Genomic DNA, 51,829 nt, shown 5'->3' with positions numbered 1-51,829 from the left:
TAAAATTACCAAGCAGGTTACCAATAGAGAAACCGCTTCCCTAGACAAATATCTTCAAGAAATTGGAAAAGTTGACTTAATTACTGCAGACGAGGAAGTAGAATTAGCACAACGTATTAAAGCAGGAGATCAACTTGCTTTAGAAAAGTTGACAAAAGCTAACTTACGTTTCGTTGTTTCGGTAGCTAAGCAATATCAAAATCAAGGTTTAACCTTACCAGATTTAATTAACGAAGGAAATTTAGGACTTATAAAAGCCGCACAACGTTTTGATGAGACTCGTGGTTTTAAATTTATTTCTTACGCTGTTTGGTGGATTAGACAATCTATTTTACAAGCCTTGGCCGAGCAATCTCGTATTGTTCGTTTACCTTTAAATAAAATTGGTTCTATTAATAAAATAAATAAAACATTTGCATTTTTAGAACAAGCTCACGAACGTCCGCCAAGTGCAGAAGAAATTGCAAAAGAATTAGACATGACCATTAACGACGTTAAGGAGTCTATGAAAAATTCCGGCCGCCACGTAAGTATGGATGCTCCATTAGTTGAAGGAGAAGACTCTAACTTATACGATGTATTAAATAGTGGAGAGTCACCAAATCCAGATAGAGATTTACTACACGAATCTTTACGTACAGAAATTGAACGAGCTCTTGAAACTTTAACACCTCGTGAAGCAGACGTAATCCGTTTATACTTTGGCTTAGGAAATCAACACCCTATGACTTTAGAGGAAATTGGTGAAACGTTTGACCTAACTAGGGAACGTGTTAGACAAATTAAAGAAAAAGCGATTCGCAGATTAAAACACACATCTAGAAGTAAAATATTAAAAACTTACCTAGGTTAAACCTATTAAATTCCAATTAAAAAAGACTTAAACTTCAGTTGTTTAAGGTTTTTAAAATTGGAATTTTTCAGTAACAAACAGTATCAGATTTACACGCTTACGTGTGGAATAACTGTTCGTTTTTTGATTGATGAAAGAAGCCAGAGCTGATTACTCTGGCTTCATTTTTTTTATACCATTCCTTATTCATATTCTAAGGAAAACACCTTCCATTTAGCCGTACGTAGACTAGCATTGAAAACTGCTGAATGCAAACCTATTTTTTATCTATCTTTGCACAAACAAAACAACAACACAACAATGAACTCGAAAATAATAGCACCTTCCATGTTGGCTGCCGACTTTGGCAACATGCAACGCGATGTAGAAATGGTTAATAACAGTGATGCCGACTGGTTTCATATAGATGTAATGGATGGACATTTTGTACCAAACATTTCTTACGGTATGCCAGTAATTCAAGCCATAAAAAAACACGCTACTAAACCGTTAGACGTGCACTTAATGATTGAAAAACCCGAACGCTATATTGAAGAATTTGCTAAAGTTGGAGCTGATATTATTACAGTACATTACGAATCGACAGTGCATTTACACAGAACACTTACTCAAATAGAAGATGCAGGATGCAAGGCTGGTGTAGTTTTAAATTTAACAACACCAATTTCTGTTCTAGAGGATATTCTACCAAAATGCTATATGGTATTACTTATGTCTATCAATCCAGGTTTTGGAGGTCAGAAATTTGAAGAGATGACCTACAACAGAATTAAAAAACTAAGACGTATGATTGATGAGCAAGGTTTAAACACCATCATTGAAATTGATGGCGGTGTAACGGACAAAAACATAAAACAATTGGTGGCCTGTGGTGCAAATGCTTTTGTTGCAGGAAGCCATGTCTTTAAAAGTGCTAATCCTACAGAAACAATAAAGCAATTAAAACAGATTGCAAATTCATAAAAAAAAGCTCCCTTTGGAGCTTTTTTTATTTATTGAGCTATCTACTAGTTAGAGTTGTTCAATTAAATACTTTATTAAATCGGTAGTAGTAACAATACCTACTAACTTTTTGTTATCTACAACCGGCAAGGCATGAAACTCTTTTTTAGCCAAAATTTCAGCTACCTCCTTGATGCTTGTTGTTGATGTAACTGTGGTCAAGTTTTTAGCCATAACCTGTTCAATAGTAAACATATTGTATACAACAGTATCTACCGATTCTTCATCTTCATTTACAGCATCAGCAAAGCTAATTCTTAATAAATCGGTATAGCTTAACATACCAATTATTTTATCGCCACTAACTACCGGAATATGCCTAATTTTATTTTTTTTGAAAATTTGCTCTGCAGTTTCTAAATCGTCTTTACAACTTAAAGTAATGACTTCCTTTGTCATGATATTTGAAATAGGCGCTCTTTGTTTCATCATCTAGGTTTTAAATTCTTTCCTAAAGATAGTTCTCTAAATCATTAAAAAGAATGATAAAAATCATGCAGACAAGCAAATAAACAGCATTGTAAATAGACATATTTCTGAGCTAAATATTTAAAACGAAAAAGCTGTATTACAAATTCAAGCAACTTGATTTGAAATACAGCTTTTTTTTGTTTGTGACCGCGAAGGGATTCGAACCCCCAACCCTCAGAGCCGAAATCTGATATTCTATCCAGTTGAACTACGCAGCCATTAAAACCTTTCAAGATTTAAAGACTTAAAAGGTCCAATAATATTTATATTTTAAGACAACTTAGCTCTTACTATATTTGAAATAGTCTTTCCATCTGCTTGCCCAGCTAATTCCTGACTAACAATACCCATAACTTTCCCCATATCTTTCATGCCTTCTGCTCCGATACTTTCAATAGTCATAACAACTACTTTTTCAATCTCTTCTTCTGTAAGAGCTTCAGGTAAAAATTGTGAAATAACCTCCGCCTCTGCCAATTCTGGCTCTGCCAAATCCTTACGGCCTTGATCTAAATAAACAGCAGCACTATCCCTACGTTGTTTAACTTGTTTTTGGAGTATTTTAAGCTCTTGTTCTTCTGTTAACGCTTCCTTAGACCCGTTTTCCGTTTGAGCCAACAAAATGGCTGATTTAACAGCTCGTAAAGCCGTTAACGCTGTTTGATCTTTACTTTTCATGGCGTCTTTTAAAGCCGTCATGATATCTTGTTCTAAACTCATTTTTATATTTTGTTAAGAGCCTACGAAGATATAAAAAAGTAGGCATTTAATAACACATCTAAAGGCAGGCATTTTTAGTTAAGGCAAGAATTACCTGTCTTTTTATATACTGTTTTCTAAGAAGTGAAAAAGGCATCAATTTAAAAACCCGAGAAATCAACAGGATTTCTCGGGTTTTCGATGAAGCACTCACATTAAACTTAATTGCTATTAATCAACATTATCATGTAAGAAGGAATTGTTGCTTCTAAATTGTATTTCGTCGTTATCATCTATACTAACACTAGTTCTTGACATACTAGAAACAGATGAATGTTGTGTATCATCTATATCAATACCACGACGTTTGTATGCAGGTACTCGCTCTATATCGTCAATTTTAGCATTATTGAATTTATAATTGAAATCCTTCATTTTACGTCTGCGCTCTTCGGCTCGTTCTTTAAGTAAATCAGAGATTGGACTATGCAATGGATCTATTTCTTCAGTTGTTTCCTTAACTGCTGGTTCATTAATCGTTTTTCTTTCAAACACGATTTCATTATCCAATTCTTTAGGAATTTCAATAGTTTTTTTCTGACTTTGATGGTTGTTTATTCCAGATTCCATTTCAAAATAATCATCTAAAGCGTATCGAGTTTCGCCTTTTGCATTTGTTTCTGTAACAGGAATAACCTCTACAGGGTTATTAACTGGAATGTCCTTTATACTGTCGTCTAAATGAAATATTTCCGGAGCTTCGTCCTCTTCTTTTTCAAACGTTTTAGTATTACTAATTGGCATATCAAAAGTTAGAGTTATTTGTCTTTCTTCTTCAATTTCAAATTTGTCTTCCTCTACTTTCTTTGAAACTTCAGTAATAACGAAATCATCTGATTCTATATTAGTTGAAACTTCTTTATAATCAACATCAATATTCTTAATAGCTTCTGTGGTTGGTATGAACTCATTATTAGAAGCTTCTTTTTTTGTTGTAGCAAAACTTTCTTCTTCTTCAAAATTTAAAGTATGCTTAACCACAGGAGTTTTGGTCTTATCCTCTAATTCAATAAGTGGTTTAATGATTGCCGGTGCCTGTTCCTTTTTTGTCAATTCTCTTTCTAAAGGATTGTCGTCTTCCAATGGATGAATAACCTTTTTTACTTCGGTATTTGAAATTTCATCTTGTTGATCGATATTAAATCCAGTTGCAATAATAGTAACAGAAATAGACTCCTCTAAAGATTCGTCTTCACCAACACCCATAATAATATTGGCACCATGACCAGCTTCATTTTGAATGTGATCGTTAATTTCACCTATTTCATCAATAGTAATTTCTTGAGCACCAGATACAATAAGCAGCAATACATTCTTGGCTCCGGTAATTTTATTATCGTTTAACAAAGGGGAATCCAATGCTCTACTAATAGCTTCTTTCGCCCTATTTTGCCCTGAAGAAGTAGCAGACCCCATGATAGCGGTTCCACTATTGCTTAGAACGGTTTTAGCATCACGTAAATCGATGTTTTGCGTATAGTGATGTGTAATTACTTCAGCAATACCTCTTGCTGCTGTAGATAGGACTTCGTCTGCTTTAGAAAACCCTGCTTTAAACCCAAGATTCCCGTAAACTTCACGAAGTTTATTATTATTAATAACTACTAAAGAATCGACACAACTACGTAAGTTTTCTATTCCTATTTGTGCTTGTTGGTTACGCATTTTTCCTTCAAACTGGAAAGGCATAGTTACAATTCCTACAGTTAAAATATCTAAATCCTTAGCCATTTTAGCAATTATTGGAGCTGCTCCTGTTCCAGTTCCTCCACCCATTCCAGCAGTAATAAACACCATTTTTGTATTGGTATCTAACATGCGTTGTATGTCTTCAAAACTTTCTATTGCAGATTGTTCTCCAACATCAGGGTTTGCTCCTGCTCCCAATCCTTCAGTTAGGTTTAACCCCAATTGAATTTTATTTGGTACTCCACTATTTTGTAGTGCTTGTGCATCTGTATTACAGATTACAAAATCTACTCCTTTTATACCTTGTTGGAACATGTGATTAATGGCATTACTACCTCCTCCTCCAACTCCTATAACCTTAATAACATTTGATTGATTTTTAGGTAAATCGAATGAAATGCTGTTTTCGAATTCTTTGTTGCTGCTCATGAATTTCGTTTTTTAATGATTCTATTACTTTTTGCGATATTTAAAATATCTTTTTGGATTATTTTTTTGTACTAATTTTATTCAACGCTGTCTAAAAAGTCTCTCATCTTATCAGTAAACTTTTCTAGAAACGAAAGTTTTCGAGGCTTAATAACTTCTTTTTCTTCTTCCTCCTCATCTTCTACTACTGCTTCATTTTCTACGGCCTCTTCAATAATTTTTTCTGCTTTTTTTCTTTCTTGTCTTTTCAAACCGTCCATAACTAAACCAACTGCAGTAGCAAACTGAGGACTTGTAATATCGCCGTCACTATCTCCGGCTAAATGTTCGTTTGGATAACCTATTCTTGTATCCATTCCTGTAATGTATTCAACCAATTGCTTTAAATGTTTTAATTGGGCACCTCCACCGGTTAAAACAATTCCAGCAATAAGTTTCTTTTTTTGCTCTTCATGTCCGTAATTTTTAATTTCGGAATAAACCTGCTCAATTATTTCTACAACTCTCGCATGAATAATTTTAGATAGGTTTTTTAAGGTTATTTCTTTTGGTTCCCTTCCTCTTAGTCCTGGAATGGACACAATTTCGTTATCCTTATTTTCACCTGGCCAAGCTGAGCCAAATTTCACTTTTAAAAGTTCTGCCTGTTTTTCAATAATTGAACAACCTTCCTTAATGTCTTCTGTTATGACGTTTCCACCAAATGGGATTACAGCTGTATGCCGAATAATACCATCTTTAAAAACTGCTAAATCTGTTGTTCCACCTCCTATATCGATTAATGCAACTCCAGCTTCTTTTTCTTCACGACTTAAAACGGCATGGGCTGAAGCTAAAGGCTCAAGAGTGATTCCCTCTAAGTTTAGTCCGGCACTTTTTATACAACGTCCTACGTTCCTCATAGAGGTAACCTGACCAACCACCACGTGAAAATTAGCTTCTAGTCTGCCACCATACATTCCTACTGGCTCTGTAATTTCTGCCTGACCATCAACTTTATATTCTTGAGGAAGCACATGGATAATTTCTTCACCAGGCAGCATAACCAGTTTATGAACTTGATTAATTAAACGATCAATATCGTCTTCATCTATAACCTGATCGGAATTTGATCTTGTTATATAATCGCTGTGTTGCAAACTTCTTATATGTTGCCCTGCAATACCAACCGTTACATTTTCAATTTTACAATCTGATGCTGCCTCTGCTTCTTGGGTTGCAAGTTGAATAGATTGTATCGTTTGTGTAATATTATTAACTACACCACGATGCACACCTAGACTTTTAGATTTTCCAATTCCTAGTATTTCAACTTTCCCATATTCATTCTTACGACCAATCATGGCCACAATTTTTGTGGTCCCTATGTCTAATCCTACTGCAATATTTTTTTCCATAGTTTATATTTTGGTGCACACAACCTGACTATCAAACTGTAAATTAACATTCTTATAATTATCGAGCGACTTCTCCTTTAAAGCCTTTTTATAAAATGCTTTTAAATTCATTATTTTTTTATCTAAATTTTTCAACCCTCCAAGCTGCACTGTAAAGCGGCTTTGTCTGAGTTTTAAAAAGTACTGTTGATCTTTTGTTTGTTGAATCTCTATCACATGTTTTTTTAAAAACTCATCTTCATTTACTTTTTTAGCAACTACAAACACATTTGAAAGGTCATTTTTATCAATATTTCCTGTAACTAAAGGTACCCGCGCAGTATAATTAGATGACAATGGCATATAACTACCTTCGTCATCTATATAAAAAGATGCATCCGTACGTACTCTGGCTATAGGTTTTTTTTGCTCAATATCTACTGTAAGTAATCCGTTTACAGATAAATATACTTGAGCAGACTTAATTGTTTGGTTAGAATTTAGGGCAGTTTCCAAAACATTCAAATCTAAACTTTCTTTAGGCTTATTTACAAGCCCTTCTCCATTTAGTATTAACAACTTACTAACATTTTCATGGGTTATGAAAAGATTATCATCTCCCTTAAAATTAATAACAGGATCAGACACTTTTCTAACCTTATTTTTTGCTGATGAAAAGGCATACAAGAACACTACTAAAAATAGTAAAGCAATCATTTTTATGTAATTCCAGTTAATTTTCAACCTGCAATGCTTTTTTAATATGTTTAACTTCTTCTCCTATATCTCCAGCTCCAAGTGTTAATACTACCTGAGCCTGACTTTCCTTTATTTTTGAAATAATTTCATTTTTAGCGATAAGCTGCTTATTCGTATTTTTAATTTTACCCAACAACCATTCCGAGCTAACACCTTCCATTGGCAGTTCTCTTGCTGGATAAATCTCCAAGAGAGCTACCTCATCGAATTGGGATAAACTTTTAGCAAAATCGTCTACAAAATCACTTGTTCTACTATATAAATGAGGCTGAAAAACTACCAGCACTTTTTTTCCAGGATACATTTCCCGAACGGCATGATAAACAGCATTTATTTCTTCTGGATGATGCGCATAATCATCAATATAAACAAGCTCCTCTGTTTTTATATGATATGAAAATCTTCGTTTAACTCCCTTATAAGATGCTAAAGCATTGGCGAGCTGTTGGTGAGGGCAACCATATTCTACAGCCATCGCCAAGGCTATTAATGCATTCGACAAATTATGTCTACCAGGTAGATTAAATCGTAAATTTTCAAGTGTTGTTTTTGGGGTTTTTACATCAAAAACATAGGCGCCATCTTCTATTTTTATATTGTGAACTGAATAATCTGATTGATCCTCAATTCCATAAGTCAAGCCTTTAATTGGTAATCCATTTTTCACAAACAACTTACCATTTTCTTTCACTTTTCTAGAAAAATCTCCAAAGGATTTTATCAATTCTGAAGCATCTCCATAAACATCCAAATGGTCTGCATCCATTGAAGTAATACATGCTATATCTGGAGAAAGCGTTAAAAATGACCTATCAAATTCGTCGGCCTCTACCACGGTAACCTCGGTTCCCCTTAGAATTAAATTTGAATTATAGTTTTCGCTTATTCCTCCTAAAAAAGCAGTTACAGGAACCTCACATTCATTTAACAAATGTCCTAAAATACTGGTTGTTGTTGTTTTTCCATGGGTACCGGCTACTGCTAGGCAAAAGGTGTTTTCAGTAATTAACCCAAGAACTTGAGAACGCTTTAAAAGTGTATAACCTAGTTCATTTTTAAAATAAACCAATTCCATATTCGATTTAGGAACGGCTGGTGTATAAACAACTAAAGTAGTTTCATAATTAAAAAAAGGCTCGGGTATATTTGCCACAGAATCATCAAAATGAACTTGAATACCGATAGCTTCCAAATCGGCAGTAATATCCGTTGGGGTTTTATCGTATCCAGCAACACGCTTATTTTTGGCATGGAAATATCTGGCTAAAGCACTCATACCTATACCTCCAATTCCTATAAAATATACGTTATCTATGTTGTCTAAATTCATATTCTTTTTAGCCTCGATTAAACTCGAACTACAATTTACTTGTTTAACAGTTTTTCTACTTCGTCAACTATATGATTTGTGGCGTCCACTAATGCTAACTTTTTTATATTAACACTTAATTCAGCTTGTTTTTCTGAAGACGCCATTAGTTGTGAAAAGGCATTTTCAAAATCTACTTCTAAATCTGCTTCTTTAATTAGCAAAGCTGCTTTTTCATTAACAACAGCCATAGCATTTTTTGTTTGATGGTCCTCGGCCACATTTGGCGAAGGAATAAATATGACAGGTTTTCCAACTATACACAATTCTGATACAGAACTTGCTCCAGCGCGGGATATTATTACATCGGCCGCTGCATAAGCTAAATCCATGTTGTTTATAAAATCATGAACTTGAATGTGTTTGGTATTATCATAAATTTTATACTTATCGTAATACAGTTTTCCACACTGCCAGATAATCTGCATGTTTTGTGTTAATATAAAATCAAATTCCTTTTCTATTAACTCATTAATACGTCTTGCTCCTAAACTTCCCCCTAAAACAAATAAGGTTCTTTTCTCCTTACTTAAACCGAAAAACTCTAAAGCCTTTTCTCTTTTAGAATCGATATCCAACAACCCTTGTCTAACAGGATTTCCTGTTTTTATTATTTTATTTTCAGGAAAAAATCGTTCCAAACCATCATAAGCCACACAAATTTTATCTACATTTTTAGAAAGCAGCTTATTGGTTATTCCCGGAAAGGAATTTTGTTCCTGAATTAAACATGGTATCCCTTTCGAACTAGCGACTTGTAATAGTGGTCCGCTAGCAAATCCACCAGTTCCAATTACCACATCTGGTTTAAATCTGCTTACTATCTGTCTTGCTTTATACAAACTACTTATTAGCTTAAAAGGAAAGCTTAAATTTTTCAATGTCAACTCACGTTGAATACCCGAAATCCAAAGCCCTTCAATTTCATAACCAGCTTGTGGCACTTTATCCATTTCCATTCGGTCTTTGGCTCCTACAAATAAAAATTCAGCATCAGGATAACGTTGCTTTAATTCATTAGCAATTGCAATAGCTGGATAGATATGGCCACCTGTTCCACCTCCTGATAAAATAATTTTATATGTTCTTTTATTTTGTCCCATTGTCCTTCGGACATCTCCTTTAAAAGGAAACTTATTATTTTTTAAAATTCAACTTTTAGCTCTAAGTACTTATATAGCTTCCGACAAAATCTCCAACGGATTGTCTTCTTTTTCTTCTTGTTCTTTTATTTCTTCTCTTTTAGCACTAACACTTAGTATTATACCAAGGGCCATACATGTCATCCAAATAGAGGTTCCTCCACTACTTATTAAAGGTAAAGTTTGTCCTGTAACAGGAAATAATTCTACCGCAACAGCCATATTTATTAAGGCCTGAAATACAATAGGCAAGCCAACTCCCAACACTAATAATTTCCCAAAAATGGTGTCTGCTTTTTGTGATACAATAACAATTCTAAACAATAACCACAGATAAAATATCATTAAAACCAAACCTCCTATTAAACCATATTCTTCAACTATAATAGCGTAAATAAAATCTGATGAGGACTGAGGTAAAAAGTTTTTTTGAATACTTTTCCCCGGCCCAACTCCTTGTATGCCTCCTGTTGCAATAGCAATCTTAGCTTTTTCTATTTGATAATCGGCCTCAGAGTCTCCATCACTTGAGAAGTTTTCAATCCTACTCATCCAAGTATCAACCCTATTTGGCATAGCATCTGGAAAAGCTTTCGCTATTAGAACGAATAGTGTTAAGGCCAAAATTCCAGCACCAATAATAACGGCTAAATACCTAATAGGATATCCTCCTAAAAACACCAACATTAAAACCATTACAAACATAATGGCTGCTGTTGAAAAGTTAGCTGGCAAAATAAGCACCAAGACTATGAAAACAGGAGCCCACAAAGGTAAAATAGTATCTTTAAATGAGACGTCTTCATCCTTAATTTTCGACATATATTTTGCTACAAAAACCATTAAAACAACAAAGGCAAAAGTCGATGTTTGAAAAGACATGTTGACTATTGGAATTTGTATCCATCTACTAGCATTTGCACCATCTATAGTGGTACCCTGGAGCATGGTTAAAATCAACAATACAATAACAACCGGAACAAGCACTAACGACAAGCCTTTGAAATAACGATATGGAATTTTATGAACCCCATACATAATAATAAAACCTAAAAACAAATGCATTAAATGCTTTAAGAAAATAACAAAAGTATTGCCGCCCTCGCCAACGTATGCCAAATTACTAGCAGCGCTATACACTGGAAGGAATGAGAATAGTGCAAGTAAAGCAGCTATTGCCCAGATTAATCGATCTCCTTTTATGTTTTTAAATATGTGTTTCATTTTTTATTGTAACGAATTCCTATTCGCTAAACGTCTTCACTTCTTTTTTTCTGTTTGTAACAGATTTTATTATAAATTTCTTACTGCTTGCTTAAACTGTCTTCCTCTATCTTCATAGTTTTCAAACAAATCGAAACTTGCACACGCCGGAGAAAGCAACACATTATCACCTGCTTCAGCTAATTTGTACGCCGCTTTAACCGCATCAGTCATGCTTTGGGTTACAATAATAACATCAACCATAGAACTGAAGTTTTCCAGTAACTTTTCGTTATCGACACCCAAACAGATAATGGCTTTAATTTTTTCGTTGACAAACGGATATAATTCTTGATAATTATTTCCTTTATCCTCACCTCCAACAATCCAAACGGTTGGTGCATCCATACTTTCTAAAGCATAGTAGGTTGCATTAACATTGGTTGCCTTAGAGTCATTTATATACTGAACTTTATTTATTTTTAAAACTTGTTCTAACCTATGTTCAACACCATGAAAGTTCTCTAGACTCTCTCTAATCGTTTGTTTTCTTATGCGTAATAATTGAGCTACCGTAGATGCAGCCATGGCATTTTTAATATTGTGTTTACCTTCTAATGTTAAGTCTCTTGTTGACATATCTATTTGGTTATTATCTATTGTTATGGTTATTTTATTGTCGTTATAATACGCGCCATTTTCTATTTTCTTTACTAGTGAAAAAGGCAATAATTTCGATTGAATTGGATGTTTTTCTAGCCATTCTAATATCACTGGGTCGTCTGCATCATAAATCAGATAGTCCTCCTTTGTTTGATTTAAAACAATTCTGAATTTTGAATTGATATATTTTTCAAATTGATAATCATATCTATCCAAATGATCAGGAGTTATGTTCGTAATTACCGCAATATGTGGTTTAAAATCCACGATATCATCTAATTGAAAACTACTTATCTCCAAGACATAGTTCGGATAATCCTTCTCCAAGACTTGTTTAGCAAAGCTGTCACCAATATTCCCCGCCAAACCAACTTCTAATTCTTGTTTAAGAATATGATGTGTTAAGCATGCTGTAGTGGTCTTCCCATTACTTCCTGTAATTCCTATAATAGTAGCTTGCGTGTATCTTGCTGCAAATTCTATTTCAGAAACAATTGGAATTCCTTTTTCACGAATTTGTTTTATTAAAAACGCTTTATCTGGTATTCCAGGACTCTTCATAACCAAGTCTGCCTTTAAAATCCTTAGTTCTGAATGCGTACCTTCTTCCCATTCAATCTCATTATGTATAAGAACTTCTTTATATTTTTCTTTAATTTTCCCCTTGTCTGAAACAAAAACTTCAAACCCTTTGGATTTCCCTAAAAGTGCAGTTCCAACGCCACTTTCTCCACCACCTAGGACTATTAATTGCTTCATTCTTATCTAATTTTCAATGTCACAATAGAAATAATAGCCAATAAGATTCCAACAATCCAAAATCTAGTAACTATTTTACTTTCGTGATATCCTGATTTCTGATAGTGGTGATGCAAAGGCGACATTTTAAAAATTCGTCTTCCCTCACCAAACTTCTTTTTGGTATATTTAAACCAACTTACCTGCATTACCACTGATAAATTTTCTGCTAAAAATATACCGCACAATACAGGAATGAGCCACTCCTTTCTTACAGCCACAGCTATAACAGCTATAATTCCTCCTATAGTTAAACTTCCTGTATCTCCCATAAATACTTGGGCTGGATAAGCATTATACCATAAAAACCCAATCAATGCTCCAACAAAGGCCGCTATGTAAATTGTAATTTCTTCCACCCGAGGGATATACATGATGTTGAGATAATCTGAAAAAACGATGTTACTGGAAACCCAGGCAAAAATTCCCAACGTGAGCACAATAATAGCCGAAGTTCCAGCCGCTAAGCCATCAATACCATCGGTTAAATTAGCCCCATTTGATACGGCAGTTATAATGAAAATAACGATTGGAATAAAAATCATCCAAGCATATTTTGCCCAATCCGGATTTACCCAAGCTATAATATCGGCGTAATCAAACTCATTAGATTTTACAAAAGGAATGGTTGTTTTAGTTGAACGCTCTTCATTTTTAAAAAGCTTGGTAGATTCAACTTTTGGATTTTCCGCTAGAATTTCTTGTTGCTCAACAACGGGTAATTTTTCCCTGAGAGTCACATCTGGATGAAAGTACAAGGTAGCTCCTACGATAATTCCTAAACCAACTTGACCAAGAACTTTAAACCTTCCTTTTAAGCCTTCTTTATCATTCTTAAATTTTTTAATATAGTCATCTAAAAACCCAATAGACCCCATCCATAAGGTTGTAACTATTAATAAAATTATATATATATTATTTAGCCTAGCTAACAATAAAACTGGAATAAGAGTGGCCAAAATAATAATTAGCCCTCCCATTGTTGGAGTTCCTGCTTTTTCTACTTGACCATCTAAACCAAGATCCCTTATGGTTTCGCCCACTTGTTTTCTCTGTAAGTACCTAATAATACGCTTTCCATAAATAGTAGATATCAAGAGCGACAAAATAATAGCCACAGCAGCCCTAAAGGTTATATAACCAAAAAGTCTTGCTCCTGGAATCTGGAAATGCGTGTCTAAATATTCAAATAGGTAATACAACATAAATTCATTTCATTTTTAAACCTTTCGACTTCTCACAAGGTGATACTGTCTATTTTTCTAGTTTGGTTAAATATTCTTGTACTATTTTTAAATCATCAAAATCAAATCGTTCTCCTTTAATTTCCTGATAGGTTTCATGTCCTTTCCCGGCAATCAGGATGATATCGTTAGGCTTGGCCATCTGACAAGCGGTTTTAATAGCTTGTTTTCTGTCGGTGATAGAAATTACTTTTTTGAAATTTTGAGGCTCTACTCCTGCTTCAATTTCCCCTATAATGGTTTCAGGAACTTCATTTCTAGGGTTATCGCTAGTAATAATAACCTTGGTACTTAACGCTGAGGCTATATGTCCCATTTTTGGGCGTTTTGTTTTATCTCTATCCCCTCCACAACCAAAAACAGTAATTAATTCTTCGTTTTTAGTTCGGATACTATTTATGGTTTCTAAAACATTTTTTAAAGCATCTGGAGTATGTGCATAATCGACTATGGCTGTTATTTTATCAGCTGAAATTAAATACTGAAACCTCCCAGCCACACTTTCCAATTCACTAATTATCCTTAAATTTTCAACTTTTTCCAACCCAAGCAAATCAGCTGTGGCATATATAGCAAGGACATTATAAGCATTGAAATTCCCTATCAACCTAGTCCAAACTTCACTATCATTTAGTTTAAGAAGTAGCCCGTTTAATTGGTTTTCTAAAATTTGGGCACGATAGTCTGCATAACCTTTTAAAGCATAGGTTGATTTTTTTGCTTTAGTGTTTTGCAACATAATCAAGCCATTCTTGTCATCAACATTTACAAGCGCAAAAGCCGAAGCAGGCAGGTTATCAAAAAACGACTTTTTGACATCTCTATATTCAGCAAAGGATCTATGATAATCCAAGTGATCATGGGAAAGATTGGTAAAAATCCCTCCTTCAAAATGTAAGCCTTCCGTTCTATTTTGATGTACACCATGTGAACTCACTTCCATAAAGCAGTAAGCCACACCTTCATCGTTCATTTCCTTTAAATACTTATTTATAGTCAAAGAATCTGGAGTAGTATGCTTTGTTTCATAAGTTTTATTGTCGACCATAATTTTAACGGTAGACAACAAACCTACTTTGTATCCCGCTTTTTTAAACAGTTGATACAATAAAGACGCAATAGTTGTTTTCCCGTTGGTTCCAGTAACTCCAACCAACTTCAAGTTTTCTGAAGGATTTTCGTAAAAATTGGAAGCCATAATAGCTAAGGCTTTGGAAGTGCTTTCTACCTGCACATAGGTTACTCCTTCAACAATGTTTTCTGGAATTTCCTCACAAACAACAGCACGAGCTCCAAGCTCTATAGCCTTCTGGATATAATCATGACCATTGGATACCGTTCCAACAATTGCCACAAAAACATCGCCTTTCGAAATATTTCTAGAATCGAAATCTATGTTTTTAATAGACACACTCGTGCTACCAACAACAGCATGAAGGGTTACTTTATATAATATGTCTTTTAAAAGCATCATGAGGCTTCGATTATTATTCTTTGGTTTTTATTAACTTTTATCCCTTGCAATAAGGACTGCTTCTTAACAACACCCATTCCCTGGGTTTGTACTTTTAAGCCCATATTTTCCAAAAGTGCTATAGCATCCATTAAAGGAAGACCAACAACATTTGGCATAATGGTTTTATACGTTTGAGCCGTTTTATAGTAATTTTCGAACTCTTTATCTACAGCCCTATTATTAACCTGCAAGGTTTCAATCTCATCTATAAGCGGGGTGTCGGTAAATATTTTTTGAGCAATACGCTTAAATACTGGCCCAGAAACATCAGCACCGTAATACCCCTTTTTAATACTAGGTTTATGAATAATTACAATACATGAGTACTTTGGATTCTCGGCAGGAAAATATCCAGCAAACGATGACACGTATCTTGGGTTTTTATCCCAATCATCCATCCAATACTCTGTTTTTGCCGTTCCAGTTTTTCCTGCCATGGAGAAATACGGTGAATATAAGGATCGACCTGTCCCACGAACCACAACGTTTTTAAGTATCTCCTGAACTTCCCTTATAGTCTTATCCGAAGCTATTTTATTATTAACAATAATTTTATCAAAAGTCTCTATCGTTTTGTTCAGCTCGCGCACTTCTTTTATAAAAGTAGGCTTCACCATTACTCCATCATTTGCAACAGCGTTATAAAATGTCAAGGTTTGCAATGGTGTTAATCTTAAATTATAACCATAAGCCATAGATGGTAAGGCATTCCTACTCCATAATGAGTGTCCTGGCTCTGGAATAACCGGTTTTCCTTCTCCCAAAATTGAAATTCCAATAGGCTCACTTAAAGACCAACTTTTTAATCGGTTGACAAATTTTTCTGGCTTAGCAGAATAATTATCATCAATAATACTAGCAAATGCAATGTTTGAAGAAACTTCCATAGCTCTAGCTACCGAAATTTTCCCATAACCACCGTGTTTTGAATCGTTAATGGCGCGGCCGTAAAATATTTTGCGCCCACTCTTTGTATCTACAACGGTAGATGTATCCACCACTTTATCCTCTAAAGCCGCCATTAAAGCCATAAGCTTAAAAGTCGACCCAGGTTCATGAGACTCCCCAACAGCATAATTTAATTTCTCGTAATACGAACCACTGCTTGTTCTTCCCAAGTTAGAAATCGCTCTAATTTCTCCAGTAGCTACCTCCATAACCACAACACAACCGTGCTCAGCTTGATAGTATTCTAATTGTTGCAATAAAGCATGATGGGCAATATCTTGAATATTAACACTTATGGTTGTATACAAATCATAACCATCTTTCGGCTCTACTTGATTATAGTCTACCACGGGTTTCCACTGCCCTTTTCCAATTTTCTGCTTAAGCCTCAATCCATCTGTTCCACGCAGGTATTTAACACCAAAAGCGCCATCTATTCCAGGTCTTGTTACATTCCCTTTTTCATCATATCGCTCGTAACCAATGGTTCTCTCAGCAACACCACCCATAGGATGTTCTCTTTTTGTAGTTTGCTCCACAATTAGCCCTCCTTTAAAAGCTCCTAATTTTAATAAAGGGAAGTTTCTCATCCTTAAATAATCAGAATACCCAATATCACGGGCTAGCAAATAGTACCTATTCTTGTTAGCTCTAGCTTTTCTTATTTCATTTTGATAAAATGAAGAAGGCTTTCCTGAGAATTTTGACAAAGAGTCTGCCAAGCCTTTTAATTCACTTTCAAACACTTTTGCTTTTGGAGTAACTGCATCAATTCTGATATCATACTTAGGCACAGAGGTAGCTAGCAAATTTCCGTTTACTGAATACACATTGCCTCTGTTTGCCGGAATTACTACATTTTTAATAGTACGCTCTTCAGCCAAACTTCTGTATTTATCACCTTGCACAAACTGTATAGTTAAAAGTTTAAACACGACAGCCAGAGCAAAGATGAACATACATCCTGCTATGAAATACAATCTGTTTAATATGTTCTTCTCTTTTATTGCCAAGTTGAACTACTTTAGGGTTTTAACTTTTAGTTTTGTTGGTGGAATCTCTGAAATAGCCAATCCCTTTTCTTTCATTTTCATCTCTACAACCGACTCTTTCTTGAGCTCCATGAGTTTCTTCCTACCATCTACAAATGCCGAACGCAATTCCTTTGCTTCATTATTTAATCTGGCTATTTTATGCACTTTATTATCTGCACTGTGCGAACTCGCTATCATAACAAAAGCCAAAAAAGACAAAAAAAGAATCACTCCCCAGTATTTCGATGCATCATCGTTAACTAAGAAAGTTCCTTTTAATATATTTTTTAACTTTTTTCTCATTACAACTTTTTCGCTATCCTTAATTTAGCACTTCGTGCACGATTATTAATTTTAATTTCTTCATTAGAAGGAACTATCATTTGTCCAACCTTTTTTAAAGGCACTTCAAAATTTCCATACAAATCTCGCTCAGGCTCTCCTTCAAACAATCCATTTCTAATAAAACGTTTCACCAATCTATCTTCTAAGGAGTGATATGATATAACACTTAACCTTCCATCTTTTTTTAATAAATCTGGAGTTTGTTGCAATAATTCTTTTAATGCTTCAATTTCTTGATTCACCTCAATCCTTACTGCTTGATATATTTGTGCCAAAACTTTATTCTCGTATTTTGGCGGCAAAAACTTATTTAAAACTTTTTTCAATTGCTCGCTGGTTAAAATAGGCTCAACAGACCTACTTTCTACGATTAGCTTAGCCATAGCTGGAGCTGCACGCAATTCTCCATATTGAAAAAGCACTTGTTTAATTTGCTCTTCCGTATATTCATTAATTACGTGATATGCTGAAAGCTCACTTTCTTGATTCATTCGCATATCTAATTCAGCCTCAAAACGAGTAGAAAACCCACGTTCAGCAACATCAAATTGATGCGAGGAAACACCGAAATCCGCTAAAATCCCATCAACTTCTTTGGCTCCATAAAACCTTAAAAACCGTTTTATATGTCTAAAATTTTCATGAATTAAAGTAAAACGCTCATCATCGATTTTATTTTTAAGTGCATCAGCATCCTGATCAAAAGCAAACAACTTCCCTTTTGGCCCCAGTCGTCTTAAAATTTCTTTACTATGACCACCGCCACCAAAAGTAACATCCACATAAACACCATCTTCCTTGATATTTAAGCCGTCTACAGTTTCTTTTAATAAAACTGGATTATGATATTTCGAATGCGTCATCATCTTGTCCCATTACTTCTTCTGCTAAATCTGCAAAATCTACAGTAGCATCATCAATTACTTGTTCATACTTATCTTTATCCCAAATCTCAACAATATTCACTGCAGCCGACAATACAATTTCTTTTGAAATATCTGCAAAAACCACGAGATCTTTAGGAATCAACAATCTACCAGTAGCATCAATTTCCACCACCTTTACTCCTGCAGTAAATCTTCTGATAAAATCGTTGTTCTTTTTCTTAAAGCGATTTAATTTGTTAAGCCGCTGCATCAAAGCCTCCCATTCAGACATTGGATAGAGTTCCAAACAAGACTGAAATACGGCACGCTTTACCACAAACCCATTTTGCAAAACAGGAGACAACTGCTTTTTAAGCGCAGCAGGAAGCATAAGCCTTCCTTTTGTATCTACTTTACATTCGTATGTCCCTATTAATGAGTTCAAAGGAGTTTGTTTTTAATTTTGTCTTTAAGTTTCAAAGATATCGAAAAATATACCACTTTTTACCACATTTTACCACTTTGTTAATAAATTTTCTATTAACTGTTATATTTTCCCGACGTTCATTTTGGGTCAATCCTATTAAATACTCACTTTCAGACATTTATACAGCAACACATTTACAATGAGTTATTTGTTGATATCTCTTTGAAAATCTAGAGCAATGCGATGCAATAATTATGGAAATAATATCAATGATTTAACTATATTTGTTTTCAACGAAAAGACGAATAAATTGATGGTACATCGACTAAAAAAGGAAAAAGAGTACAGATACATTGAAGTTGGGGAAGGAACACCAATTATCGTGCTTCATGGATTAATGGGTGGTCTAAGCAATTTTGAAGCTGTAACCAAACACTTTAGCGAGACTGGATACAAGGTTGTTATCCCTGAATTACCTATTTATACCATGTCTTTATTAAAAACGAATGTGAAAAGTTTTGCCAAATATCTTCACGATTTTATTGAATTTAAAGGATTTAAAGAAGTGATTTTATTGGGAAATTCCCTTGGTGGTCATATTGGTTTATATCACACAAAACTATATCCCCAAAAAGTAAAAGCCTTAATAATTACTGGAAGTTCCGGTTTATATGAAAGTGCGATGGGTGGAGGTTACACCAAACGAAGTGACTATGAAGTGATTAAAAAGAAAGCTCAAGACGTGTTTTACAACCCTGAGGTTGCTACAAAAGAAATAGTGGACGAGGTTTATGAAACAGTAAACGACAGAAACAAACTTATTAAAACACTAGCTATAGCAAAAAGTGCAATTAGACACAATATGGCGAAAGATTTACCTAAAATGAAAACGCCTACCTGCATAATTTGGGGTAAAAATGATACGGTAACCCCACCTGATGTAGCAGAAGAGTTTGATAAACTTTTACCAGATTCTGAATTGTTTTGGATTGACAAATGTGGGCATGCCGCTATGATGGAACACCCTGACAAGTTCAACAAAATCCTAAACGAATGGTTAACTAAAAGAGGTTTTTAACCTCTTAATTCTAAAAATAAAATTCCCACAAGTGTAGGAAAAAAGTATGGAAATAAAAACAGCAGAATTTGTAATGAGTAATTCGGATGTTGAAAAATGTCCAAAAAATTTAATACCTGAATATGCTTTTATTGGTAGAAGTAATGTTGGAAAATCATCTCTGATCAACATGCTTACCAATAGAAAAAGTTTGGCTAAAACCTCTGGAAGACCAGGAAAAACACAACTTATTAATCATTTTCTAATTAATAAAAATTGGTATTTAGTAGATTTACCTGGCTACGGTTATGCGAGAGTTTCAAAGAGTGCAAAAAAAACATTCCAAAAATTTATCACACAATATTTTAGCCTGCGTGAGCAGTTGGTCTCTGCTTTTGTTTTAGTAGATATCCGTCACAAACCTCAACCCATAGATTTAGAGTTTATGGAATGGTTAGGTGAACATGCCATCCCCTTTTCTATAGTATTTACTAAAGCTGACAAGCTTAAACCAAAAGCCATAGACAACCATGTGGAAGACTATAAAAAGGTGATGCTAGAAACATGGGAAGAAATGCCAAATTACTTTATTACTTCCTCTTCTAAAGAAATTGGGAAAGAAGACATTCTAAAATATATTGATACACTAAATAGTAACATGAAGCTAAACTAACTACCCCCGGTTAACTTCAACAATTCTTTATTCCCACTACCAAAGATACTTTTAGCTTTATACTTTAGGAGCTTTTAACATCCAAGGCATCTCTTAAAGCATTTCCGATAAGCATAAAAGCCATGACCAAGCTCATAATGCAAAAGCCAGGAATTAATGCTAAATAGGGTTTTCCTAAAATAATATAATTATAATGATCTTTTATCATTGCGCCCCAACTGGCCATTGGAGGCTGTGCCCCAATCCCTAAAAAGCTTAAACCACTTTCAATGAGAATAGCAGCTGCAAAATTAGCAGCCGAAATTACGATTACCGGAGCCATAATATTTGGTAAAATATGCTTGGTAATAATTCTGAAATCGTTGAAACCTAAAGCTCTTGCCGCAGTAACATATTGCATTTCCTTAATGCTTATTATTTGTCCCCGAACGACTCTTGCCACTTCTACCCACATAGTTAAACCAACAGCAATAAATACTTGCCAAAATCCCTTTCCTAAGGCTAATGTAATAGCAATAACTAACAGCAAAGTAGGAATAGACCAGGTTACATTTATAATCCACATGATGAAAGCGTCAACTCTTCCACCAAAATATCCTGCTACACTTCCCATAAAAACACCTATAACAAGTGAAATAAAAACGGCAACAAACCCTATAAAAAAGGAAATTCTAGCTCCCACAAGAATTCTACTTAACAAATCACGTCCGTATTTATCTGTCCCAAATAAGAAAGTTTGATTTTTCACAAGAGTCTCCCTCTTTTCGAATAAAACTGAATTTAAATCAAAAGTTTTTTCAGCCCCTTCCAAACCATCCGAAGCATATTCTGTATAAAACAATTTGTTATTCTCGATATAATAACTGGAGATTGGGATTTCTGTTTCAGTAGTTATTTTGCCAAAAAACAACTTATCTATGTAAGACTGTTTGTTGCCAACAGCCGACGGCAAGGTTAACATTTGCACCTGAAACCCTGGTCTTTTGGAATGAATAGACAAATGCATCTGATTAGCATGTTGTGAATTATCTGGCGCGAATGCATAAGCAAACACAGAAATTACACCCACAAATACAATAAACCAAAAGCTAAAAACGCCCCAAAAATTTTGTTTAAATTTTTGGAGCGCTAATTGACTTAACGAGCCTGTATCTTCACTCATTTATTATTATTCTTTAACCGTAGATGCTAATTTTTTAATAGCATAGGACATTTTTAAATCTTCCAAAACATGTATAGCTTCTTCCACATAAACATCTTGACTCAAGCTTTTATGCCAACGTTCTCTTTTTTCCTTTAAGATAGTATCTGTTTTAAACAGCTCTTGTTCGTAAGGTAAAGACTTGAAGCTTAAGTTTGTTTGATACTCCGAGATTTTATCAAAACGCTTAGACTCTTCTTCGTTCAATTTTAATTGAGCTTTGTATTTATTGTAATTTAATGAATGAATATTTTCATCCATTCTGGTTTTTATCCATTTCGCATTTTCTCCGATTAGCTTTAACTGTTCGTTATTGCCCATTCGTTGACTACTCTTTTTAATGGTTTCGGAATAATCGAAATAACCTTCCCAAATATTATAGTCTACAGAGTCAATTTTATCCCAAGGCAATGGATTTTTTTGATCTTTTTCACCTATATCGATAAAACTAAACCTATCTACAACAACCACATCACTCTTCACTCCTTCAAGCTGTGTAGAACCACCGTTTATTCTATAGAATTTCTGTGTGGTTAATTTCAAGGCACCTAAATCTCCATTTTTATTATTTCTAACCATGTTATTCAAATCCAAGAAATTTTGCACAGTTCCTTTTCCGTAGGTTTGCTTACTTCCTATAATAATTCCTCGTTTGTAATCTTGCATTGCCGCAGCTAAAATTTCTGAAGCAGAAGCCGACAGTTCGTTTACCATAATTACTAACGGACCATCCCAAGCGATAGATTTATCTTTGTCTTTTAAAACTTCTTTAGGCTCTCCAGTTGCTCTAACTTGCACTATTGGACCTTCTTTAATAAACATTCCGGCAATCTCAACAACTACTGGAAGCGATCCTCCTCCGTTATTCCTTAAATCTATAACAAGACCTTGCATGCCCTCTGCCTTTAACCTTTCTATTTCCTTTTTAATATCGGAAGCAGCATTTCTACTTTTATAATCTTCAAAATCTACATAAAATTTAGGCAAGTTGATAATCCCATACTTTAAATCATTCTTGTTAACTATAGAAGATTTTGCATAGGTTTCTTCAATTTCAACCACATCTCTAGTAATGCTAATATCCTTAATAGTTCCATCTACTTTTTTAACGGTTAAAACCACCGTTGTTCCTTTTGGTCCTTTTATAAGTTTTATAGCATCTTCTAGACGCATTCCAACAATATTAACAGCTTCCAGTTCTTTTTCCTGACGGACTTTTAGAATTACATCTCCAACTTCCAATTCGTTACCACGCCAAGCTGGACCACCAGAGATCAGCTCCATAATTTTGGTGTAATCCATTCTTTTTTGCAGTCGAGCCCCAATTCCTTCAAGCTTACCAGACATTTGCTGATTAAAATTTGCTTTATCTTCTGGTGCAAAATAATTAGTGTGTGGATCGAATTGTTCAACGATAGCATTGATATACATCCCAAACCAATCTTTCCTTTGAAAATCATCTATATAATCTGAATAGTATAGATCTATGGATTTCAAAGTCTCTTCCCTAGCCTCTTTTTCTATTTGAGCTATGGTTTTTCTTTCAACCTTAGCTTGTTTCGCTTTATCTACATCTACAGCATCAGTTTTATCAGAATCTTTAAGCTCACCTGGTTCCACTAAAGTATTATTTTCTCTAGCTTTTTCTTGGGTAGTCATTAAGTCGTCGTAATTAACCAAGTTCGAAAACTTTAATTGCTGTCTCCAACGATCTTTCATCTGCTTTTTATTCTTCACATAACCAATATTCTCATAGTCTGAGTTAAATTCCTCATCTAAAGAATAATCAAAAGGTGTAGCTAGCACTTCCTTATAAATCACCTTGGATTCATCAATTCTTTGAATAAGTCTGTCGTAGGTTAAATTAAAAAACCCAATATCGTATGCCTTAATTTGATCATCTAGTTCTAACTTATACTTTTCGAATTCATCTATATCCGATTTATAAAAGTATCTTTTCAATGGATCTAATTGATTCAAATACGCATCAAATACTTCCGCAGAGAAATCGTCGTTTATCTCCTTCGGATCAAAATGTCCTCGTTGGAGTACATAAGTAATAACTTGTATGAGCAGTTTATCTTTATCTGGATCATCAAATGTTTTTGTTGTAAAGCTGCAAGATGCAAATGCTAATAGTAGCACTAGCACCAATATTTTATAGTTCCTTTTCATAAATCTTATCATATTAAGCACATAACCTTTTTCGAATTTCTTACTATTACAATAACTCACTATAAACGCATTTAAAATTCTTAAAGTATCTATTTATTTTACTAATTTAAAGAAAAAAGTATGCCAAGAAACACAATTGGCATTAATTTTTTGTTAAACACGAAAAATTAATGCCTTCCGTAGGATTTTATGTATTTTAGCGCTGTTAATTTAAAGAACAAATGACAGAAAGACCGCTTATTTTAGTAACAAACGACGATGGAATTACAGCTCCAGGTATTAGAGCTTTAATTGAAGTAATGAAAGAATTGGGTGATGTAGTAGTTGTTGCCCCAGATAGCCCACAAAGTGGTATGGGTCACGCCATTACGATAAATTCGATGTTACATATTGAACGCGTATACGTCGATAATGGAGAGCAAATAGAATACAGTTGTTCTGGAACTCCTGCCGATTGTGTAAAATTAGCAACTAAACAAATATTAAATAGAAGACCAGATTTATGTGTTTCTGGAATCAACCATGGCTCCAACTCTTCTATAAACGTAATTTATTCCGGAACTATGAGCGCTGCCCTAGAAGCTGGAATCGAAGGAATTCCTGCAATTGGTTTTTCGTTATTAGACTATAACTACAATGCCAATTTTGAAACAGCAAAAAAATATGTGCGCACCATAACCAAAAACGCCTTAGAGAAAGGGATTCCTGACCAAGTAGTTTTAAATGTTAACATTCCTAATTTAGAAGAAAAAGATATTAAGGGAATAAAAGTATGCCGACAAGCACGTGCCAATTGGGAAGAAGAATTTGACAAGAGAAAATCGCCTCAAGGAAAGGACTATTACTGGCTTACAGGAAAATTTGTAAATTTAGACTCTGGGGACGATACGGATGAATGGGCTCTTGAAAACGGTTACGTATCAGTGGTTCCTGTACAGTTCGATTTAACAGCGCACCACGCCATAAACGACCTGAATACTTGGAATTTTAACGGGACGGATAAACAATAACACAAATGAAAAAAGAATTGTTGATAGGTATTGCTGTTGGACTTATAGCAAATACGGTTGGACTCTTTTTCGCTGCCTTATTTTTTGGAAATGGCAACGATTTTTATAGTATAATTCGCTCGGCATCGGCAGAGGGAATTTTGGGAAAACTTATAAGCCTTGGTGCCATATTAAACCTTTTAGCTTTTTTTGTTTTTATAAAAAAGAAACAAGATTATCGTGCTAGAGGTGTTTTACTTACAACCATAATTATAGCCATTGGAACCTTTGTTGTTAAACTAATATAAGCCATCATATATCCGAAAATCCGTCAACAAAGAAACCGATTAAAAGGATGATGTATAAAGTACTTTAGAAATCAAATAATATAAACCATATGAAATACTATATTATTGCTGGAGAAGCCTCGGGAGATCTTCACGGATCAAACCTAATGAAGGCCTTGCTGAAACAAGACGTACATGCATCGTTTAGATTTTGGGGTGGAGACTTAATGAGTGCTACTAGCGATACTTTAGTAAAACATTACAGAGATTTGGCTTTTATGGGTTTTGCAGAAGTTCTAATGAATTTAAGAACCATTACCAGGAACCTAAGCTTTTGCAAAAAAGATATTGAAGCCTATCAACCAGACGTTATTATCTTTATCGATTATCCAGGATTCAATTTACGAATTGCGAAATGGGCAAAAGAAAAAGGATATAGAACCCATTATTATATTTCTCCACAAATCTGGGCATGGAAGGAAAACCGAATCAAGTCCATTAAACGAGATGTAGATGAAATGTATGTCATTCTTCCATTTGAAAAGGATTTCTACGAAAAAAAACATAATTATCCAGTACATTTTGTTGGGCACCCAACCATTGATGCTATTGCCAATAGAAAACAAGTGGATGAATATGCTTTTAGAGTTGAACACGAACTTAACGAAAAACCTATAATAGCTATTTTACCTGGCAGCCGAAAACAAGAAATAAAAAAAATGTTATCTGTTATGCTTTCTGTGGTAAAAGATTATCCTAAATATCAATTTGTAATTGCTGGAGCTCCTAGTCAGGATTTTAGTTTTTACCAACAGTTTATAAAAAGCTCTAACGTTAAATTCATTTCTAATAAAACTTACGATCTTTTATCGGTATCTACAGCTGCTTTAGTAACCTCTGGAACTGCCACTTTAGAAACAGCCTTGTTTAAAGTACCTCAAGTAGTTTGCTACAAGGGAAACTGGATTTCCTATGAAATTGGAAAACGAGTAATTAACTTAGAGTATATTTCTTTGGTTAATTTAATTATGGATAGAAAAGTAGTTACAGAACTTATTCAATCAGAGTTCAATAAAACCACACTTAAACGTGAACTTGATATTATTTTAGATCCTGAGGAAAGGGATAAATTATTTCTAAATTATTACGAACTTGAAAAAAAACTAGGCGGAAAAGGAGCAAGTTTAAAAACTGCGACATTAATTTACAAGGCCCTTAACAATAAAAACATAGGATGAGAAAAATTATCTACATATTAATAATCTTTATTTCTATTACAGCGTGTAAATCTACAAAAACAGCTAGCACCACTAGTAAGAAAAGCTCAAGAACCACAAAGACAGTTAAAGCTTCTTCAGAAAACAGACCTGTAGCCAACATGTCAGTTATTAATAACATCATTCAAACTGCTGAAAAATATAATGGTGTTCGCTATAAGTATGGTGGTAACACAAAAAAAGGCATGGATTGTTCTGGTTTAATTACCACAGCTTTTAATAGTGAAAATATTTCTCTACCACGAACTACTAGTAGCTTGGCTACAAGTGGAAATTGGATAGATGTTAAAGAAGTTCAAAAAGGAGATTTATTATTTTTTGCAACTAGCAAAAACAGCCGAGACATAAACCATGTTGGTTTGGTAACGGAGGCTAGACCTGGCCTAGTTGAGTTTATCCATTCTACAACAAGTAGAGGTGTTATTACCTCTAAACTTTCTGAAAAATACTGGTATTTTGCCTTTGTTCAGGCACGTCGCGTATTATAAGATATTTATTATCTTTATTATGTGAAACTACTTGATTTTACGTTAATTAAGCTAACCATCTTGTTGGTTACAGGCATCCTATTGCCCCATTTTTTCCCAATCTCCTTAAGCGCTTCTGTAAAAATTACAGGGATACTTCTTATTATTTTAAGTGTTGTTTACTTCCATTCGAAACCCAAATTAAATAAAACCATTTGGTTTGGATTAACTGCGTATGTAACCACGGTTGCTTTGGGAATTCTCATTGTGAATATACACAACCCAAAAAATCATTTAAATCATTATACCAATAGCCCTGCTTTTATAACGGACAGTACATTAACAGTGACTCTAAAAATTTCGAACATATTAAAGCCTAATAAATTTAACCATAGGTATGTAGTGAAATTATTAAAAATAAATCAGAGTCCTATTGAAGGTCTATCGCTACTTAACATAAAAAGAGACAGCTTAAATTCACTATTTGATGTAGATGATATCCTTATATTAAAAACTAAAATCCAATCAATCAAGGCACCATTAAACCCAAATCAATTCAATTACAAATTTTTTTTAGAGAACAAATATATTTATTCACAGCTGTATTCTAATTACGAAGAAGTATATCTAGCAAGCACAAAGAAAACCACACTTTATGGTTATGCAGACGCTGTTAGAAAACATATTATCAATAAGCTGCAAGAACAAAAATTTAAACCTGATGAACTAGCCATTATAAACGCATTGCTTTTAGGACAAAGGAATGATATTAGTGAAGAAATATACAACGATTACAAAAATGCAGGATCCATACACATTTTAGCGGTTTCCGGCTTGCATGTTGGAATTATCCTTATATTCTTAAACCTACTATTTAAGCCCATAGAATATATAAAATACGGGTGGTTATATAAAATCATTCTAATACTAATCTGCTTATGGAGCTTTGCTGTCATTACTGGCTTATCTGCATCGGTGCTACGTGCAGCACTTATGTTTAGTTTTGTAGCTATAGCAATAAACGCCAGCCGACCAATAAATATATTAAATATACTAGCTAGTTCTGCCTTTGTTTTACTGCTATTTAACCCTAACCTTCTTTTTGATGTAGGCTTCCAACTGAGCTACTTTGCTGTAATTTCAATAGTAACTATCCATCCGTTGCTTTATAGCTTTTGGCATCCAAAATATTGGCTTGTGGATAAATTTTGGCAAGCATTTATTGTTTCAATTGCTGCTCAATTTGGCGTCTTACCCATAAGCTTATACTATTTTCATCAGATTCCTGGGTTATTCTTTCTATCCAACATTATAGCCATACCTTTTTTGGGGTATATTTTAGGTTTTGGAATAGGGGCCATACTGCTTTCACTAATAAATATTCTTCCAGAATTCTATGCTACAAGCTACGGAGCAATAATCAACAACATGAATGGTTTCTTTAAATGGGTTGCTCAACAAGAAGCTTTCTTAATTCAAAACATCCCATTTAATATGCTTCAAACCATTGCTAGTTACATAGTAATTATAAGTGCCTATCATCTTTATACCAAGAAAAGCACAAAGCAACTATTATACCTTCTTACAGCTATTCTAATTGGACAGTGCGTCCTTATTTACACCAAACATAACACAGAAACTAACCAGCAATTTTTAGTATTCCATAAAGGAGCTTCTACATTAATAGGAATTCATAAAGGAAATATATTAGAGCTACATCAACCTCTCTCTGATAGTAAAAATGAAAAAAGCACCTTGATTACGAGTTACACCACTAGTAATTATATCTCAGAAATCCGGCAAGACAGTGTACATCCTGTATACAGAGTAAATAATAAATGGCTGTTGGTTGTAGATAGCATAGGTGTCTATAATCTAAAGTCATTAAAACCAGATTTTGTATTACTTAAAAACTCGCCAAGAATAAATTTAAACAGACTTATCGACTCCTTGAGGCCAGAAGCAATTATAGCAGATGGCAGTAATTACAAATCTTATATGGGCCGTTGGGCAGCCACTTGTGAAAAGCAAAAGCTCCTTTTTCATCAAACCAATAAAAAAGGAGCTTTTGTAATTCCGTTAACGAATGATTAATTGGAAAACTCTGGTTTAAAAGCACTGTAATATGCAGAAAAATCATCTTGAGTCTTTATATCAACATGCTTATTAGCTTTAAACAATTTCAAATACAACTCTAATTGTTGAGGTGTTTTATAACCAATCACTGGGGTTAAAAACTCGGCCTTCTCATCTAAAAACAATATGGTTGGGTATGACCTCACACTAAAATAGGCCGACAGTTGATGTTGAGAATTGCGTCGGTTTGCATTAGCCGGATTATAGCCAGGGTTTTTAAAAGTGTTTCCTTTAAACTTAATAGTTTCGTTTCCTTCTGCATTAAATTTCACAGCATAATAATGCTTGTTCACGTAGTCTGCCACATCTTTATTTTGAAAGGTGTTTTTATCCAGCATTTTACATGGGCCACACCAATTGGTATAAGCATCTATCATGATTTTTTTGGGGTTTTTCTTTTGAAGCTCCACAGCTTGTTCTAATGTAACCCAATTAATTTCTTGAGCAGATAAGTTAACAGTAGCTAACGTAATGGCAATTAGGAATAGTAACTTTTTCATTTGTAACTTATTTTAATGAGTTTTTTAGTGAAGAAATCCATGCATTCTTCTCAAACAATACATTCAACTTAGTCGACACTTCCTAAATTCCTTTCTAATTAATTGATATTAATTTTAAGAAGTAATCAATTTTTAAATCAATTTCAAACATATTGATTTTTTGGTTATTCTTGTCAAAAATTGTTCCCAAAATATAAAAAACACTCCAAAATTGAAGTGTTTTTATATATAAATTTTAATGCTTTATGCAATTAGCGCACACCGTGCATTAGTTTTTTAAGTAATGGGTTTAGCACCATAGAAACAAATCCAACAATAATTGGAACTATTGCAAAAATTAAAAAGAAAGTCCCCATAGAGTATTTCTCTGAGATATGATCAATCATTCCTCCCATTGTATTTGCTCCTTTTTGCCCAACTGCAATAGCTAAATACCAAACACCAAACATAAAACCAATCATACGTGCAGGTACCAACTTACTTAAATAAGACAATCCTAGAGGCGATAAACAAAGTTCACCCATGGTATGGAATAAGTATGCTAATATTAAGAATATCATGCTTACAGATGCAGTTTGAGCACCTGAAGGGATATCAGAAGCTCCATAAGCTAAAACTCCAAACCCAACACCTAATAATATTAACCCTATAGCATATTTCATTGCTGCGCTTGGATTGTATTTACTTTCCCACCACTTTGAAAATATTGGTGCAAGTGTAATAATAAAGAAAGAGTTTAAAATACCAAACCAGGTAGCATCAACTTTTAATACTTCAGCTGTTGATTTGTCATAAATACGATAAATCACCAAAGCCCAAACCAAAAGAAACGCTATTGCTAACATGATATTGGATGGTCCTATTTTCGTAAAAGTCTTTTTGAAAATCAAAAAGATTACATACGTAATAATTATTAATGGAATCGTAGTTAATAGAGCATCAATAACAGAAAACACCGTAGCCGCATTACCTACTAAATCCCTATTAGTATAATCACTAGCAAATAAAGTCATAGATCCTAAAGACTGCTCAAAAAACGCAAAAAAGAATACGGTAAACAGAGCGAAAATAGAAACTGCAACTAAACGATCTCTAACTATTGGAATATAACGTGAAATACGTGCAATCAATACTATTAAAAAGAGGACTAAAGCAGCTAGAACTACAACATTAGAACCACTCATTCCCATAAACTCAAAAGGCAACATAGAAGTTCCACCAATTTTCTCTAATGGGTCATTAAATAAGTATAACAAACCACCAATGGATGATAAGGCTATAAGTACTTTATCAAGAGTAGTAAATGGGTTCAATTTTGAAGCAGCCTCAGCTTCTTCTTTAGCAAGTTCTATTTCTGTCTTTTCAGCTTGGTTCTCTAAAACATCTCTACCTTTCTTTGAAGGGGGCGCACCTACTTTACCGAATATTTTATGAGCTAATAAAAATTGAAGCATTCCTAATAACATAAAAATTCCTGCAAGACCAAATCCGTAGGCCCATCCGTAATTTTCAGCTAAATATCCACAAAGCATCATACCAAAAAAGGCTCCTGCATTTACACCCATATAAAAAATAGTGTAAGCACCGTCTTTTTTAGACTCTCTTGTTTGGTACATCTCCGAAATGATCGAGGTAATATTTGGCTTAAAGAAACCAGTACCAATCACTAATAAAGCTAAACCTAAGTAAAATGAAGCTGTTGTTTCAAAAGCCATAGCTAAATGACCAAGTGTCATTATAATACATCCAATAACTACAGCAATACGGTAACCAGTCCATTTATCTGCAATCCACCCACCAATAATTGGTGTTAAGTATAAAAGGGATGCATACGTACCAATTAATGAAAGTGCATGTTCACGAGGCCAATCCCACCCCGGGTTATCGCTCATCATTGGCGCTGTTAAAAACAATATAAGAAGGATACGCATTCCGTAGAAGGAGAAACGCTCCCACATTTCTGTAAAAAACAAGATAAATAGTCCTACTGGATGCCCAAGAACAGTGTCTTTAAAAAGATTTTCAATATCAGTATTCATTTCAATAAGTTTTTTTAGTTAGTTACCTTTTGGGGTTAGTTAATACCGTGCATCATTTTCTTTAATTTCGGGTTCAATATCAATAAGATTACCGCTGCCGCCATTGGTATGGAAGCAATAATTAAGAAGAATGTAGACATAGAATAGGTTTCTGATATTTTATCAATATATGATCCCGTTTGTCCAGCAATAAAGTTAGCTATCGCAGAAGCTGTAAACCACAACCCAAATAACAATCCTGCCAAACGTTTAGGAGATAATTTAGAAACATAAGAGAGTCCTACTGGCGACAAACAAAGTTCTCCTGTTGTATGGAAGAAATAAGCTAATATCAACCAAATCATACTTACAGATGCCGAAGTTGCTCCTTGTGGAATACTATTGGCTCCAAATGACAATACAATAAACCCAACGCCTACTAAAGTTAAGCCCATAGCAAACTTTACAGGACCCGATGGATTCCATACTTTCTCCCAAATCTTACTAAATGACGAAGCTAAAGTAATAATGAAGAACGAGTTCAAAATCTGAAACCAAGAAACAGTTACTTCTGTATGTTCTAAACTAAATTCTCTGTATACTTTCCATACTCCTAAAATCCAAATGATAATAAATGAGATTGCAGTAAAGATGATTGTTAACGGATACGCTTTAAAAATTTTCTTTCCCAAACCGTAAAGTACCCACGAAACAATAAGAATAGGGAAGATGGTTAAAATAGCATCCACCCATTTAAAAATAGTACCTGTACTACCTTCTAAAACTCTTTGAGTATAATCCTTAGCAAAAACAGTCATAGACCCTCCTGCTTGTTCAAATGCAAAGAAGAAAAATATACTTGCTACCATTAGTACGCCTACTACTACTAATCGATCTCTAACAACATTAGGAGCTAATACCTCTTCATCCGATTCTTCAGCAATTTTTTGTAATTCTTCCTTAGTGTGTTTCTCAGGTTGTGCACCTATATCACCAAAGATTTTAGCTCCAAAGTAAAATTGTAACATTCCGAATAGCATGAAAACTCCCGCTAATCCGAAACCATAGTGCCATCCTACTTTTTCACCTATATAACCACAAAGTAGCATTCCTAAAAACGCTCCTGCATTAATACCCATATAGAAAATAGTATAACCTGCATCTTTTTTAGAACTTGAATCTGGGTAAAGATTTCCTACCATTGAAGAAATATTCGGTTTAAACAAACCATTACCAAAAATCATTAGCACTAATCCTGCATAGAAAAAGTTAGGGTTTATACCTTCAAAAGCCATTGATAAATGCCCTAAAGTCATAATAAGTGCACCTAATAAAATAGCTTTTCTAAACCCTGTAAATTTATCTGCAATAATACCTCCTAATAGTGGCGTTAAGTATACTAAACCTGTATACCAAGCATATAGTTGCATAGCATCAGCATTAGTCCAACCCCATCCATTATTAGCTATTTCTGTAATTAAGAATACCGTTAATAACGCACGCATTCCGTAATAACTAAATCGTTCCCACATTTCTGTAAAAAACAATATGAACAATCCTGCTGGATGTCCCATTACCATTTTATCGTCTATACCTCTTTTCGCGAGATGCGCAATTAACGCTGGATCTTGTTCCTGACTCATAAGTTCTGTTTTTATAGATTTTCTTTAATATAGTTAGTCATTTTGGTGTATAAATGTAATCTGGTATTCCCACCATAAATACCATGATTTTTATCTGGATAAACCATCCACTCAAACTGCTTATTTGCTTGCACTAAAGCTTCCACCATAAGCATTGTATTTTGAACATGTACATTATCATCTGATGAACCATGGATTAACAAAAAGTTTCCTTTTAATTTGTCCACATGGTTTATTGGTGAATTATCGTCGTAACCACTAGGATTTTCTTGAGGTGTTGTCATGTAACGCTCTGTATAAACGGTATCGTAAAAACGCCAGCTAGTTACAGGAGCAACAGCAATAGCCATTTTAAAAACATCGTTACCTTTGAAAAGCGCATTACTACTCATAAATCCGCCGTAACTCCATCCCCAAATTCCAATTCTAGATGCATCTATATATGGTAATTCACCTAAATATTTAGCAGCATCAATTTGATCTTCTACTTCGTATTTCCCTAGTTCTTTTTGTGTTACTTTCTTAAAATCAGCTCCTTTAAAACCTGTACCTCTTCCATCCACACAGGCCACAATATAGCCATTTTGCGCTAACATTTGATACCAATAGTCATTTGTACCTCCCCAACTATTTGCAACTTGTTGTGAACCAGGACCAGAGTATTGATACATAAACAATGGATACTCCTTCGTTTCATCAAAATCAGCTGGCTTAATCATCCACATATTTAAGTCGTTCCCATTAATATTAATGGTACTATACTCCTTTTTAGACATTTTATAAGCCGCTAACTTTTGTAATAGCTTTTCATTATCCTTTATACTCTTAATAATTTTACCAGATTTGGCATCGTTTAAGGTAAATGTTGGTGGAGTTAAATTATTAGAAAACGAATTAATAAAATAAGAGAAATCTGCACTAAAAGAAGCTCTGTTCGTCCCTTCTACTTTTGTTAACTGCTCTTTATCTCGTCCATTAAGTTTAATGCTATAAACAGCTCTATTAATAGATCCAGTTTCTGTAGATTGATAGAAAATTTTATTGCGTTTTTCATCAAAGCCATAGTAACTTGTAACTTCCCAATTTCCTTTAGTTACTTGGTTTAATAACTTTCCATCTTGAGAATAGTGGTAGATGTGATTGTAACCATCTTTTTCACTTGTCCAAATAAAACTATTGTCTTTTAAAAAGGTTAAATCGTCTGTAACGTCAACATACGCCTCATCTCTTTCTTCCAAAGCTATTTTTGCGGAGTTGTTATTAGTATCTATAAACCATAAATCTAATTGGTTTTGATGTCTATTTAAGAAATGTGCACTTAATACATCTGAGTTATTGGTCCATTTTATTCTAGGAATATAAAAATCGTGGTAATCTTTATTGACTTTCACTTCTGAAAGCAAATCGGAATCCACGTTATATAAATGAAGGGACACCAAAGCATTGGCTTCTCCTGCTTTAGGGTATTTAAACACGTCTTGTGTTGGGTATAAATCACTCCCGTAAACATCCATAGAAAATTCCGGAACCAAAGTTTCGTCAAAACGTATAAAAGCTATTTTATTACTTGCTGAATTCCATTGAAAAGCTCTAACAAAACCAAACTCTTCTTCATAAACCCAATCAGTAATACCATTGATAATTTTATTTTTCTCACCATCAAAAGTAATTTGGGTTGTTTCTCCTGAACGTAAATCTTTTACAAATAAATTGTTATTATAACCATATGCTATTTTATTTCCATCTGGAGAAAAGGTTGGTTCTTGGATTTTTTCTTCAGCTACTAAAGTCAGTTTTTTAGTTTTTATATCAAAAACATAATATTTACCTAAGGAAGAGCGTCTAAAAATAGGAGTGACATCTGTAGCCAAAAGGATTTGACTTTCGTCTTCGCTAAAAGTGTAATTACTAAAATAAGCAATGGCATCCAAATCACTGGAACTAACCAAAGTTTTTACTTTTTTTAAAGTCTTATAATCATAAACATCGATAGCGGTTACACCCGAACTTCTGTCGAAATCAAGAACCGAATATTGTTGGCCGTTTTTCATTGAATGTAAAGCGTCCAAACCTTCGGTTCTAAAGGTACCATTCCAAATTTCTTCTAAGGTAATTTCTTTGTTTTGCGCTGATGTTAAAAGGGTTGCTAAAAAGCAAAATAAGAGTAGTTGTCTTGAAAATATCATTAAAATAGTTTTTTGAAAAAAAATATTGTCAAGTTTACTAAAAATTACGCGAAAAACCCCAAATATTAACAGTAAAATAAGCTTTTAAAATACATTGCCTTCAAAAATAATTTCGAGAACAGTATCTTTGTGTTTCAATACTAATTTCATGAACAAATCTATTTCTGGTTTTTCCAAACTTTCTAAATCGCATAAAATCGATTGGATCGTATCCACCTATTTCAATAATAACAACGAGGCCAAAAATATTATCAAACAATATTGGAACTCGAACCTCAAGCTACAACAGCTACACGACGAGTTTATAGAGAACACAATTACCAATTATTATTTGCCTTTTGGAGTGGCGCCAAATTTTTTAATTAATGGTAAAATGCATACCATTCCAATGGCTATTGAGGAAAGCTCGGTAGTTGCCGCTGCTAGTAAAGCTGCCAAATTCTGGTTGGATAGAGGAGGTTTTAAGGCTGAAGTAATTTCAACTACAAAAATCGGACAGGTACACTTTATGTTTCAAGGTGACTTTGAAGTGTTAAAAAGCTTTTTTGAAACCGTTAAACCAAAACTTTTTGAAGCCAGTAAACCTATTACTAAAAACATGGAGAAGCGTGGCGGAGGGATTTTAGATATTGAGTTACGAGATAAAACCGAAAGCATTGAAGGTTATTTTCAGTTGCATGCTACTTTTGAAACTCTGGATGCCATGGGAGCTAACTTTATTAACTCCTGCTTGGAACAGTTTGCTAAAACTTTCCGAGAAGAAGCACTAAAATATGAGGGTTTTTCTGAGGAAGAAAAGAATATTGAAGTAATCATGAGCATACTTTCCAATTATGTTCCAGACTGTTTAGTACGAGCTGAAGTAAGCTGTCCAGTAAAAGACTTAACTGAGAACCCCTCCATTAACCCTGAAGAGTTTGCCAATAAATTTATACAAGCGGTTAGAATTGCAGAAGTAGAACCCTTTAGAGCAGTTACACATAATAAAGGAATCATGAACGGAATTGATGCCGTTGTTCTTGCTACGGGTAATGATTTTAGAGCCGTGGAAGCAGGTGTCCATGCTTATGCATCAAGAAACGGTAAATACAGCAGCCTCACCCATGCAAAAATTGAAGATGGCATATTTAAATTTTGGATTGAAATTCCGTTAGCACTTGGAACTGTGGGAGGCTTAACAAGTTTACATCCTTTAGTTAAGTTGGCCTTGGAGCTTTTACACAAACCAAGCGCCAAAGAACTTATGCAAATAGTAGCCGTAGCCGGTTTGGCTCAAAACTTTGGCGCCCTACGATCCTTAACAACAACAGGAATTCAGGAAGGTCATATGAAAATGCATCTATTAAATATCTTAAATCAATTTGAAGCTACAAACGAGGAAAAAACAATCCTAATTGAACATTTTAAAAAACATACCGCCTCACATAGCGCTGTTGTAGAGGAATTAAACAAGTTAAGGCTAAAATAACTTCTTAATACCAAATCAATTCTTTCCAAAAAACTTCAAGTTAAAATATGACATCTAAAACTCATTATAGTAACGGGAAATTATTGCTCACCGGAGAATATGTCGTTCTTGATGGAGCTTTATCCTTAGCGGTTCCAACCTCATTCGGACAATCCATGGAGGTGAAACCCCTAGATGAACCTAAAGTTATTTGGAGAAGCTTAGATTATAAAAATAATTTGTGGTTTAAAACCGAAATCAAAATCAAGAATTTACATTCAGGTTTAAACCAATTTACGGATGGTTACACACTCCGGTTATTTGAAATTCTACAAGCAGTAAACCAACTTAATCCTGAAATTTTAAATTCCGGTCACCTAGTTGAAACTAAACTAACATTCCCTCAAGATTGGGGATTAGGCTCTTCATCTACCCTAATAAACAACATAGCCAATTGGGCAAAGGTAGATCCTTATAAACTTTTAGAACTAACTTTTGGTGGCTCTGGTTATGATATTGCTTGTGCACAATTCAACAAACCAATAACTTACCAATTAGGAAACAACATTAAAAGAACGGTTAAGGAAGTTGATTTTAACCCTTCGTTTAAAGATGCCCTATATTTTGTGCACTTAAACAAAAAACAAAATAGCAGAGAAGGAATTGCTCACTACAAGGCAAATAAAACAAATAAAACAGAAGAAATTAAGGAGGTTAGCAATATAACTACTGAAATAATATCTTGCACTAACTTAAGCGACTTCCAAGAACTTATAAACAACCATGAACAACTTGTTTCTAAAATAATTCAACAAATACCAGTTAAAGTTAAACTGTTTCCTGATTTTATTGGCGCCGTAAAAAGTCTTGGAGCTTGGGGAGGCGATTTTATCCTTGTTACATCAGAAGATAACCCTGAAAGGTATTTCAAACAAAAAGGATATACCACCATTCTTCCTTATTCTGAAATGATAAAATAAACGATTCTTAATCCATAAAAAAAGCTTCACAAATCTGTGAAGCTTTTTTTATTGTATATAATAAGATTAATTTTTATTGAACAGTGTTTGCTCTGTTATCTTCAATTTCTGAAGCTTCTTTTAAAGCATTGTAAAGTTTTGCATTTACATTCCCCGCTTTGGCAGTTCCAACTTGGTTTGCAAACCCTTGGTAGTTATCTAACTCTGCAACTGGAGTTCTTTTTGTAACCTGAATCATATAAACACCTCTTTCTCCTTCAATTAATTTCGATGTTTCTCCTTCTTTTAATCCAAAAGCTGTACCAACAACAACACCTTCTTTTCCAGCACCTGAAATAGTTGGGTTTTTCATATTGATAGCTAATGCAGTTTGAACGGTTTTCCCTTCAGCAGCAGCAACAGCTTCTAAAGTTGTAGCAGAAATTCTATCTTTAATTAATTTAGCTTTCTTTTCCTTTCTAATTGCAGGTAAAGCAGTAACTGAAGCTTGTTCTGTATTCATTAATCCTTCAGCATTAGACGCTGTTATCTGAACAACTGCATATCCACCGTTTAAGTTAAAACGCTTAACTGAACCTACTTTAGTTCCATCTTCAAATGCCCAACGCACCAATGACCTTTGGTTTCCTAAGCCTGGGATATTTTCATCTAAAATTTTAATTCCATTTACAGGACGTACATTTAAATCTTTTTCTTGAGCTACAGCCTCAAAATTACCTTTTTCAATAGCAATCTCGAAATTAGAAGCATCTCTAAAAACTTGGTTAACACTTGTTTCAGATGGCTCAATAACTCTTGCTAGAGTTGCTGTTTTTATAGCACGTTGCTTGTTTTTCTGACCTTCAATTTCTATAATATGGAATCCAAAAACAGTTTGTACAACATCCATATCGCCTACATTGTTTTCGAAAACAAAATCTCTAAAAGGCTCAATCATCGTGTTGTAAGTAAAATAGTCGTAGCTACCTCCATTTTCAACACTTCCTTGATCAGAAGAAAAGTTTGTTACAAATTCTCCAAATTTAGATTTGTCTTTTCTTAAAACTGTCAATAAGCTATCAGCTGTTTTCTTAGCATCAGCTTCTGTTTGAGTAACCTCTGGCAAGCTGTTTGCTGCACCAACAAAAGGAATTAAAATATGTCTTGCCTTAACAGAATCTGGCATTTGAATAGCCTCAATTACTTTAGTTAATTTAAAATGGTTTTCATCTTTATACGGACCAAAAACTTGACCTACATTTAAATTAAAAATACTATCTGCAACCGTTGTTGGCAATTCTGATTTAAATTTAAAACCATCTTCAAATTTAATATCTGAATTTGAATTTACATAAGCCTTATTATTTGTTACTCTTGCAAATCCTTTTATAGTATCGTTCGTTTTTGTAATTTCATTATAAACAACTTGGTCTTTTAATAAATCTGTTAGACCTTGTTTAATATTATTTTCATCTTCTACAGAAGCAACCTCTCTAAATTCTACATAACGAATATCTCTAGTCGCTTCAACTTCATATTGCTTTTTATGTTTTTTAATGTATGAAGAAATTTCAGACTTCGATACAGACACAGTACTATCGGCAATAGATGTATAAGGAATTTGAACATATTTAATGTCCACTGTTTCGCTTTGTAGGATGTGTTCTAACTTCCCTTCAGCTAAAGTACCTGTCATTCCAGCTTTAACCATATTAAAATAGTTTTCTTGAAGCGCATTTACTCCAATACTATTTTCGTAATCAACCCATTGCTTGTATGCAATAGCCGATGTTTCTTTTAAATTGGCAATATATTCGTTTAATTTGTTCTCATCAAAAACTCCAACTTCATTTTGAAATTCTGGACTGTTAGACAAATTGGTTCTCAATAAATCTCTCATTTGATCTCTTTGAATATCAAGCCCTAAAACTTCAAATTGCGACTCTAAAACAGCTTGTCTTACTTCTTGTTCCCAAACTCTATTCATGGCTTGAGTGCTGGTACCGTTAGGACCTAGTTGTCTTTGTACAACCTCCACTTTTTGCATAAAGTCTTCACGCGAGATATCTTTTCCGTTAATGGTTGCAACAATGTTTTGAGATTTCCCTAATAGTGCATCTGTATTTCTAAACAAATCACCAATTACAAAAGAGAATAACGCTAACGCAATCACTATGATTAAGAAAAGTCCACGTTGTCTAATTTTATTTAAAACTGCCATTTTTATTTCTATAGATTATAAATTATCGAGCGCGAAAATACCATTTTCTATTTAATAATAAAAGTAGAATTACGCATTAATTATATTAAGATTAGGAATTTAATCGACCTCAAGGATTTTAAGTTCCACCAAATCAATTTTTGTATTGGAAACTTCAAGAATTTTAAATTGAAATTTATCAATTTTAACTATTTCGTTTTGTTGAGGAATTTCTTCTGTAAAATCAACAATTAACCCTCCGAGAGTTTCATAATTCTCGCTTTCAGGTAAATTAAGTTTAAAGTGTTCATTCAAATAATCGACCTCTAAACGGGCAGAAAGTTTATACAAATCATCGTCCAACCTTTCTTCTATAAGAATCATCGTGTCGTGTTCGTCTTCAATCTCGCCAAAAAGTTCCTCTACAATATCCTCAACTGTTAAAACTCCAGATGTACCACCATACTCATCTAAAACTATTGCCATACTTTTTCTTTTCTTAATGAGAATACTGAGTATATCTTTAATCAACATGGTTTCTGGAACAAATTCTACAGGAACTAAAATAGACTTCAATGTTTTTGGCTTTTTAAAAAGCTCGAAGGAATGTACATAACCTAGAATATCATCTATGGTGTCCTTATAAACCAATATTTTTGAAAAACCTGTTTCGGTGAAAAGTGCACTTAAGTTTTTAGAACTTTCTGTAATGTCTACAGCGGTAATTTCGGTTCTAGGAATCATGACTTCCCTCGCTTTTACGTCGGAAAACTCCAAGGCATTCTGAAAAATTTGTATTTCAGAATCTATATCGTCACTTTCTTCTACCGATTCCATTTGCTCACTTATATAATTACCCAATTCAACTTTCGAGAAAGCTAACTGTATCTGATCTCCTTCTGTTTTAAAAAACTTCTTTAATACTAGGTCTGAAATCCAAATAACAAAATCTGATAAAAAACTGAATAGTAAATAAAACAAATAGGCAGGAACGGCTAAAAGCTTTAGCAAGTAATTAGCATAAATTTGAAAAAATACTTTGGGTAAAAATTCAGCAGTAATTAAGATGACTAAGGTTGAAATAATGGTTTGGGTTAACAAACTAAAGTCTACCAACAAATAATTTACCATACTAGAATCGGATGGTAAAAATGTCTGAAACCACTCCACAAGCAGTTCCCCCATAAAAAAACCGTAAATAACTAAGGCGATATTATTACCAATTAGCATGGTAGCAATAAACTTAGACGGTTTTGCTGTAAGTTTTGTTAGTACTTTAGCCAAAAGCCCTTGTTGCTTTTTCTCTATTTCTATGTGAATTTTATTAGAAGACACATAAGCAATTTCCATTCCGGAAAAAAAAGCTGAAAGTATTAAGGATGCTATAATAATTATAACGTCTGAATCCATGGATTACTTGTCGTCTTTATTTTCAAGTTTTTTATTGAATTTCCTTCTAAAAAAGAACATAAAAAGAGCGGCTGCAGCCAACAATAACGAAGCGATATCAAGAGTACCTTCCTTCATATAGACTGAAACCACTTGGTAGAAAAAAACAATAGAAAACACTAAATAGGCGTATTGAAAAAACTTAAATAATTTCATTTTGGTATGTTAAAATTGGTGAGTAAAGATACAGATTTATTCGTCAAGTGTGATGATTCCATCAATTTCTAACACTTGGGCCTTATTAAATTTCACGTCAGAATCGAAACCTTTACCATTTATTACGTCTCGACCCGTTCTAAAAGTAACAGGTTTATTTGTAAAAAGCCATTCTCTTTTTTGATCGTAATATAGTTGTTCTGCAAACAAGGTGTCATTATTTGCAGACGATAAAACCACATTCCCTTGTAAGTCTATAATTCCGGTTTTATCGTAAACTATAGCGTAATCTGAAATAACATTACTTTTCTTGTTCTCCTCATCAAACAAATCTAAGTCAATGCCTTCCGGGAATTCGTTAAAAACAAATTCTCTGTTAGAGTAATCTAACATTTTAGGGCTTTTTAAATTGGCCGTTACTCTACCTGAATCGGTATATATTAAATTAATATGTTCAGCAACACCAATAGGTTCGTTTTCAGAAACACCAATCTTTTTAACTTCCTCAAAGTTGTTCTTACATGAAGTGAGCATAATTAAAATTATACCACATATAAAAAAGTTTATAAGTGATTTATATATGACCATAATATGAAAATAAGCTTGAACCATATAAAAAAAACATAGTCACAGCTAGAGCTGTGACTATGTAATTACTTTTATTTAAAAAGGTTTTAATCATTATAAGCTTGGTACGGTAACACTGTCACCAATCCAACATCCAATATTGATTTTTTGACCTGCATTTCCTGCATCAAAAATTTCAGATTTTTGAGGAGCTTTAGCTCTATAACTTGTTGCAGATTGCGCTGCAGCACTTGTTAAAGTTGGGTCTACACGACCAGCCTTTTCAGCCTCAATAGCAGCTAACCAGAATACAGCACGTTTATTAAAGTTTGTATCTCCACAGTTATTTGCACTTCTACTATACATATCCGCAATTTTTAAATGTGGACGCCCGTTGGATGGGTTGTACTTTAAAGCGTTTCTGAAATATCCTCTAGCTTGTCCGTAGTTTCCTTGAGATTTTAATTTATCACCAATTCTTTCATAAAGTCTTGCTTTTTTGAAGCTATCAGCTTCTAAACTTATAGCTTGCTCGTAGAACTTAATAGCTTCAGAAGTTCTTCCTTCTTTATCTTTTAAGATTCCTAAGTAGTAAGCAGAGTTTGCAGACGGACTTAGTTTATGATATGCATTTACTAATTTAAAGAATAAAGGGTCGTCTGTACATTCTTTAGCTGACATGTTACCCGCTGCTCTTTGTAACCAAACAGCATCACCTTTGTTTGCTTCAAAATCTTTAGCATAAAGTGGAACTAAGTTTTCGCAATTTGCTCTAGAACCTAATTTACTATTGATGCTACCAGAAATTTGATCGTAAGCTTTTAAATAGCTTTCGTACATTGTTTTATATCTTTCTTCTTTGCTTGTTAAAGCGGTACCAGCATCTTGTTTTTCAATAAGTTTGTTTAAACTTTCTGAATAGTTACCTACTTCTTTATCAACCTTCTCAACTACTTCATCATATTTAGTAAACAATTCTCCTGCAGATTTTTTACCTGCATCATATAAATCTACAATTAATGAGAAATAAGTATAAAGTGATTTTGGGTTTGTAAAAGTTTCTGAATCTGCTTTAAACACCGTATCAAAACATGCGTATAAATCTTCATCAGTTTTGTTTAAAACATCTCTATTGTCATATAATAATTGACAAGATTTAGCTCCAAACTCTCCTTGAGGTGTTTTACTAGCGTAGTGCGCTTGTCTTTCTTCCCAAAGTTTTACCAAATCATTAATATAGGCAACTTTTTCAGCTCCATTTGAATTGTCGATTTTATGATTAAGAATACTCTCTCCATAAACATAAATTGCTCTACTGTAGTTTGGATTTCTTTTTCGTATCTCCATAAATGGTTTATATGCTGCGTCGTAATTTTTTGATTTAGCATATTCAGACATTATAGATAAAGTGCTTGAATCATCATCTTGAGCAGACACAAAATCCAATCCTAAAAATAAGGCTAATAGCAAGAATGTAATTTTGGTTTTCATAATTTTTATTTTATTCTTAATTAAATTTTCTCTTTTGGAACCATCTATCGTTGAACGAGAGGCTTAGTTGAAAGTTTATAAAATTCTCTTGAATTAAATTACTGCTTGTTGTTCCTTTCTTTCCAAACTCAACTCCTATGTTCGCGTTAGAGAATGTATTCCCCATTGGCAACCCTACTCCAAAAGATATGCCAAACTCATTTATGGCTTCGTCATTAATTTCTAATCCAGTGCCTTCGAACCTAACTCCAGCCCTGTAAACCACTCTACTTAAGTAACTTGAAAAAGAATTGTAATCTGGGATAAAAAATCCTCCAACTGAAATAGCTGAAGCACTTGAGTAACTAACATTTCCTGCAGAATCGCTAGCTGCGTATAAATCATTTTTAAACTCACCAACATTGATGTAGGAATACTCAGCACCAACAAACCAAGACCTAGGCTGTCCAATTCCAGCTCCAAAGGCTAGTTTAGCAGGAATTACCAAATCGGTTTGTTTTAAACCTTGCCCATCCAAATCAGCCTCGATAGAATTGATAATATTCTCGTTATCATTTACTGAATTTATAGTAATGGTATTAAAAGTACGAGAGTTTTTAGAAGTTAAGTTGGCTTTTGGTCTATAAGTTAATGACGTGGTTAACTCATACTTCTCTTGCACCATTTTAGTGTATGTTACTCCAAGATTTAACCCTAAACCACTCAGGTCCGACCTATTGTCTTCTCTAGTTTGGTATTGTGCTAAACTTCCATCATTTGTATATACATACTCAATAGTATGGTTTCTAATATTACCAAAATGGTAACCTAAATCCACACCTACGCTCAATTCATCAGTTACTAAATATCCTAAAGAACCATACACCTTGTTAACACCACCATCTCCTCTAAATTTACTTTTAAGGTCGTTGTTGCCATTCATGGTTTCAAGCTTATAACCTACCGTCGTATACGGTAAAAGCCCCATTCCTAGTCCAAATCTCCCCACTGGAAAAGACATGGCCAAGTAGTCTAAAGTGGTAGAGTTTACCACATCGGAAGCTGAATTACTTTTTAATTTAGATTTGGAGTGAGTCCCACCAATAGCAAATTTCACAGGTCGACTCTCGTAATTGTATTGTTCTAGATTTTTGGTTGCGTAAGAAGCAGGATTTCGAAGATTTAAATGAATACTATCTGTATAGATACTCAATCCTCCCATACTCCTATTCTCAACAGTCCCTTTAAATTTTAAGCTACCAATTCCATAATACGAATATGGTGAGGCAGTTCCCTCTTGAGCGTAAATTTGAATTGCAAATAATGCAATAAAAACTAATATTAGTTTTTTAATCATTCTGTTGAATTAAATTGTAAAATATGGTTCAATCCTATTAATAGGAAATTTGAGTTGGCAAATATGCTATTTTTTAATTGTTTTGACAAGAAATAAGCATCTCCACCTGTTAAAATAACTGTTAAATCTGAAAATTTCTGTTTATAGTTGTCTATAAATCCATCTATTTCATTTAAAATACCAAAAACAACTCCGGAATGAATGGCGCTTTCTGTTGAATCTCCAATAACATTTTCAGGAAGCTTTGTTTCTAATAACGGTAATTTGGCTGTAAAATTATTTAATGACTTATATCTCATTCGTAATCCCGGTGAAATAGCGCCTCCTAAATAACAGTTTTCCTTGTTAATGAAGTCATAGGTGATACACGAACCTAAATCAATCACCAAACAATTTTTATTGGGAAATTCTCTAGATGCAGCACTGACCAAAGCCAACCGATCTACACCTAAAGTTTTTGGAGTACCGTAAAGGTTTTTAAATGACAATTTAGTTTCGGAATTCAAAACTAGAATTTTTAGACGTTTTTTTACAAAATCTAACGCCTGTTCATCCATTTTTCCAACCGAAGAAATGATGCATTTTTCAATTTTGGGATATTTTTTTAAAATATTTTCAAATTTATTTTTAAAAAGATTGTCTTCACCCGAAGTTTGAAACACTAACTCATCTTGCTGAAAAACAGCAAATTTAACTAATGTATTTCCAATATCTATTATTAAATTCATAGCTCTATGTCAGGTTGCAAATTTACAAAACGATTTTTTTATTTACTTTCTTTTGGCGAATAATAAAAATGATTCTATATTTGCACCTGCTTAACCGAAATATTGGTTAGCAATTTTGAAACTGGTGCCTTAGCTCAGTTGGTAGAGCAAAGGACTGAAAATCCTTGTGTCCCTGGTTCGATTCCTGGAGGCACCACCACTAAAAACCCGAACAACTGTTCGGGTTTTTTGGTTTTACACCTAGTCTACTCAAGTCTGCCCCCACAATGCCTCCCATCATTTTCTTAACATTATTAATTGCCACCAAAAAACCTTCAACTTTAACATAGCATTCTAACACTGACTTTTTTAAAATAAAATCCTCAAGGAATTAAGGTCGATTTTTAAAAAATTATTACTAAATTTATATCTGATAATCAATATGTTATGGGTTTTGTAAGCAAATTCAAAAAAAGATATTTACTTCTATTAGTTGTTTTGCTACTACCTATTTCTATTTATACCTATGTCAAAGTAATTCATCTACCATTCCCATTTATCGAAATGAGTTATTTATCAAAAGATGAATTCTATAAGACACCCGTTTTTAAAAATGAAAACACACAGACTTTTGACAGTTTGTATTTAGAAATAAAAAACTCTGTAAAACTTACAAGAGACATTGTCTTTGTTGGTAAAGGAAATCAAGTTAGAGACAAAACCAACATTTTAGAAGTTGACAATAAATTTACGAAAATCTGCTCGGAAGCATCTAAGATATTACATCATGTATTAAAATCGAAAGACATTATTTCAAGAGTAGTTTGGATGAATGGTCATACAGTCACAGAAGTATTTACGCCATCCACTGATTGGTTCTTAGTAGACTCTTACGGCGACATTGTAATTAAAAATTGTAATGGAAAGTTTTTAAATTTAAAAGAAATTAAATACACAGACTGTTTAGATGTTATCGATTTAACCAATGACAGTAATTCAAGGGTCAATTACAAACACACAGATTACATCAACTCACCAAATAATGCCTTTAAAAAACAAGATTTATATGTAGTTATTAACGATGATTATTTATATGACTACCATTATAAAACAAAAAAATTAAAAAATATTATCCCTTTTGTTTTTACATCTAAAAATAATATTGGAGAAGGTATTCAATTAGTAAAAGAAAACACAAAACGTTCTGGGAATTTTGGAATTAAAGCATTCTTAAAGTAATTATTTAGTTTATATGCCTGAAATTTAAACCTCAACAAACTCTACTATTCTTATATTTCTTTAAAGTTTTATTATAATCAAGTATATTTAGATGCTATTATTTTAAATTTACTACAAAACTATGAACATACTTTACATACACGGATTAAACGGAAGTCTAAATCCTGAAAAAAGAAAAATCTTGGAACAATATGGAGAGGTAATTTCACCTTCAATTGACTATGAAGCAGACACACAAGCTATAGGTAATTTAATTTCTTCATATAAATCAAAAGACATCCATATTGTTATAGGAAGCAGTATGGGAGGTTTTTCGGGTTATTATGTCTCTAATTCATTTCAATGTCCTGCTCTGTTATTTAATCCTGCTTTAGCAGAACGTTCTGTTTACCAAGTAACGCCCAACGTAAAACACCAAAAAAGTTCATTCAAGCAAATTGTTTTAGGAACACTAGACGAGGTGGTGAATCCAAGAAAAACACTTAACTTTTTAGCAGAAACTATAGAAAACCATCCAGAATACAAGATTCATGTTCGAAATACTCTAGCACATCGCATCCCTTTAGATGTTTTTAAAGAAGAGGTAGATTTATTTTTTAAGCAAGTAATTAAATAATCAGTAATAAAAACCCAACCTAAAAGCCTAAGACAATTCCTTAGGCTTTTCTGTTTTTTAGCAAGGACACCACAATTCCAGTTCCTAGCGCTAAACCAATAAAGCCTAATGAAACCCATTCTGGGAATTTAAAATAATGTACAAGCAACATTTTAATTCCTACAAAAGATAAAATAGCAATTAAGCTATATTCTAAGTAACTAAATCTTTCCAACATATTTGCCAAAAAGAAATACATAGAACGTAAACCTAAAATTGCGAAGATATTGGAGCTAAAAACCAAAAAAGGATCTGAAGTTATGGAAAGAATAGCAGGCACGCTATCAATAGCAAACACCACATCCATCATTTCAATAACCACTAAAGCAACAAATAAAGGTGTTGCTGCGGTCATATGCCTGCGTTTAACAAAAAAATGCTCATTCTCAATTTCAGTAGTAATAGGCATAATTTTTTTTAGCAATCTAAAAACAAATGATTTTTTAGGATGAAAGTCATGCTCGTCTTTTTTAAACATCATCTTTAATGCAGTAAACACCAAAAATGCTCCAAATACATAAGTCATCCATGAAAACTTATGAATCAGCATGACACCCAAAAATATCATTAAACCTCTAAATACAACAGCTCCTAATATCCCCCAAAACAAAACCCGATGTTGATACTTTGGCGGAATTTTAAAGGAAGTAAATATTATAGCAATTACAAATATATTATCAATACTCAAGGACAACTCAATAAGATATCCCGTAATATATTTAATCATGGCATCATGTGGCAACAAGTTATCCGGATTATCAATATACACACCTTGACTGTACAACCAATAAATCACTCCTGAAAACGCAAAAGACATCGTAACCCAAACCACAGTCCAAACTCCTGCTTCTTTTGAACTAATAACATGTGGATTCTTATTAAATACACCTAAATCTAAGGCTAAAAAAACAATAATTCCAACTATAAAAAGGGCCCAAACAATCATTTAAACTGTGTTTTATATCATACAAAGATACTTTAAAAAAGTACTGATTAGTCCGTGTCTAAAAAAATTAATCATCATATTTTTATACATAAAGAATTAGACTATTTGAGATATTTAAAAGAGATTAAACTCGTATTAAAAACAGAAAAACTCACATTTATTTCATAGAAAAGGGACACAAATAAATCCATTAATCCTAAATAAACAACCAAATACTAATTAAAACCTACCAAATACTAAACCTACCTTAGACATTTCAAAATAGAATAGTACATTAGCTATAATGTTAAAAACTATCTCTTTAATAGTATGTTATTTTCTAATAGGTATCATGCACCTATCTGGGCAAATTATGGTTAATTCCATATCCAGTAAGGTACAGTTAACCAATAATGAAAATGTTAAAGTACTACAAATTGATAGAGACCTGTCTTTTGAAGACGTAAGATTGCAAACAGATTGGAAACCCCATGATACTTTAAATACTATTCCAATAGATAAAGCTTTTTGGCTCAAATTTCAAATTGAAAATCGATCACAAGACACTGTCAAAGCGTATCTATTTAGCTTGAATAACTACACGACAATCTACCAACAGACTAAACAAGAATACAAACAGATAAAAAATGGATTTTATGTACCTTTTCCTGAAAGAGCGAACCAATCAGAAGATTTCTTTTCAGAACTAAGTTTTCCTCCTTTTGAAAAATCTGAGATTTATGTAAGATTGAGTGGTAACAGACTAAAGTTTAGTCCTAAGTTGCCGGAAATCTATTCCGAAATTGATTATTGGAAATTTTCTACTAGTATTCATAACCATCAAAAAAAATCTATAGGGTTTATTTACTTCTACATCATCTCCTTAGCTACTATCTTTGTATTTACACTAATTTTTTGGTTGCGTCTTCGCAAAAAATTATACCTTTATTATTTAGGCTACTTGTTTTTTCAGCTTATTTACGGGTTTTTAGTACTGCGCTACACCTTAGCACCAATTGGTAATTTCTTTAAATACATTCCTGAATTAGCTTATAATTTATTTGAACCTGTCCAATTTACCTTTATTGGCTTCTATATATTATTTATCCTACACCTGCTAGAGGTCAAAAACTACAGTAAATTACTTGCAAAAATCCTGTATTACTTAGGAGGGTTCTGTTTTATTTATGCCCTAGCAATTTTTGTGTTTGGCAATTTAGTTACAGATATCAAATTCATGGGAATGCTATTTTTCATAATCCGTTCTTTCATTCTACCACTTAATTTTATTTTAATTTTCTGGATAATTTATAAAGTAAAACATCCTTTAATAAATTATTTTATATTAGGTCAATCCTTCTTTTTTATTGGAGCCTTGTTAGGAACATTTATTGGATTTTCCGAAATACAGATTGTTACAAAAGAACTGTTTAGTTTTAAACAAGCCCCAAATATTATTTTCCAGATGGGCCTATTAGCAGAAGTGTATTGCTTCTCTCTAGCTTTAGGAGAAAATGTATTCCTACTTCAAAAGAAAAAACAAAAAACAGATGCAGAACTGATAGTACAGCTCCAGGAAAATCAACATATTCAAGAACGCATGAACCGTGAACTTGATGAAAAAGTCAACCAAAAAACCTCGGAACTCCTTCAGCTTTATTCCGAAATAGAACGTGAAAGGGAGCAAAAAACAAAAGATGACTTTAATAAAAAAATAAAGGAAACAGAAATGGTAGCCTTGCGCTCGCAAATGAATCCTCATTTTATTTTTAACAGCATGAATGCCATTAAAAGCCTAATAATGAACTCTAGAAATGAAGATGCTATAAATTATCTAGACGATTTCTCGAGTTTATTACGAAGTATATTACAAAACACGAACCGCAAAAAAATTACGGTTGAAGAAGAACTTGAGATTCTAGAATTATACTTATCCTTAGAACAAAGCAGAATGGGGAAAGACTTTACCTACACCATTGAAGTGGCTTCTCGAGAAGCACTTTCTCAGTATGAAATACCTCCCTTACTTTTACAACCCATTGTTGAAAATGCCATCTGGCATGGACTACAACCTAGTTTAAAAGCCAGAAAAGAACTAACCATAATCTTCGATATTACTGAAAATTTAAAAATTATTATTGAAGATAATGGCATAGGCAGAAATGAAAGCGCTAAAAAGAAAAAACTGCATAAATCCATGGGTACAACCATAGTGCAAGACCGATTAAAATGGTACAACTATCTGAATGACTATGCCATTCATTTAAAAATTACCGATCTTGAAGAAGAAGGTGATACCACAGGAACAAGAATTACACTAACTTATGACCACTAAGCTATGACAAAAATCATAATAATAGACGACGAAACCCACTGTATAAATGTCTTGGAAAATTTAATCAATAAATTAAATTCAAACTACGAAATTATAGGAACCTTTACCAATCCATTGGAAGGCTTGGAGTTTATTAAATACAACTCTCCAGACATCCTGTTTTTAGACATAGAAATGCCAAACCTTAATGGTTTTGCCTTGCTAGACAATTTACTACCTATCGATTTTGATATCATATTCACTACAGCTTACGATCAATATGCAATAAAAGCCTTTCAATACAGTGCTATCAACTATCTTTTAAAACCGATAACCGAAAAAAACATAGTCAAAGCACTCTCTGATTGGGAAAAACGTCAAAAGAAAACTAGTAACAAACAGTGGCAACTATTTCAAACTCATTTAAAGGACTCCAACAAAAGTCATTCTAAAATAGCTCTACCCACGGGAGTAGGCTATCAAATTGTGGACATCAATAATATTGTAAGGTGTCAATCGGACAATAACTACACAAATATTTTTTGTAACGAACAAAGAAGCGTTTTAATAAGTAGAACCTTAAAAGAAATAGAAGAGCTTCTTACGGACCAAGGCTTCATTAGGGTACACCAATCCCACCTCATTAACCCAAAATTTGTAAAAGGAATTCTAAAACAAGATGGTGGAAGCCTAATTATGAGCGATGATGAAGAAATTCCTGTATCTAGACAAAAATCGAAGCAGATTAACGAAATACTTGAAACCATGCTTAGGTTTAAATAAATACTAAAAACTGATTTTTCAATGATAAACATTCTAAGATATTCCTGTAGTTCCAAAGGAAATCGATGCCAACACCAAGGATTGATTATTAAACAGGCT

44 protein-coding genes and 2 tRNA genes are annotated in these 51,829 nt (G+C 33.6%); 16 read left to right on the top strand and 30 right to left on the bottom strand.

Annotated features, from left to right (window positions below):
* Both VKY41_RS11060 and rpe read left to right on the top strand, forming a co-directional pair.
* Positions 1–853, top strand: an 853-nt coding sequence (locus VKY41_RS11060; protein ID WP_500814515.1) for a sigma-70 family RNA polymerase sigma factor, incomplete at its 5' end; no start/stop codon positions are given.
* A gap of 300 nt (positions 854–1,153) precedes the next feature.
* Positions 1,154–1,816 (top strand): ribulose-phosphate 3-epimerase, encoded by a 663-nt coding sequence (rpe, locus tag VKY41_RS11055; protein ID WP_500814514.1) that lies wholly within the window; start codon positions 1,154–1,156, stop codon positions 1,814–1,816.
* A gap of 48 nt (positions 1,817–1,864) precedes the next feature.
* Here rpe and VKY41_RS11050 read toward each other — a convergent pair whose 3' ends face one another.
* The 16 genes from VKY41_RS11050 to mraZ all read right to left on the bottom strand — a co-directional run bounded on the left by VKY41_RS11050 (position 1,865) and on the right by mraZ (position 18,911).
* The gene (locus tag VKY41_RS11050) at positions 1,865–2,284 is read right to left on the bottom strand and encodes a CBS domain-containing protein (RefSeq protein WP_500814518.1); all 420 of its coding nucleotides are present in this window, start codon (positions 2,282–2,284) and stop codon (positions 1,865–1,867) included.
* A gap of 186 nt (positions 2,285–2,470) precedes the next feature.
* Positions 2,471–2,544, bottom strand: a tRNA-Arg gene (locus tag VKY41_RS11045).
* A gap of 52 nt (positions 2,545–2,596) precedes the next feature.
* Positions 2,597–3,046: a GatB/YqeY domain-containing protein gene (locus tag VKY41_RS11040; RefSeq protein ID WP_500814513.1), complete on the bottom strand. Its 450-nt coding sequence runs from the start codon at positions 3,044–3,046 to the stop codon at positions 2,597–2,599.
* A gap of 210 nt (positions 3,047–3,256) precedes the next feature.
* On the bottom strand, positions 3,257–5,203 hold the full coding sequence (ftsZ, locus tag VKY41_RS11035) for a cell division protein FtsZ (RefSeq protein ID WP_500814512.1): 1,947 nt from the start codon (positions 5,201–5,203) through the stop codon (positions 3,257–3,259).
* A gap of 77 nt (positions 5,204–5,280) precedes the next feature.
* The gene (gene ftsA / locus VKY41_RS11030; protein WP_500814511.1) at positions 5,281–6,600 is read right to left on the bottom strand and encodes a cell division protein FtsA; all 1,320 of its coding nucleotides are present in this window, start codon (positions 6,598–6,600) and stop codon (positions 5,281–5,283) included.
* A 3-nt stretch (positions 6,601–6,603) separates the two neighbouring features.
* Entirely contained in the window at positions 6,604–7,296 is a 693-nt protein-coding gene (locus VKY41_RS11025) for a cell division protein FtsQ/DivIB (RefSeq protein ID WP_500814510.1), read from the bottom strand.
* A gap of 16 nt (positions 7,297–7,312) precedes the next feature.
* Entirely contained in the window at positions 7,313–8,668 is a 1,356-nt protein-coding gene (gene murC / locus VKY41_RS11020; protein ID WP_500814509.1) for a UDP-N-acetylmuramate--L-alanine ligase, read from the bottom strand.
* Positions 8,669–8,703: 35 nt separating this feature from the next.
* Positions 8,704–9,810: an undecaprenyldiphospho-muramoylpentapeptide beta-N-acetylglucosaminyltransferase gene (gene murG, locus VKY41_RS11015; protein WP_500814508.1), complete on the bottom strand. Its 1,107-nt coding sequence runs from the start codon at positions 9,808–9,810 to the stop codon at positions 8,704–8,706.
* A gap of 69 nt (positions 9,811–9,879) precedes the next feature.
* A complete protein-coding gene (locus tag VKY41_RS11010) occupies positions 9,880–11,073 on the bottom strand; it encodes an FtsW/RodA/SpoVE family cell cycle protein (RefSeq protein WP_500814507.1) in 1,194 nt (397 codons plus the stop codon).
* 69 nt (positions 11,074–11,142) lie between these two features.
* On the bottom strand, positions 11,143–12,474 hold the full coding sequence (murD, locus tag VKY41_RS11005) for a UDP-N-acetylmuramoyl-L-alanine--D-glutamate ligase (RefSeq protein ID WP_500814506.1): 1,332 nt from the start codon (positions 12,472–12,474) through the stop codon (positions 11,143–11,145).
* 2 nt (positions 12,475–12,476) lie between these two features.
* Positions 12,477–13,718 carry a phospho-N-acetylmuramoyl-pentapeptide-transferase gene (gene mraY / locus VKY41_RS11000; protein WP_500814505.1) on the bottom strand — a complete coding sequence of 414 codons (1,242 nt, stop codon included), beginning with the start codon at positions 13,716–13,718 and terminating at the stop codon, positions 12,477–12,479.
* A gap of 49 nt (positions 13,719–13,767) precedes the next feature.
* Entirely contained in the window at positions 13,768–15,231 is a 1,464-nt protein-coding gene (locus VKY41_RS10995) for a UDP-N-acetylmuramoyl-L-alanyl-D-glutamate--2,6-diaminopimelate ligase (protein ID WP_500814504.1), read from the bottom strand.
* Positions 15,228–17,180: a penicillin-binding protein gene (locus tag VKY41_RS10990; protein ID WP_500814517.1), complete on the bottom strand. Its 1,953-nt coding sequence runs from the start codon at positions 17,178–17,180 to the stop codon at positions 15,228–15,230. Before VKY41_RS10990 ends, VKY41_RS10995 begins: the two co-directional genes overlap by 4 nt.
* A gap of 60 nt (positions 17,181–17,240) precedes the next feature.
* The gene (locus tag VKY41_RS10985; RefSeq protein ID WP_500814503.1) at positions 17,241–17,558 is read right to left on the bottom strand and encodes an FtsL-like putative cell division protein; all 318 of its coding nucleotides are present in this window, start codon (positions 17,556–17,558) and stop codon (positions 17,241–17,243) included.
* Positions 17,558–18,466 (bottom strand): 16S rRNA (cytosine(1402)-N(4))-methyltransferase RsmH, encoded by a 909-nt coding sequence (rsmH, locus tag VKY41_RS10980; RefSeq protein ID WP_500814502.1) that lies wholly within the window; start codon positions 18,464–18,466, stop codon positions 17,558–17,560. The genes VKY41_RS10985 and rsmH overlap by 1 nt, the downstream gene beginning before the upstream one ends.
* On the bottom strand, positions 18,441–18,911 hold the full coding sequence (gene mraZ, locus VKY41_RS10975) for a division/cell wall cluster transcriptional repressor MraZ (RefSeq protein ID WP_500814501.1): 471 nt from the start codon (positions 18,909–18,911) through the stop codon (positions 18,441–18,443). Before mraZ ends, rsmH begins: the two co-directional genes overlap by 26 nt.
* Positions 18,912–19,206: 295 nt before the next feature.
* On the opposite strand from mraZ, the gene VKY41_RS10970 reads away from it, so the two are divergent.
* Together VKY41_RS10970 and yihA are read left to right on the top strand one after the other, a co-directional pair.
* On the top strand, positions 19,207–19,971 hold the full coding sequence (locus tag VKY41_RS10970) for an alpha/beta fold hydrolase (RefSeq protein ID WP_500814516.1): 765 nt from the start codon (positions 19,207–19,209) through the stop codon (positions 19,969–19,971).
* A gap of 46 nt (positions 19,972–20,017) precedes the next feature.
* Entirely contained in the window at positions 20,018–20,623 is a 606-nt protein-coding gene (gene yihA, locus VKY41_RS10965) for a ribosome biogenesis GTP-binding protein YihA/YsxC (protein WP_500814500.1), read from the top strand.
* A 64-nt stretch (positions 20,624–20,687) separates the two neighbouring features.
* On the opposite strand, the gene VKY41_RS10960 is transcribed toward yihA, so the two are convergent.
* Positions 20,688–21,785 carry an ABC transporter permease gene (locus tag VKY41_RS10960; protein WP_500814499.1) on the bottom strand — a complete coding sequence of 366 codons (1,098 nt, stop codon included), beginning with the start codon at positions 21,783–21,785 and terminating at the stop codon, positions 20,688–20,690.
* 6 nt (positions 21,786–21,791) lie between these two features.
* Positions 21,792–23,999 carry a carboxy terminal-processing peptidase gene (locus tag VKY41_RS10955; protein WP_500814498.1) on the bottom strand — a complete coding sequence of 736 codons (2,208 nt, stop codon included), beginning with the start codon at positions 23,997–23,999 and terminating at the stop codon, positions 21,792–21,794.
* A 221-nt stretch (positions 24,000–24,220) separates the two neighbouring features.
* Here VKY41_RS10955 and surE point away from each other — a divergent pair, with 221 nt between their 5' ends.
* The 5 genes from surE to VKY41_RS10930 all read left to right on the top strand — a co-directional run bounded on the left by surE (position 24,221) and on the right by VKY41_RS10930 (position 29,113).
* Positions 24,221–25,009: a 5'/3'-nucleotidase SurE gene (surE, locus tag VKY41_RS10950; RefSeq protein ID WP_500814497.1), complete on the top strand. Its 789-nt coding sequence runs from the start codon at positions 24,221–24,223 to the stop codon at positions 25,007–25,009.
* A 5-nt stretch (positions 25,010–25,014) separates the two neighbouring features.
* Positions 25,015–25,296: a hypothetical protein gene (locus VKY41_RS10945; protein WP_500814496.1), complete on the top strand. Its 282-nt coding sequence runs from the start codon at positions 25,015–25,017 to the stop codon at positions 25,294–25,296.
* Positions 25,297–25,385: 89 nt separating this feature from the next.
* On the top strand, positions 25,386–26,513 hold the full coding sequence (gene lpxB / locus VKY41_RS10940) for a lipid-A-disaccharide synthase (RefSeq protein ID WP_500814495.1): 1,128 nt from the start codon (positions 25,386–25,388) through the stop codon (positions 26,511–26,513).
* Positions 26,510–27,040 (top strand): C40 family peptidase, encoded by a 531-nt coding sequence (locus tag VKY41_RS10935; RefSeq protein WP_500814494.1) that lies wholly within the window; start codon positions 26,510–26,512, stop codon positions 27,038–27,040. Before lpxB ends, VKY41_RS10935 begins: the two co-directional genes overlap by 4 nt.
* A 21-nt stretch (positions 27,041–27,061) precedes the next feature.
* On the top strand, positions 27,062–29,113 hold the full coding sequence (locus VKY41_RS10930) for a ComEC/Rec2 family competence protein (RefSeq protein WP_500814493.1): 2,052 nt from the start codon (positions 27,062–27,064) through the stop codon (positions 29,111–29,113).
* Here the strand turns inward: VKY41_RS10930 and VKY41_RS10925 are convergent.
* The 4 genes from VKY41_RS10925 to VKY41_RS10910 form a co-directional block, all read right to left on the bottom strand.
* Positions 29,110–29,655, bottom strand: coding sequence for a thioredoxin family protein (locus VKY41_RS10925; protein ID WP_500814492.1), 546 nt, complete (start codon positions 29,653–29,655; stop codon positions 29,110–29,112). The two genes, VKY41_RS10930 and VKY41_RS10925, sit on opposite strands and share 4 nt — an antisense overlap.
* 251 nt (positions 29,656–29,906) lie before the next feature.
* A complete protein-coding gene (locus VKY41_RS10920) occupies positions 29,907–31,694 on the bottom strand; it encodes a peptide MFS transporter (RefSeq protein WP_500814491.1) in 1,788 nt (595 codons plus the stop codon).
* A 35-nt stretch (positions 31,695–31,729) separates the two neighbouring features.
* Complete coding sequence (locus VKY41_RS10915; protein ID WP_500814490.1) at positions 31,730–33,316, bottom strand: peptide MFS transporter; 1,587 nt, start codon at positions 33,314–33,316, stop codon at positions 31,730–31,732.
* Between the two features lie 11 nt (positions 33,317–33,327).
* Positions 33,328–35,502 carry a S9 family peptidase gene (locus tag VKY41_RS10910; protein ID WP_500814489.1) on the bottom strand — a complete coding sequence of 725 codons (2,175 nt, stop codon included), beginning with the start codon at positions 35,500–35,502 and terminating at the stop codon, positions 33,328–33,330.
* 148 nt (positions 35,503–35,650) lie between these two features.
* Here VKY41_RS10910 and VKY41_RS10905 point away from each other — a divergent pair, with 148 nt between their 5' ends.
* Positions 35,651–36,970 (top strand): hydroxymethylglutaryl-CoA reductase, degradative, encoded by a 1,320-nt coding sequence (locus VKY41_RS10905; RefSeq protein ID WP_500814488.1) that lies wholly within the window; start codon positions 35,651–35,653, stop codon positions 36,968–36,970.
* 47 nt (positions 36,971–37,017) lie between these two features.
* A complete protein-coding gene (locus VKY41_RS10900; protein WP_500814487.1) occupies positions 37,018–37,929 on the top strand; it encodes a GYDIA family GHMP kinase in 912 nt (303 codons plus the stop codon).
* A gap of 73 nt (positions 37,930–38,002) precedes the next feature.
* Here VKY41_RS10900 and VKY41_RS10895 read toward each other — a convergent pair whose 3' ends face one another.
* The 7 genes from VKY41_RS10895 to VKY41_RS10865 form a co-directional block, all read right to left on the bottom strand.
* A complete protein-coding gene (locus VKY41_RS10895) occupies positions 38,003–40,129 on the bottom strand; it encodes a peptidylprolyl isomerase (protein ID WP_500814486.1) in 2,127 nt (708 codons plus the stop codon).
* A gap of 99 nt (positions 40,130–40,228) precedes the next feature.
* Positions 40,229–41,518, bottom strand: coding sequence for a hemolysin family protein (locus VKY41_RS10890; protein ID WP_500814485.1), 1,290 nt, complete (start codon positions 41,516–41,518; stop codon positions 40,229–40,231).
* Positions 41,519–41,521: 3 nt separating this feature from the next.
* On the bottom strand, positions 41,522–41,713 hold the full coding sequence (locus VKY41_RS10885; RefSeq protein WP_500814484.1) for a hypothetical protein: 192 nt from the start codon (positions 41,711–41,713) through the stop codon (positions 41,522–41,524).
* A gap of 36 nt (positions 41,714–41,749) precedes the next feature.
* A complete protein-coding gene (gene lptC, locus VKY41_RS10880) occupies positions 41,750–42,301 on the bottom strand; it encodes an LPS export ABC transporter periplasmic protein LptC (protein WP_500814483.1) in 552 nt (183 codons plus the stop codon).
* A gap of 93 nt (positions 42,302–42,394) precedes the next feature.
* Entirely contained in the window at positions 42,395–43,771 is a 1,377-nt protein-coding gene (locus VKY41_RS10875) for a tetratricopeptide repeat protein (RefSeq protein WP_500814482.1), read from the bottom strand.
* 16 nt (positions 43,772–43,787) lie between these two features.
* On the bottom strand, positions 43,788–45,107 hold the full coding sequence (gene bamG, locus VKY41_RS10870) for a BamG family beta-barrel-assembly machinery protein (RefSeq protein WP_500814481.1): 1,320 nt from the start codon (positions 45,105–45,107) through the stop codon (positions 43,788–43,790).
* Positions 45,104–45,835 (bottom strand): type III pantothenate kinase, encoded by a 732-nt coding sequence (locus VKY41_RS10865; protein WP_500814480.1) that lies wholly within the window; start codon positions 45,833–45,835, stop codon positions 45,104–45,106. Before VKY41_RS10865 ends, bamG begins: the two co-directional genes overlap by 4 nt.
* Before the next feature lie 123 nt (positions 45,836–45,958).
* Between VKY41_RS10865 and VKY41_RS10860 the strand changes: the two genes are divergently transcribed.
* From VKY41_RS10860 to VKY41_RS10850, 3 genes are all read left to right on the top strand, one after another.
* Positions 45,959–46,034: transfer RNA gene (locus VKY41_RS10860), tRNA-Phe, on the top strand.
* A gap of 344 nt (positions 46,035–46,378) precedes the next feature.
* On the top strand, positions 46,379–47,053 hold the full coding sequence (locus VKY41_RS10855) for a hypothetical protein (RefSeq protein WP_500814479.1): 675 nt from the start codon (positions 46,379–46,381) through the stop codon (positions 47,051–47,053).
* Between the two features lie 121 nt (positions 47,054–47,174).
* Positions 47,175–47,669, top strand: coding sequence for a YqiA/YcfP family alpha/beta fold hydrolase (locus VKY41_RS10850; RefSeq protein WP_500814478.1), 495 nt, complete (start codon positions 47,175–47,177; stop codon positions 47,667–47,669).
* A 40-nt stretch (positions 47,670–47,709) separates the two neighbouring features.
* Here VKY41_RS10850 and VKY41_RS10845 read toward each other — a convergent pair whose 3' ends face one another.
* Entirely contained in the window at positions 47,710–48,654 is a 945-nt protein-coding gene (locus VKY41_RS10845; protein WP_500814477.1) for a TerC family protein, read from the bottom strand.
* A gap of 283 nt (positions 48,655–48,937) precedes the next feature.
* On the opposite strand from VKY41_RS10845, the gene VKY41_RS10840 reads away from it, so the two are divergent.
* Both VKY41_RS10840 and VKY41_RS10835 read left to right on the top strand, forming a co-directional pair.
* Positions 48,938–50,968, top strand: coding sequence for a histidine kinase (locus tag VKY41_RS10840; protein ID WP_500814476.1), 2,031 nt, complete (start codon positions 48,938–48,940; stop codon positions 50,966–50,968).
* 3 nt (positions 50,969–50,971) lie between these two features.
* Complete coding sequence (locus tag VKY41_RS10835) at positions 50,972–51,730, top strand: LytR/AlgR family response regulator transcription factor (RefSeq protein ID WP_500814475.1); 759 nt, start codon at positions 50,972–50,974, stop codon at positions 51,728–51,730.
* The last annotated feature ends 99 nt before the right edge of the window (positions 51,731–51,829 follow it).

Source organism: Xanthomarina sp., assembly GCF_035306605.1.
Taxonomy (GTDB): domain Bacteria; phylum Bacteroidota; class Bacteroidia; order Flavobacteriales; family Flavobacteriaceae; genus Xanthomarina.
Note: the sequence above shows the minus strand (reverse complement) of the source record. Positions and strands in the feature narration are given on the sequence as shown.

What these genes read in the sequence shown, in the direction of transcription:
- VKY41_RS11040 (WP_500814513.1), bottom strand. Translation starts at nt 3,046, where the DNA reads ATGAGTTTAGAACAAGATATCATGACGGCTTTAAAAGACGCCATGAAA.
- VKY41_RS10855 (WP_500814479.1), top strand. Translation starts at nt 46,379, where the DNA reads ATGAGTTATTTATCAAAAGATGAATTCTATAAGACACCCGTTTTTAAA.
- VKY41_RS10875 (WP_500814482.1), bottom strand. Translation starts at nt 43,771, where the DNA reads ATGAAAACCAAAATTACATTCTTGCTATTAGCCTTATTTTTAGGATTG.
- bamG (WP_500814481.1), bottom strand. Translation starts at nt 45,107, where the DNA reads ATGATTAAAAAACTAATATTAGTTTTTATTGCATTATTTGCAATTCAA.
- VKY41_RS10915 (WP_500814490.1), bottom strand. Translation starts at nt 33,316, where the DNA reads ATGAGTCAGGAACAAGATCCAGCGTTAATTGCGCATCTCGCGAAAAGA.
- VKY41_RS10970 (WP_500814516.1), top strand. Translation starts at nt 19,207, where the DNA reads ATGGTACATCGACTAAAAAAGGAAAAAGAGTACAGATACATTGAAGTT.
- mraY (WP_500814505.1), bottom strand. Translation starts at nt 13,718, where the DNA reads ATGTTGTATTACCTATTTGAATATTTAGACACGCATTTCCAGATTCCA.
- VKY41_RS10840 (WP_500814476.1), top strand. Translation starts at nt 48,938, where the DNA reads ATGTTAAAAACTATCTCTTTAATAGTATGTTATTTTCTAATAGGTATC.
- VKY41_RS10960 (WP_500814499.1), bottom strand. Translation starts at nt 21,785, where the DNA reads ATGAGTGAAGATACAGGCTCGTTAAGTCAATTAGCGCTCCAAAAATTT.
- VKY41_RS10990 (WP_500814517.1), bottom strand. Translation starts at nt 17,180, where the DNA reads ATGTTCATCTTTGCTCTGGCTGTCGTGTTTAAACTTTTAACTATACAG.
- VKY41_RS10920 (WP_500814491.1), bottom strand. Translation starts at nt 31,694, where the DNA reads ATGAATACTGATATTGAAAATCTTTTTAAAGACACTGTTCTTGGGCAT.
- yihA (WP_500814500.1), top strand. Translation starts at nt 20,018, where the DNA reads ATGGAAATAAAAACAGCAGAATTTGTAATGAGTAATTCGGATGTTGAA.
- VKY41_RS10865 (WP_500814480.1), bottom strand. Translation starts at nt 45,835, where the DNA reads ATGAATTTAATAATAGATATTGGAAATACATTAGTTAAATTTGCTGTT.
- rpe (WP_500814514.1), top strand. Translation starts at nt 1,154, where the DNA reads ATGAACTCGAAAATAATAGCACCTTCCATGTTGGCTGCCGACTTTGGC.
- murC (WP_500814509.1), bottom strand. Translation starts at nt 8,668, where the DNA reads ATGAATTTAGACAACATAGATAACGTATATTTTATAGGAATTGGAGGT.
- VKY41_RS11010 (WP_500814507.1), bottom strand. Translation starts at nt 11,073, where the DNA reads ATGAAACACATATTTAAAAACATAAAAGGAGATCGATTAATCTGGGCA.
- VKY41_RS10900 (WP_500814487.1), top strand. Translation starts at nt 37,018, where the DNA reads ATGACATCTAAAACTCATTATAGTAACGGGAAATTATTGCTCACCGGA.
- ftsA (WP_500814511.1), bottom strand. Translation starts at nt 6,600, where the DNA reads ATGGAAAAAAATATTGCAGTAGGATTAGACATAGGGACCACAAAAATT.
- VKY41_RS10845 (WP_500814477.1), bottom strand. Translation starts at nt 48,654, where the DNA reads ATGATTGTTTGGGCCCTTTTTATAGTTGGAATTATTGTTTTTTTAGCC.
- surE (WP_500814497.1), top strand. Translation starts at nt 24,221, where the DNA reads ATGACAGAAAGACCGCTTATTTTAGTAACAAACGACGATGGAATTACA.
- lptC (WP_500814483.1), bottom strand. Translation starts at nt 42,301, where the DNA reads ATGGTCATATATAAATCACTTATAAACTTTTTTATATGTGGTATAATT.
- VKY41_RS10925 (WP_500814492.1), bottom strand. Translation starts at nt 29,655, where the DNA reads ATGAAAAAGTTACTATTCCTAATTGCCATTACGTTAGCTACTGTTAAC.
- VKY41_RS10850 (WP_500814478.1), top strand. Translation starts at nt 47,175, where the DNA reads ATGAACATACTTTACATACACGGATTAAACGGAAGTCTAAATCCTGAA.
- VKY41_RS11025 (WP_500814510.1), bottom strand. Translation starts at nt 7,296, where the DNA reads ATGATTGCTTTACTATTTTTAGTAGTGTTCTTGTATGCCTTTTCATCA.
- rsmH (WP_500814502.1), bottom strand. Translation starts at nt 18,466, where the DNA reads ATGATGACGCATTCGAAATATCATAATCCAGTTTTATTAAAAGAAACT.
- VKY41_RS10935 (WP_500814494.1), top strand. Translation starts at nt 26,510, where the DNA reads ATGAGAAAAATTATCTACATATTAATAATCTTTATTTCTATTACAGCG.
- VKY41_RS10995 (WP_500814504.1), bottom strand. Translation starts at nt 15,231, where the DNA reads ATGATGCTTTTAAAAGACATATTATATAAAGTAACCCTTCATGCTGTT.
- murG (WP_500814508.1), bottom strand. Translation starts at nt 9,810, where the DNA reads ATGGGACAAAATAAAAGAACATATAAAATTATTTTATCAGGAGGTGGA.
- VKY41_RS11050 (WP_500814518.1), bottom strand. Translation starts at nt 2,284, where the DNA reads ATGAAACAAAGAGCGCCTATTTCAAATATCATGACAAAGGAAGTCATT.
- VKY41_RS10985 (WP_500814503.1), bottom strand. Translation starts at nt 17,558, where the DNA reads ATGAGAAAAAAGTTAAAAAATATATTAAAAGGAACTTTCTTAGTTAAC.
- VKY41_RS10955 (WP_500814498.1), bottom strand. Translation starts at nt 23,999, where the DNA reads ATGAAAAGGAACTATAAAATATTGGTGCTAGTGCTACTATTAGCATTT.
- VKY41_RS10945 (WP_500814496.1), top strand. Translation starts at nt 25,015, where the DNA reads ATGAAAAAAGAATTGTTGATAGGTATTGCTGTTGGACTTATAGCAAAT.
- VKY41_RS10890 (WP_500814485.1), bottom strand. Translation starts at nt 41,518, where the DNA reads ATGGATTCAGACGTTATAATTATTATAGCATCCTTAATACTTTCAGCT.
- VKY41_RS10835 (WP_500814475.1), top strand. Translation starts at nt 50,972, where the DNA reads ATGACAAAAATCATAATAATAGACGACGAAACCCACTGTATAAATGTC.
- VKY41_RS10895 (WP_500814486.1), bottom strand. Translation starts at nt 40,129, where the DNA reads ATGGCAGTTTTAAATAAAATTAGACAACGTGGACTTTTCTTAATCATA.
- VKY41_RS10885 (WP_500814484.1), bottom strand. Translation starts at nt 41,713, where the DNA reads ATGAAATTATTTAAGTTTTTTCAATACGCCTATTTAGTGTTTTCTATT.
- ftsZ (WP_500814512.1), bottom strand. Translation starts at nt 5,203, where the DNA reads ATGAGCAGCAACAAAGAATTCGAAAACAGCATTTCATTCGATTTACCT.
- murD (WP_500814506.1), bottom strand. Translation starts at nt 12,474, where the DNA reads ATGAAGCAATTAATAGTCCTAGGTGGTGGAGAAAGTGGCGTTGGAACT.
- VKY41_RS10910 (WP_500814489.1), bottom strand. Translation starts at nt 35,502, where the DNA reads ATGATATTTTCAAGACAACTACTCTTATTTTGCTTTTTAGCAACCCTT.
- VKY41_RS10905 (WP_500814488.1), top strand. Translation starts at nt 35,651, where the DNA reads ATGAACAAATCTATTTCTGGTTTTTCCAAACTTTCTAAATCGCATAAA.
- lpxB (WP_500814495.1), top strand. Translation starts at nt 25,386, where the DNA reads ATGAAATACTATATTATTGCTGGAGAAGCCTCGGGAGATCTTCACGGA.